This window comes from Rhodanobacteraceae bacterium, assembly GCA_024234055.1.
Classification (GTDB): domain Bacteria; phylum Pseudomonadota; class Gammaproteobacteria; order Xanthomonadales; family SZUA-5; genus JADKFD01.
This window is the reverse complement of sequence record JACKOW010000014.1, coordinates 1-57671: the sequence shown is the minus strand read 5'-3', so window position 1 is coordinate 57671 and position 57671 is coordinate 1. Positions and strand designations below refer to the sequence as shown.

General features: G+C 64.2%; 52 protein-coding genes and 3 pseudogenes (1 of these 55 running past the window's edge). 18 read left to right on the top strand and 37 right to left on the bottom strand.

Translation table 11 applies throughout. The features are described 5' to 3' along the window. The 7 genes from H7A19_17630 to zipA form a co-directional block, all read right to left on the bottom strand. On the bottom strand, positions 1-155 hold the 5' end (the start) of the coding sequence (locus tag H7A19_17630) for a VWA domain-containing protein (GenBank protein ID MCP5476653.1). The gene continues 868 nt to the left of window position 1, outside the view; only the first 155 of its 1023 coding nucleotides appear in the window; it begins with the start codon at positions 153-155; its stop codon lies beyond the left edge, outside the window. Further along, positions 152-619: a DUF4381 domain-containing protein gene (locus H7A19_17625; GenBank protein ID MCP5476652.1), complete on the bottom strand. Its 468-nt coding sequence runs from the start codon at positions 617-619 to the stop codon at positions 152-154. The genes H7A19_17630 and H7A19_17625 overlap by 4 nt, the downstream gene beginning before the upstream one ends. Beyond that, positions 616-1530 (bottom strand): DUF58 domain-containing protein, encoded by a 915-nt coding sequence (locus H7A19_17620; protein ID MCP5476651.1) that lies wholly within the window; start codon positions 1528-1530, stop codon positions 616-618. Before H7A19_17620 ends, H7A19_17625 begins: the two co-directional genes overlap by 4 nt. A gap of 642 nt (positions 1531-2172) precedes the next feature. Further along, entirely contained in the window at positions 2173-3189 is a 1017-nt protein-coding gene (locus H7A19_17615) for a MoxR family ATPase (GenBank protein MCP5476650.1), read from the bottom strand. A 412-nt stretch (positions 3190-3601) separates the two neighbouring features. Further along, positions 3602-4555 carry an EF-P lysine aminoacylase GenX gene (gene genX, locus H7A19_17610; GenBank protein ID MCP5476649.1) on the bottom strand — a complete coding sequence of 318 codons (954 nt, stop codon included), beginning with the start codon at positions 4553-4555 and terminating at the stop codon, positions 3602-3604. 36 nt (positions 4556-4591) lie between these two features. Then, entirely contained in the window at positions 4592-6691 is a 2100-nt protein-coding gene (gene ligA / locus H7A19_17605; protein MCP5476648.1) for an NAD-dependent DNA ligase LigA, read from the bottom strand. Positions 6692-6851: 160 nt separating this feature from the next. After that, positions 6852-7640: a cell division protein ZipA gene (gene zipA / locus H7A19_17600; GenBank protein ID MCP5476647.1), complete on the bottom strand. Its 789-nt coding sequence runs from the start codon at positions 7638-7640 to the stop codon at positions 6852-6854. 108 nt (positions 7641-7748) lie between these two features. Between zipA and H7A19_17595 the strand changes: the two genes are divergently transcribed. Next, positions 7749-9344, top strand: coding sequence for a hypothetical protein (locus H7A19_17595; GenBank protein ID MCP5476646.1), 1596 nt, complete (start codon positions 7749-7751; stop codon positions 9342-9344). A gap of 31 nt (positions 9345-9375) precedes the next feature. Here the strand turns inward: H7A19_17595 and H7A19_17590 are convergent, their stop codons facing one another. The 10 genes from H7A19_17590 to msrA all read right to left on the bottom strand — a co-directional run bounded on the left by H7A19_17590 (position 9376) and on the right by msrA (position 17311). After that, positions 9376-10314 (bottom strand): isopenicillin N synthase family oxygenase, encoded by a 939-nt coding sequence (locus H7A19_17590; GenBank protein MCP5476645.1) that lies wholly within the window; start codon positions 10312-10314, stop codon positions 9376-9378. A gap of 63 nt (positions 10315-10377) precedes the next feature. Further along, positions 10378-11442: a tRNA pseudouridine(13) synthase TruD gene (locus H7A19_17585; GenBank protein ID MCP5476644.1), complete on the bottom strand. Its 1065-nt coding sequence runs from the start codon at positions 11440-11442 to the stop codon at positions 10378-10380. Then, positions 11439-11936 (bottom strand): 2-C-methyl-D-erythritol 2,4-cyclodiphosphate synthase, encoded by a 498-nt coding sequence (ispF, locus tag H7A19_17580; GenBank protein MCP5476643.1) that lies wholly within the window; start codon positions 11934-11936, stop codon positions 11439-11441. The genes H7A19_17585 and ispF overlap by 4 nt, the downstream gene beginning before the upstream one ends. Then, positions 11933-12640, bottom strand: a complete 708-nt coding sequence (locus tag H7A19_17575) for a 2-C-methyl-D-erythritol 4-phosphate cytidylyltransferase (GenBank protein MCP5476642.1) — start codon at positions 12638-12640, stop codon at positions 11933-11935. Before H7A19_17575 ends, ispF begins: the two co-directional genes overlap by 4 nt. Then, the gene (gene ftsB, locus H7A19_17570; GenBank protein ID MCP5476641.1) at positions 12637-12954 is read right to left on the bottom strand and encodes a cell division protein FtsB; all 318 of its coding nucleotides are present in this window, start codon (positions 12952-12954) and stop codon (positions 12637-12639) included. Before ftsB ends, H7A19_17575 begins: the two co-directional genes overlap by 4 nt. A 15-nt stretch (positions 12955-12969) precedes the next feature. Next, a complete protein-coding gene (gene eno, locus H7A19_17565) occupies positions 12970-14253 on the bottom strand; it encodes a phosphopyruvate hydratase (GenBank protein MCP5476640.1) in 1284 nt (427 codons plus the stop codon). A 136-nt stretch (positions 14254-14389) separates the two neighbouring features. Continuing rightward, positions 14390-14836, bottom strand: coding sequence for a DUF2127 domain-containing protein (locus H7A19_17560; protein ID MCP5476639.1), 447 nt, complete (start codon positions 14834-14836; stop codon positions 14390-14392). A gap of 174 nt (positions 14837-15010) precedes the next feature. Then, positions 15011-15628: a uracil-DNA glycosylase family protein gene (locus H7A19_17555; protein MCP5476638.1), complete on the bottom strand. Its 618-nt coding sequence runs from the start codon at positions 15626-15628 to the stop codon at positions 15011-15013. A 186-nt stretch (positions 15629-15814) separates the two neighbouring features. After that, a complete protein-coding gene (locus H7A19_17550; protein ID MCP5476637.1) occupies positions 15815-16435 on the bottom strand; it encodes a glutathione S-transferase in 621 nt (206 codons plus the stop codon). Positions 16436-16684: 249 nt separating this feature from the next. Continuing rightward, on the bottom strand, positions 16685-17311 hold the full coding sequence (gene msrA / locus H7A19_17545; protein ID MCP5476636.1) for a peptide-methionine (S)-S-oxide reductase MsrA: 627 nt from the start codon (positions 17309-17311) through the stop codon (positions 16685-16687). Positions 17312-17464: 153 nt separating this feature from the next. On the opposite strand from msrA, the gene H7A19_17540 reads away from it, so the two are divergent. After that, positions 17465-18559 (top strand): hypothetical protein, encoded by a 1095-nt coding sequence (locus tag H7A19_17540; GenBank protein ID MCP5476635.1) that lies wholly within the window; start codon positions 17465-17467, stop codon positions 18557-18559. A 166-nt stretch (positions 18560-18725) separates the two neighbouring features. Here H7A19_17540 and H7A19_17535 read toward each other — a convergent pair whose 3' ends face one another. The 6 genes from H7A19_17535 to frdA form a co-directional block, all read right to left on the bottom strand. Continuing rightward, positions 18726-19058, bottom strand: a complete 333-nt coding sequence (locus tag H7A19_17535) for a transcriptional regulator (protein ID MCP5476634.1) — start codon at positions 19056-19058, stop codon at positions 18726-18728. Continuing rightward, complete coding sequence (locus H7A19_17530) at positions 19055-20023, bottom strand: sodium-dependent bicarbonate transport family permease (GenBank protein ID MCP5476633.1); 969 nt, start codon at positions 20021-20023, stop codon at positions 19055-19057. The genes H7A19_17535 and H7A19_17530 overlap by 4 nt, the downstream gene beginning before the upstream one ends. 284 nt (positions 20024-20307) lie before the next feature. Next, positions 20308-20658, bottom strand: a complete 351-nt coding sequence (frdD, locus tag H7A19_17525; protein MCP5476632.1) for a fumarate reductase subunit FrdD — start codon at positions 20656-20658, stop codon at positions 20308-20310. Continuing rightward, positions 20655-21053, bottom strand: a complete 399-nt coding sequence (locus H7A19_17520; protein ID MCP5476631.1) for a fumarate reductase subunit C — start codon at positions 21051-21053, stop codon at positions 20655-20657. Before H7A19_17520 ends, frdD begins: the two co-directional genes overlap by 4 nt. Then, a complete protein-coding gene (locus tag H7A19_17515; GenBank protein MCP5476630.1) occupies positions 21050-21802 on the bottom strand; it encodes a succinate dehydrogenase/fumarate reductase iron-sulfur subunit in 753 nt (250 codons plus the stop codon). Before H7A19_17515 ends, H7A19_17520 begins: the two co-directional genes overlap by 4 nt. 301 nt (positions 21803-22103) lie before the next feature. Next, the gene (gene frdA / locus H7A19_17510; GenBank protein MCP5476629.1) at positions 22104-23891 is read right to left on the bottom strand and encodes a fumarate reductase (quinol) flavoprotein subunit; all 1788 of its coding nucleotides are present in this window, start codon (positions 23889-23891) and stop codon (positions 22104-22106) included. Positions 23892-24123: 232 nt separating this feature from the next. Here frdA and H7A19_17505 point away from each other — a divergent pair, with 232 nt between their 5' ends. The 7 genes and pseudogenes from H7A19_17505 (at position 24124) to H7A19_17475 (ending at position 31193) form a co-directional block, all read left to right on the top strand. After that, positions 24124-25638 carry a carboxylate-amine ligase gene (locus H7A19_17505; GenBank protein ID MCP5476628.1) on the top strand — a complete coding sequence of 505 codons (1515 nt, stop codon included), beginning with the start codon at positions 24124-24126 and terminating at the stop codon, positions 25636-25638. Positions 25639-25797: 159 nt separating this feature from the next. After that, positions 25798-26442 carry an AhpC/TSA family protein gene (locus H7A19_17500; GenBank protein MCP5476627.1) on the top strand — a complete coding sequence of 215 codons (645 nt, stop codon included), beginning with the start codon at positions 25798-25800 and terminating at the stop codon, positions 26440-26442. Between the two features lie 191 nt (positions 26443-26633). Next, on the top strand, positions 26634-27545 hold the full coding sequence (locus H7A19_17495; protein ID MCP5476626.1) for a haloalkane dehalogenase: 912 nt from the start codon (positions 26634-26636) through the stop codon (positions 27543-27545). Between the two features lie 165 nt (positions 27546-27710). Further along, positions 27711-28082 (top strand): annotated as a pseudogene (locus H7A19_17490) (PHP domain-containing protein). Continuing rightward, positions 28059-30338: pseudogene (dnaE, locus tag H7A19_17485) on the top strand (DNA polymerase III subunit alpha). The pseudogenes H7A19_17490 and dnaE overlap by 24 nt, the downstream one beginning before the upstream one ends. After that, positions 30312-30683 (top strand): annotated as a pseudogene (locus tag H7A19_17480) (hypothetical protein). The pseudogenes dnaE and H7A19_17480 overlap by 27 nt, the downstream one beginning before the upstream one ends. Before the next feature lie 30 nt (positions 30684-30713). Continuing rightward, positions 30714-31193 (top strand): hypothetical protein, encoded by a 480-nt coding sequence (locus H7A19_17475; GenBank protein MCP5476625.1) that lies wholly within the window; start codon positions 30714-30716, stop codon positions 31191-31193. A 301-nt stretch (positions 31194-31494) separates the two neighbouring features. Here H7A19_17475 and H7A19_17470 read toward each other — a convergent pair whose 3' ends face one another. Further along, a complete protein-coding gene (locus H7A19_17470) occupies positions 31495-32478 on the bottom strand; it encodes a formate dehydrogenase accessory sulfurtransferase FdhD (protein MCP5476624.1) in 984 nt (327 codons plus the stop codon). Positions 32479-32513: 35 nt separating this feature from the next. Here H7A19_17470 and H7A19_17465 point away from each other — a divergent pair, with 35 nt between their 5' ends. Beyond that, entirely contained in the window at positions 32514-33323 is an 810-nt protein-coding gene (locus tag H7A19_17465; GenBank protein MCP5476623.1) for a hypothetical protein, read from the top strand. 434 nt (positions 33324-33757) lie between these two features. Here H7A19_17465 and H7A19_17460 read toward each other — a convergent pair whose 3' ends face one another. From H7A19_17460 to H7A19_17430, 7 genes are all read right to left on the bottom strand, one after another. Next, a complete protein-coding gene (locus tag H7A19_17460) occupies positions 33758-35287 on the bottom strand; it encodes a 4Fe-4S binding protein (GenBank protein ID MCP5476622.1) in 1530 nt (509 codons plus the stop codon). A gap of 262 nt (positions 35288-35549) precedes the next feature. Continuing rightward, positions 35550-35813, bottom strand: a complete 264-nt coding sequence (locus H7A19_17455; GenBank protein ID MCP5476621.1) for a hypothetical protein — start codon at positions 35811-35813, stop codon at positions 35550-35552. A 59-nt stretch (positions 35814-35872) separates the two neighbouring features. Beyond that, positions 35873-36787: a cytochrome-c oxidase, cbb3-type subunit III gene (gene ccoP / locus H7A19_17450; GenBank protein ID MCP5476620.1), complete on the bottom strand. Its 915-nt coding sequence runs from the start codon at positions 36785-36787 to the stop codon at positions 35873-35875. Then, complete coding sequence (locus tag H7A19_17445; protein MCP5476619.1) at positions 36784-36933, bottom strand: CcoQ/FixQ family Cbb3-type cytochrome c oxidase assembly chaperone; 150 nt, start codon at positions 36931-36933, stop codon at positions 36784-36786. The genes ccoP and H7A19_17445 overlap by 4 nt, the downstream gene beginning before the upstream one ends. Further along, entirely contained in the window at positions 36930-37646 is a 717-nt protein-coding gene (ccoO, locus tag H7A19_17440) for a cytochrome-c oxidase, cbb3-type subunit II (protein MCP5476618.1), read from the bottom strand. The genes H7A19_17445 and ccoO overlap by 4 nt, the downstream gene beginning before the upstream one ends. A 10-nt stretch (positions 37647-37656) precedes the next feature. After that, entirely contained in the window at positions 37657-39075 is a 1419-nt protein-coding gene (gene ccoN, locus H7A19_17435; GenBank protein MCP5476617.1) for a cytochrome-c oxidase, cbb3-type subunit I, read from the bottom strand. 128 nt (positions 39076-39203) lie between these two features. After that, entirely contained in the window at positions 39204-39776 is a 573-nt protein-coding gene (locus H7A19_17430; protein MCP5476616.1) for a GNAT family N-acetyltransferase, read from the bottom strand. A gap of 257 nt (positions 39777-40033) precedes the next feature. On the opposite strand from H7A19_17430, the gene H7A19_17425 reads away from it, so the two are divergent. Then, entirely contained in the window at positions 40034-40381 is a 348-nt protein-coding gene (locus tag H7A19_17425; GenBank protein MCP5476615.1) for a hypothetical protein, read from the top strand. Between the two features lie 61 nt (positions 40382-40442). Here H7A19_17425 and H7A19_17420 read toward each other — a convergent pair whose 3' ends face one another. From H7A19_17420 to H7A19_17395, 6 genes are all read right to left on the bottom strand, one after another. Further along, positions 40443-40805, bottom strand: a complete 363-nt coding sequence (locus tag H7A19_17420) for a PilZ domain-containing protein (GenBank protein MCP5476614.1) — start codon at positions 40803-40805, stop codon at positions 40443-40445. A gap of 527 nt (positions 40806-41332) precedes the next feature. After that, complete coding sequence (lysS, locus tag H7A19_17415; protein ID MCP5476613.1) at positions 41333-42853, bottom strand: lysine--tRNA ligase; 1521 nt, start codon at positions 42851-42853, stop codon at positions 41333-41335. A 301-nt stretch (positions 42854-43154) separates the two neighbouring features. Continuing rightward, a protein-coding gene (gene prfB, locus H7A19_17410) for a peptide chain release factor 2 (protein ID MCP5476612.1) occupies positions 43155-44250 on the bottom strand; the annotation gives its coding sequence in 2 pieces (ribosomal slippage) (positions 43155-44177 and positions 44179-44250; 1095 coding nt in all). A gap of 289 nt (positions 44251-44539) precedes the next feature. Further along, positions 44540-46303, bottom strand: coding sequence for a single-stranded-DNA-specific exonuclease RecJ (gene recJ / locus H7A19_17405; protein ID MCP5476611.1), 1764 nt, complete (start codon positions 46301-46303; stop codon positions 44540-44542). Between the two features lie 208 nt (positions 46304-46511). After that, positions 46512-48905: a M36 family metallopeptidase gene (locus H7A19_17400; protein MCP5476610.1), complete on the bottom strand. Its 2394-nt coding sequence runs from the start codon at positions 48903-48905 to the stop codon at positions 46512-46514. A gap of 182 nt (positions 48906-49087) precedes the next feature. Then, positions 49088-50179 carry a calcium/sodium antiporter gene (locus tag H7A19_17395; GenBank protein ID MCP5476609.1) on the bottom strand — a complete coding sequence of 364 codons (1092 nt, stop codon included), beginning with the start codon at positions 50177-50179 and terminating at the stop codon, positions 49088-49090. Positions 50180-50324: 145 nt separating this feature from the next. Between H7A19_17395 and rpmJ the strand changes: the two genes are divergently transcribed. The 7 genes from rpmJ to H7A19_17360 all read left to right on the top strand — a co-directional run bounded on the left by rpmJ (position 50325) and on the right by H7A19_17360 (position 57532). Then, positions 50325-50450: a 50S ribosomal protein L36 gene (rpmJ, locus tag H7A19_17390; protein MCP5476608.1), complete on the top strand. Its 126-nt coding sequence runs from the start codon at positions 50325-50327 to the stop codon at positions 50448-50450. A 453-nt stretch (positions 50451-50903) separates the two neighbouring features. Continuing rightward, positions 50904-51239, top strand: coding sequence for a hypothetical protein (locus H7A19_17385; GenBank protein ID MCP5476607.1), 336 nt, complete (start codon positions 50904-50906; stop codon positions 51237-51239). Beyond that, positions 51236-52273, top strand: coding sequence for an agmatine deiminase family protein (locus H7A19_17380; protein ID MCP5476606.1), 1038 nt, complete (start codon positions 51236-51238; stop codon positions 52271-52273). Before H7A19_17385 ends, H7A19_17380 begins: the two co-directional genes overlap by 4 nt. An 8-nt stretch (positions 52274-52281) precedes the next feature. Then, positions 52282-53160, top strand: coding sequence for a carbon-nitrogen hydrolase (locus H7A19_17375; GenBank protein ID MCP5476605.1), 879 nt, complete (start codon positions 52282-52284; stop codon positions 53158-53160). A gap of 137 nt (positions 53161-53297) precedes the next feature. Further along, positions 53298-54527, top strand: a complete 1230-nt coding sequence (locus H7A19_17370; protein ID MCP5476604.1) for a TraB/GumN family protein — start codon at positions 53298-53300, stop codon at positions 54525-54527. Beyond that, entirely contained in the window at positions 54527-57199 is a 2673-nt protein-coding gene (locus H7A19_17365; GenBank protein ID MCP5476603.1) for a DUF349 domain-containing protein, read from the top strand. The genes H7A19_17370 and H7A19_17365 overlap by 1 nt, the downstream gene beginning before the upstream one ends. Positions 57200-57283: 84 nt before the next feature. Beyond that, positions 57284-57532, top strand: coding sequence for a hypothetical protein (locus H7A19_17360; protein ID MCP5476602.1), 249 nt, complete (start codon positions 57284-57286; stop codon positions 57530-57532). Positions 57533-57671: the final 139 nt, after the last annotated feature.

Genomic DNA, 57671 nt, shown 5'->3' with positions numbered 1-57671 from the left:
GCCAGCGTTTCCAGTTCGCCAAAGAAGGGCGTGCGCAAGGCGCCACCCTGCCCCGCCTGCGTCGGTGGCAGGAGCCGCGCCGCCAGCCAGGGCAGCGGTAGCGCCAGCAGCATCCAGGGCCAGGCGAATTCCCAGCTCAGCAGTTCGGCAATCATGGCCCGCGCACCAGATTCAGAAAGCACTGCCGGGCCGGCGTCAGCAGCGAACGCAAGGCATCGGCGTCGACTTCCCGGCGATAGGCGCCATCGAGCAGCAGCTGCCCGAGTTCACCGGAGAACACGGTCTGAGATTTGGTACCCAACTGGCGATCAAGGAAGCCGGTCCAGGCCGCCCCGGTCAGTGTCGCGGCAGCCGGATCACGATGGCGCGCGGCGCGCCGAAGCAGCTCCGACACCGCGATCAGACAGGCGCGCGGCTCAGCAATCGCGGCCGCCTGATCGAATTCGAACTGCAGGGCACGCAGGCGCTGACGGGCGCGCCAGCGCCGCAAGCCCCAGCGCAGCGTCAGGAACAGCAATACCAGCACCGCCGCCGCCAGCAACCACCAGCCCGGCGCCGGCGGCCACCACGAGGGCTCGCTCGGCAGATGAATATCGCGCAAGGGCAGCTCCGGCTTCATGCGGCCTCACGTCTGTACGGCAGCAGCGCCGCCAGCACCTGGTCCGGCGCCTGATCGGTGCTGAGTGACATTGCCCGCCAGCCCAGGCTGCGCAGACGCGAGCGCGCCTGCTCGAAACGCTCGGCAAAGGCGTGCATCCAGGCCGCCTGAGTGGAGCCCTGCTCCAGATCCAGCTCCACCCGGCGATGGTCACCGGCAAAAGCCAGCCGCGCCTGCGGCGGCGCCAGCTCCAGGGGATCGACCAGCAAGACCGCGACCGCATCATGATGCGCCGACAGCGCCGTCCAGCGGGCGTTGTCGATGCCATCCACGCTGCGCGGATCGATCAGCGCAATCATCCGCGAGCCAGGCTTGGAGACCCGCGCCGCCGATTGCAGGGCGATGTCCAGGCCCTGGTCGTCGTCCGGCGGCTGTTGATACCAGCGGTTCAGCGCATCGAGTACGCGCAGCGCGCCACGCACGCCGCCGGCCGGCGGCAACGGTGCCTCGCTGGCACTGCCGCGCAGCGCGCTGATGCGATCTCCGCTGCGCTGCCCGGCCCAGGCCGCCAGCGCGCCGGCATAGGCGGCCTGCACCGACTTGAAACAGACGCGCGTGCCGAAATACAGCCGCGGCGAGGTATCGGCAATGATCAGACTGACCCGATCGCGCTCGGCATGAAAGACCTTGGTATGGGTGCGGCCGGTGCGCGCGGTCACCCGCCAGTCGATATGGCGGGCGTCGTCGCCTTGCGCGTACAGCCGCGACTCGGCGTAGTCCATGCCCCGACCGCGCAAGGGCGAAGTCGCCGGCCCGGCCGAACTGCCCTGCGCCCGCTGCGGCGGCGGCCACGCCTGCACCCGCGCCCTGAGCGCGATCAGTTCCGCCAGCGTCGGGCGGATGCCTTGGGAGTTCGAGGTGGCTGGCGGCATTTGCTTTATGGGTTGTGCTTTTGAGGGTTGATGGGTTTTGGCGACTAGCAACTAGCAACTGGCAACTGGCAACTGGCAACTGGCAATTGGGGCGCAGGGATCGACCTTTCCGATGGTCTGGATCTGGCTTGAAGCGCGTTGGATTGCCTTGCGGCGCTCTCCCCGAACCAATATCAATGTTTGTTCATGCGTCATTGCGAGCCACCTGTTTCGGCCCGAAACTGCCCGCGGGCCATGAACCACAAACCCGCCTGTAGGAGCGACCTCGCGTCGCGACCGGCAAGCCGCACGTCCGAAGCAGCGGTCGCGCCGCAAGGGCGCTCCTACAGGTGAACCAAGCAAACCAACGACTTGCGATATGGGTTCATGGAGAGGAGCGTAGCGACGAAGCAATCCAGAGTTGCTGCGGCGGTGCGTCTGGATTGCTTCCCCCGAATCAAGTCCGGGGTCGCAATGACGCCGGGGCTCATGGCCCGTCTGCAGTGTCAGGACGAAACAAGTGGCTCGCAACAACGTCACTTCCAACCTTGCAGGAACATCCATCACTGAGCCCTGATCGCTAGTTGCCAATCGCCAACCACTGCAGCTCAACACCCAAAGCGTCCAGACAAGTCTGGACCTGCAAAAGCGCGCACCGTGGCGTCATGGCAATGGCACCCGCTGCAGCAGCTCGGCCACCAGACGTCCGCCATCCCAGCCTTCGGCTGTGGCCTCGTAGCTGGGCAAGACCCGATGGCGCAGCACATCCGGGGCTACCGCATGGACGTCTTCGGGGGTGACGTAATCGCGGCCGGCCAGCCAGGCGCGGGCACGGGCGCAGCGCTCCAGCGCGATCGAGCCACGCGGGCTGGCGCCCCAGGCGATCCGTCGTGCCAAACCCTTGTCATAGCCGCTGGCGTCGCGTGTGGCCAGCACCAACTCAACCAGATAGCGCTCCAGCGACTCGGAGAAATGCAGATCCAGCACCGCCGACCGGGCGGCGAAGACCTCGGCCTGTGACAGCTGATCGACGCTCTCGCTGCGCGAATGCAGGGCGTTGCGAGCCTGATCGCGCACCAGCCGCAAGATCGCCGTCTCGGCGCCGGCCTCGGGATAGCCCACCCGCACATGCATCAGAAAGCGATCGAGCTGGGCCTCGGGCAAGGGATAGGTGCCTTCCTGCTCGATCGGGTTCTGGGTGGCCATCACCAGGAACAACTTCGGCAGCGCGTAAGTCTTGCCGCCGACAGTGATCTGGCGTTCGCCCATGGCTTCAAGCAGCGCCGATTGCACCTTGGCCGGCGCCCGGTTGATCTCGTCGGCCAGCAGCAGATTGTGGAACAGCGGGCCGGGCTGGAACTCGAACCGTCCATCCTGCTGGCGCCAGATATCGGTGCCGGTCAGATCCGAGGGCAGCAGATCGGGGGTGAATTGCACCCGCTGGAAATTGGCCTCGACCCGCGCTGCCAGCGCCTTGACTGCCGTGGTCTTGGCCAAACCCGGCGCACCTTCCACCAACAGATGGCCATCGGAGAGCAGCGAAATCAGCAGCGACTCGACCAACTCAGCCTGACCGATCACCTGTGCCGACAGGGTTTCCCGCAATTGCCTGAATCTGGAATGCAGATCGGCGAGGTCGATGTGCTCTGGAACTTCGTTGACTGCAGCAGATCCTTCCATGCCTGGATGCGTACCCAATGGGAGACGGGTCCTCAGACCGCAGAGTTGGCAAAAAGTTCTGGGCGACGGATTCGTTCACCTGTAGGAGCGCCCTTGCGGCGCGACCGCTGCCTAGAACGTGCGGTTTGCCGGTCGCGACGCGAGGTCGCTCCTACAGTCAAGCCTGTGGTTCACGGCCCGTGCGAAGTTTCAGGCCGAAACAGGTGGCTCTCCATGAACCCATATCGCAAGTTGTTGATTTGCTGTTGTAGGTCACGTTGCTCGCGTAGCGAGCTACGTGACGCAATTCGATGTCACGTAGTCCGCTGACGCGGACAACATGACCTACGACACCGGGTTCATGGCCCCTGTGCAGTTTCGCGCCGAAACAGGTGGCTCGCAATGACGCCACCAACACGCAAGGCCAGCCCCCTCAAGCCCGCGCAAACACGAACGGCATCACCGCCTCGATGGTGTCGGCACCGACCAGCCACTGGTGCAGGCGCTCCACACCCATGGCCACGCCGGCGCAATCGGGCATCTGCGGCAGTGCCTGCAGCAGAAACTCGTCCAGGGCGGGCAGCGCCGCGCCGCGCCGCACTCTTTCGGCCAGATCGCGCTCAAAACGCTGACGTTGCTCGACCGCATCGTTGAGCTCGTGATAGCCATTGGCCAGTTCCACCCGGCCCAGATACAGCTCGAAGCGCTCGGCCACTCGGGGATCGGTCGGATGGATGCGCGCCAGCGCCGCCTGGCTGGCCGGAAAATCGTGAATGAACAGGAACTGCTGATCGCTCCACCGGGCCTCGATCAGATGGGTGCGCACCAGATCGAGCAGATCGTCGCGGCTCAGCCCTTCCAGATTGATCGTGCAGTCCGAAAGGGCCTGCTCCAGATCCTCGCGACTCGCCGTCAGCGGGTCGATACCCACGTAGCGCTGGTAGCACTGCTGGTAACTCAGGCGTTCGGCGGATCCCAGCTGGCGGCCGAAGGCGGCGGCCAGGGTGCGCACCAGCGCCTCGACCTCATCCATCAGTTGATGGTGGTCGAAACCGACCCGGTACCACTCCAGCAGGGTGAACTCCGGATTATGGCGGGCGCCGCACTCGCCATCACGAAACACGCTGGCGATTTCATACAGATCGCCACAGCCAGCCGCCAACAGGCGCTTGTGGAAGAACTCCGGGGAGGTCCGCAACCAGCGCAGGGCCGGTCCACCGAGCGGCGGACCGTGGTATCGGCTGCTGAAGCTGTCGATATTGGGATCACTGTTGCCGGCCTGCGAGAGCACCGGCGTGCTGACCTCCAGCACCCCGCGCGCCGCGAAGAACTCGCGAATCAGCGAGACCAGCTGCGCCCGCTGCCGCATCAGCGCCGGCAGCGTCATTGGAGCATGCCCTCGGCCCGCCAGCCCATGACCGCCCTAGTCTGCCGCTTCATGCCGACCGAGCAATTCCAGCAGCGCGGCTTCGTCCAGCACCGGCACCCCCAGTTCCTGGGCCTTGGTGAGTTTGGAGCCAGCATCCGCTCCGGCCACCACGAAACTGGTCTTCTTCGACACGCTGCCCGAGACCTTGGCACCCAGCGCCTCCAGCCGTGCGCCAGCCACATCACGGGTCATGCCGCTCAGCGTGCCTGTCAACACTGCCGTTTGACCCGCCAACGGCCCTCCGGCAGCGGCGGCCGGCTCATGTTCCGGCCAGTGCACGCCGGCGGCGCGCAGCTGCGCCACGATTCGGCTATTGCGCTCATCAGCAAAGAAGGCCCACAGGCGCTCAGCCACCACCGGGCCGACATCGGGCACCTGCATCAGCGGTTCGGCGGCCAGCGCCTTCTTCACGGCGTTCTGTTTCAGGGCCTCGGGATCCGCGAAATAGGGCTGCATGCGCGCGCTGGCCTCGATGATCCGGTCCAGGCTGCCGAAATGCCTTGCCAGTGCCTTGGCGGTGGACTCACCGACATCGCGAATGCCGAGCGCAAACAGGAAGCGCTCCAGCGTGGTGGTCTTGCTGCGTTCCAGTTCGTCGAGAATGTTCGCCGCCGAGCGTTCGCCCATGCGATCGAGACCGGACAAGGTGGCCAGGTCCAGCCGATACAGCTCATCGATGGTGTGCACCAGGCCGGCATCCACCAGTTGCTCGGCCAGCTTGTCACCGATGCCCTCGATATTCATGACCCGACGCGACGCGAAATGGCGGATGGCCTCCTTGCGCTGGGCCGGACAGACCAGACCGCCGGTGCAGCGGATCACTGCCTCGCCCTCGACCCGCTCCAGCGGCGAACCGCACTGCGGACAGGCGGTGGGCAAGTCCGGCGTCTGCGCGTCTGCCGGCCGGCGTTCCAGCACGGGCCCTACCACCTCCGGAATCACATCGCCGGCGCGGCGCACGATCACACAGTCGCCCACGCGCAGATCCTTGCGCGCCACCTCGTCGAAATTGTGCAGCGTGGCGTTGGAAACGGTCGCGCCGCCGACAAACACCGGCTCCAGCCGGGCCACCGGCGTGATTGCGCCGGTCCGTCCCACCTGCAGATCGATGGCCAGCAAGGTGGTCAGCGCTTCCTCGGCCGGAAACTTGTGGGCGATGGCCCAACGCGGCGCCCGCGACACGAAACCGAGCTCGGCCTGCCAATCGAGGCGGTCGACCTTGTAGACCACGCCGTCGATGTCATAGGCCAGCGATTGGCGGCGCTCGCCCATGCGCTGGAAATAGTCCAGGCAACCCTGCGCACCGACGGCCTTGCCGGCCTCGGGCGACACTGGCAGACCAAAGTCCCGCAAGCGCTGCAGGATGCCGGTATGGCGATCGGCGAGCGCGGCGCCGCTGACCTCACCCAGCCCGTAAGCGTAGAAGGCCAGCGGCCTGGCCGCCGCCATGCGCGGGTCCTGCTGGCGCACGCTGCCGGCAGCGGCATTGCGCGGATTGACCAGCTCCTTCTCGCCGCGCTCGCGGGCGCGGCGATTGAAGGCCAGAAATCCGGCACGCGGCATGTAGACCTCCCCGCGCACCTCCAGGGTCTGCGGCCAGCCGCTCCCGGAATTCAGAGACAGCGGCACGGCGCGGATGGTACGCACGCTATGGGTCACATCCTCACCGGTGACGCCGTCGCCACGGGTGGCCGCCTGCACCAGCTGACCGTCCTGGTAGAGCAGCGAGATGGCCAGCCCGTCGAGCTTGGGTTCGACCGAGAACTCGACCTCGCTACGCCCCAACATCTGCTCGATACGGGAGACGAAGTCCTGCACTTCCCCGGCGCTGAAGGCATTGCCCAGTGACAACATCGGCACACGATGGGTCACCGCCGCAAAATCACCCACCGGAGTCGCGCCTACCCGCTGGGTGGGCGAATCGGGCGTCAGCAGCTCCGGATGCGCCTCCTCCAGCCGTCGCAGTTCGTGGAACAGGCGGTCGTATTCGGCATCGGGAATAGTGGGCGCGTCGAGCACGTGGTAGCGATAGTCATGCTGGCGAATCTCGGCGCGCAATTGCGCCACGCGATCGGCAATCTCTGGAGTGGACATGCGCTGGCTCGTCGGGCTCGGTGGAGCGGGAAAATGGAAAAAGGAAAAAGGATACAGTTGGCGCTGGCCAAGAGCGTCCAGACAAGTCTGGACTTACACGAGCCGCAACAGGCGCCCTCCTTCCCGTGCCCCCTGTCCCGTTTCCCGTGCCCTGTACCCGCTACCAGCCCGGCTTGATCTGCATCTGCTCGCGCTTGCGATCAAAGGCGCGCAACTCGTCTCGCAGCGCGGCGATGCGTTGACGGCCCAGCGGGGTGCGCTGGTCGTCCAGCAACTGCGCGCCGAGCAGATCGGAGAAACGCTGGGCGGCGGGCAGCATGGTGTCCCAGGCATCCAAGGCCGACAGCGGACCGGGCAGCGTCAGAAACACGACCACTCCCGGCGTGCTGAACTGATCCATCTGGCTCAGATCGAATACCCCAGGGCGCACCATGTTGGCCATGCTGAAGATCGGACCGAGTTCCGGCTTGCTGTCCACCAGTCGGTGAAAAATCCCGAGATCGCCGTGGACCAGGCCGGCCTTCTCCGCTGCCACGACCAGTTCCGGGCCGTTCAGGGTGTAGCCGTCCTGGGCGACCACGTAGAGGGTGATGATGCGTTCGTGGTTGCCGGATTCACGTTGCCCTGTGCGCGGCGCCATCCCCGGATCGGCATCGTCGCGCTCGCTCAGGCCCTCGATCTTGAGGGACGGCAGTTCGTCGGCACCGTCGTCAGCGGTAAACCAGGGCGCATCGCGCGCCGCGGTGTAGGGCGAATCCGAGTCGGCATCCTCTTCGCCGAGGACGGGTTCCCGGCGCATGGCTGCGCGATGGGCAGCACTACCCGTGCGCCGAGCTGGCCGTCCGAACCAATAGATGACGCCGAGTACGATCAGACCCAGGAACAGCAACAACAAGCGCAACTCGGTGGCAGACATGGCGATTCTTGATCCGATACCAGCTCGCAGCATACGCAAGGAGCCGCCAAGGGCGAAACGTCACATTAGCCAAGGGCAATTGCATGTTGCGGCCACGGGCTCTGCCGTTATCATCAGAGCAGGCCATCATCCGGTAAGCGCGTGTCCTTCCTAGACCGTCTCAAGCGCGAAGCAGACCAGCAGCGGGCACAGGCCGAGGCCGTCGCACGCGAGAAAGAGGAGCGCGATTCCCGCTATCTCGGTCAGATCGAACCGCGCATGAAGGCACTGACCACCTACCTGGAAGGCCTGGCCGAAACGCTGCGCGAGGTCAAGCCGCCGATCCTCGTGCCTTTGACCATGCAGGGCTACGGCGATCTTGCCGGCGTACCGGTGTGGGATTACAAGGTCGAGCATGAGCGGCGCTATCGCGCCTTTATCCTGAGCATGGGCTGGACCTTGCGCATCGATCCGGAGCGCACGCCCGAGGTGCGCGCCGAGGGCGCGGGACGGATCCAGACCCTGACCAGCTTGTTCCGACAGCACCATCTCGGGGGCATCAAGGAAATCCAGCGCACCCCCAAGGGCGAAGCGTCGATTGCCATGTTTCACGCCCGCGGCCACCTCAAGGCGCGCATGCAGGCGCAGATCACCGCTGAAGACCCGGTTCTGCGCATGAGCTTCGAGAATGTGAATTGGCTCGGGTCGAGTCGGCGTCAGGTGGCCTGGAACGAGATCGACGACGGTCTGTTTGACCGCATCGCACGCTTCATCGTCCGCGAGGATGACTCGCTGTTCACCGAAGAGCTTCCGGAAGCCCTGCGACAGAAGTTGGGCAGAGAACCCGAACCGACCCGCCAACCCTTGCCCGGCGAGGCCTTGGCGCAGGCGTCCAAACCGACACCTACCGCAACGCCGCGTCCGGCGGCTCCCGCCGCGACGCCGGCACCGCCGCTGCCGCAAGCAAAAGCCCCGCCGCGTCCTGTCGAAAAAGCTCGTCCATCCGACGACTCCGAGCGCGGAACCTCCATCCCGGGAACCATTCGTGCACCCGCGCCGATCGAGCCCGGCGAGGTCATCCAGATCGACGAGAGTCGCCTCGGGCTCTGGGGCGATCCTGATGCCCCGGTGATCGGACTCGACCGCGAGGGCGACTTCGCCCGTCAAGCCAAGGCAGCCGCGGCTGCTGCAGCCAAATCAGCGGCACCGACGGTGTCAGCTCCGGCGGGTCCGCCGGTGGACTCGGGTGGCGTGATTCCAATCGACGAAAGCAAGCTCGGTCTGGACCAGTTTGTCGAGAGCGAAGAATTCGGCGCCATCGCCCGAACCCTGCAACCCAAACCCATCAGTGCTCCGCCTTCGCCCCCCGTGCCTCCTGCCGCTCCTGCCTCACCCGCTGCGCGTTCGGCAACGACTGCGCCCCGCACGGCTGCTGCTCCGGCGACACCGCCGACCCCTGCTGCGCGACCGGCAGCAGCTGCACCCACGCCTGCAAGTCCCGCGCCGGCAGCGCCGCAGCAGCGCGAGAGAACTGCTCCGCTTCCGCCGGCTGCACCTGCCGCAAGGCCTCAGCCTCCAGTGGATCCCGAAGCCAAACAGCGCGCCGGCAACGAGAACAAGGCTCCGGCGGCCGCAGCTGAGGGCGCCGAGAGCACGGACGACGACAAGGAGCGAGAGGCGGCGCTGTTCCGTCTGCGCATGCGCGCCATGATGGCGCGACTGCGCAGCGACGAGCCGGACAGCGACAAGTCCGCCTGAAGTGGACTGCCGCCGTCGATCTTTCCCAGCCTCAGATCAGGCGAATCTCGCGCAACCGCTCCAGAAGATAATCATGCGCGCTGATCGGCTGCGGATAACGACTGGGATTCTCCGCACTGACGCACTGCGGCAGCACATCGATCATGAAATCCGGATTGGGATGCAGGAAGAAGGGCACCGAGAAACGCGGCTGCCGGGCCTTCTCCCCCGGCGGATTGACCACACGGTGCGTGGTTGATGGATAAACGTGATTGGTCAGGCGTTGCAGCATGTCGCCGATGTTGACCACGATGGCATCGCCCTGAGTGGTGATCGGCAGCCATTCGCCCTGTCGGGTCAGCACCTGCAAGCCTTCTGCGCTGGCACCGACCAGCAAGGTGATGAAGTTGATGTCCTCGTGGGCGCCCGCGCGCACATTGGGCACTTCAGCCTGGGTGATCGGCGGATAGTGAATCGGCCGCAGGATCGAATTGCCGAAATTGGTCTTGTCCTCGAAATAGGACTCGGGCAGATCGATATGCAGGGCCAGCGCTCGCAGCACGCGAGTTCCGAGATTGTCCAGCGCCTGATACAGGCCGTATCCCAGTTCCCGGAAATCCGACACTTCCTCCGGCCACAGGTTCTCCGGCATCACCTCGGCATACTGGGAATCGCGCGGAATCTCGCGGCCTACGTGCCAGAACTCCTTCAGATCCGGGTACTGCGAGTCCTTGGCGGTCTCGACCATGAAGGGCGTATAGCCGCGGGCACCACCACCGCCCTTGATGTGATAGCGCCGTTTGACCTCATCGGGCAGGGCAAAGAAGCGCTGGAAGGCATCGTAAGCGCCGTCGATCAGCGAAGAGGGTATGCCGTGACCACTGATGCCGCAGAAGCCGTACTCACGATAGGCCCGCCCCAATTCGGCGACAAAATTGGCTCGGTCGCTGTCATAGCGACTGATATCCAGGGTAGGAACGGCCATCGTCATCAACCTCGCAAGATCATGGAACCCGCAAGTCTACGCCGCCGCTGGATTCGAATGCACGCAAGGCTAGTCGATGAGCTCGGCACCCGCTGGCAGATCGCCTGCGACGTCGATCACTTCGCGGATGAAGGCGGTGGCATAGGCACCAGGCGGCAGCGCAAAACGCAGACGCAGCAACAAGGACTCCTCGGAGCCATCGGCATCGGACACCGTCTCCCAGTCCCAGGACAGCTGCTGCGGAATCACCCGCAGCGCCCGCCGCTCCGATTCCAGTCCGGCCGCCGCCAGCCCCTCGCAGAATTCGCGCCAGTCGTCGGCCACCTGTGCTTCGATAGCCGCGCATTCGCCCGCCACCGGCGACAGTGGCGTGCCCCACATCGGCCCGGTGGGATGAATGTCACTCTCGGCGCAGCGCTGACGCAGAGTCTCGTCGACCGTAATCGGCCCGAACCAGGCGCGGCGGCCCGCCAGATTGCACAGATCACCATCGATGACCTGATTCCAGTTGCCCAGTCGCACGCGCGCATCGAGCACCCGGTTGAAAATTGCGCTGCGCGCCGCCGACAGCGCAAAGCTGCGTTCACTGCGGTCCAGCGATTCACCGGCAAACAGACGCCGTGCCAGATCGAGGTTGCCGCCATCGATGCCAAAGCGCTGCAGCCCGAAATAGTTGGGTGCTCCACCCTGCTTCAGTGTCTGCAGACGCTGTTCGGCCAGCACCCGGTCACCTTCGATGTGGCGCAGACCGAGGATGAATCCATTGCCAGTCAGCGCCCCGCGCTTGAGCTTGCGCGAGTGCCGGGCTACGCTCAGCAGACGCACCCCAGGCAATGACAACGCCGACCAATCCACCTGTCGACCGGGTAGTTGCACCGTGAAGTGCTGGCGTGCCACTGCGTGCCGATCCTTGAGTCCGGCAAAGCCCACCGCCACCTTGGCAACTCCAGCGAATCGGGCCAGTCCGCGCGCGACCCATTCGGTATTGGCACCGCGCTTCTCGATGCACAGCAGATCGTGCTCTCCCTGGCCATCGGCGTCGAAGCTCAAGGTTTCCTCCACGACGAAGTCCTCGGGCGCGCTCTTGAGTACGCCGCGCAGCACCGGTCCGCCGTAGGCATGGGCCAGGATCACGAGCCCTGATCCGACGGATGCAGCAGTACCACGGCCTGGGCGGCAATGCCCTCCTCGCGACCGGTGAATCCCAGTTTCTCGGTGGTGGTGGCCTTGACGCTCACTGCATCCTCGGCGCATTGCAGATCGGCCGCGATACGCTCGCGCATCAGCGGCACATGCGGTGCCAGCCGCGGGCGCTCGCAGACGATCACCAGATCGCAGTTGCCGACGACATAGCCGCGCTCGCCGACCAGATGACGGCAATGGCGCAGCAGGTCACGGCTGTCGGCACCGGCCCAACGCGCATCGGAAGGCGGGAAGTGCAGGCCGATATCGCCCAGTGCCAAGGCACCCAGCAAGGCATCACACAGCGCATGCAGGGCAACGTCACCGTCGGAATGGGCCAGCAGCCCGCGCCCGTGGGGAATGGCGACCCCGCCCAACACCACCTGATCGCCAGGCCCGAAGGCATGCACGTCATATCCGCAACCAATGCGCGGCCAGCGACTCATTCGTCGTCCTGGGCCCGCAACAGGAATTGCGCCAGCAACAGATCGTGGCTGGTGGTGACCTTGACGTTGTCCTCGGCCGCTTCCACCAGCAGCGGATGCACGCCCTGCATCTCCATGGCCTGCGCCTCATCGGTGGGCCGCAAGCCCTGCGCATGGGCCGACTCCAGTGCCAGCGTCAGCCCGCCGCGCCGGAACATCTGCGGCGTCAATGCCCGCCACAAGCCGGTCCGGGTCACGGTATGCGCCACCCTTACCTGATCCAGTGCCTGATCGGGCTCGGCTTCGCGCTTGAGCGTGTCGCGTACCGGGGCGGCCAACAACCCGCCCGTGCTTCCCAGCACCTGATCGATCAAGCGCTCGATGTCCGCCGTGCGCACACAGGGTCGCGCGGCATCGTGTACGAGCACATAGTCGGTCAAGGCCACCGTCTCCGGCAGCGCTCGCAATCCGGCCAGCACAGAGTCGGCCCGCTCGGCACCGCCCACCGCGGTGAGCACCGGCTTTCCGCCGACTTGCTGCAAGCCGGGCCAGTCCCTATCGGATGCGGCCAGCACCACCATCAGTCCACGGATACGCCGCACTTCAGCCAGTCGCCTGAGCGTGCGTTCCAGTACCGAACAACCGTCAATCTGCGCGTACTGCTTGGGAATCGCCGCTCCAAATCTGCGACCACTTCCAGCAGCGGGCACAACGGCCCAGATCATTCCCTGGGCTCCTCGGCGTGGGCTGCAGCAGCAGCGGCGGCACGCTTGGGCTCAGCCACCTGGATCAGCTTCTCGCCCTCCTTGATCATGCCGAGTTCCGAGCGCGCGCGTTCCTCGATGGCGTCCTGACCGCTTTTCAGGTCGTCCACTTCGGCTGCCAGCGCCTCGTTGCGCTTGCGCAGCACGTCATTCTCGGCCCGCTGCACTTCCAGCGCCTTTTCCAGTTCCCACACATCGTTCATGCCGCCCCGAAACCACAGTTGATACTGCAGGGTCACCAGCAACAGCAGCAGCAGGAGCAGCAACCAACGCATGCGGGCGGTCTGGCCTCAGCGACTGAAACGGAAGGCGGAGCGACCGGCGTAGCGGGCATCGGCGCCCAGAGCCTCCTCGATGCGCAGCAACTGGTTGTACTTGGCCACGCGATCGGTGCGCGACAGCGATCCGGTCTTGATCTGGGTGGCACTGGTGGCGACCGCCAGATCGGCAATGGTGGTGTCCTCGGTTTCGCCGGACCGATGTGACACCACCGCCGCGTAGCCGACGCGGTCAGCCAGTTCGATGGCAGCCAGGGTTTCGGTCAGCGTGCCGATCTGATTGAGCTTGATCAGGATCGCGTTGGCGATGCCCTGATCGATGCCCTGCTGGAAGATTCGGGTATTGGTGACGTAGAGATCGTCGCCCACCAGCTGCACGCGCTGACCGATGCGCTCGGTCAGCAACTTCCAGCCGGCCCAGTCGTCCTCGGCCATGCCGTCTTCGATGGTCACGATGGGAAACTGGCGCGACCACGAGTCCAGGTAGTCGACCAGTTGCTCGCTGGTCATCCAGCGATCTTCCGAAGCCAGGTGGTAGCGACCATCCTTGTAGAACTCGCTGCTGGCCACGTCCAGCCCCAGCAGCACATCCTCACCGGCGCGATATCCGGCCTTGTCGATGGCTTCCAGGATGACTTCGATGGCCTCTTCATTGGAGCGCAGATCGGGGGCAAAACCGCCCTCGTCGCCCACCGCGGTGGCCATGCCGCGCCCGCGCAGCACACCCTTGAGCGCGTGGAAGATCTCGGTACCGGCGCGCAGCGCCTCGGAGAAACTGTCGACACCCACCGGCAGCACCATGAATTCCTGCATGTCGACATTGTTGTCGGCATGGGCGCCGCCGTTGATGATGTTCATCATCGGCACCGGCAGCTGCGGCGCGCGGCCATTCGCGAGCGACTGCCACAGGCCCTGCCCGCGGCTGCGCGCCAGCGCATGGGCACTGGCCAGCGACACCCCGAGCAGCGCATTGGCGCCCAGCCTGCCCTTGTTTTCGGTGCCGTCCAGCTCGATCAAGCGCTGGTCGAGCCCGGACTGATCGGCAGCATCGAAGCCGGCCACGGCCTCGGCAATGGCGCCGTTGACGTTGGCAACGGCCTTGCGCACGCCCTTGCCCAGATAGCGGGTCTTGTCACCATCTCGCAGTTCGATGGCCTCGCGCGAGCCAGTGGAAGCGCCGCTGGGCACCGCAGCACGGCCCATATGTCCGCCGGCCAGGGTGACTTCGGCTTCAAGCGTCGGGTTTCCGCGTGAATCCAGGATCTCGCGGGCGTGGACTTTGGTAATCGTGGTCATGAGTAGGCAGGATCAGGCTGGGAAGGGACAGGCGAGCATCGCCAGGAGCGCAAGGATAGCGGTATGCGAGCCTCACGCGGCACGGGCAATCTGCGGGCGTGTACGGAAGGCCTGCCGATTCAAGGTCTCTGAGCGCTCAGGTTCGACGACGCAAGGCTTGAATCATCACCGCAACCACGACCAGATTGACCAGCAGTACCAGAAGCACAACCCAACCCGGATCCCGCAACAGTTCGTACAGCTCGAAAGGAATGTAGATCGCCGCGCTGGAAGCTGCAAACCACTCTGCCCAACGCCGCCCATGCCACAAACCGTAAGCCTCGATGAAACGGACTGCCGCGTAGAGCGCGGCCAGAGCCGCCAGCATCCAGAGTCGGGCATCAGTGACCTCGGCGGCAGCGAGCAACAGACTGTGTGGATAGTGTCGGGTCGGATCCAGATGCAGATGGCGGACCAGATCCATCGCCCATTGCAGCGCGTGACCGTGCAGCAAGGTCAGCCCGCCCAGACCGGCAATCAGCACCGCCAGCCCCTTGACGGCTTCGATCAAGGCCACGATTTGAACCGCGTTAAGACGCCGCATGCCGCAATTCCGGTGGATGTTCAGGCCAAGCCCCCGGAGTACGCCCCTTGGAAGGTCGGGTAGCAGGCGGCGGACGATACAAGCACCGGCATTGACAGAGCCAGCGGTGGTCGAGGGACGCTTCTTCGCCACGTGTCCAGCAGCGTCCGGACAAGTCTGGACCTACAGGAAGCTTTACCCTTGCAGCTGCGCTTGCGACAGCACCTCTGCCACCCGCTGCCGCAGCGCCGGAAGCAGCTCCAGCTCAAACCAGGGATTGCGCTTGAGCCAGAGATTGTTGCGCGGGCTGGGGTGTGGAAGGGGCACGACATCAGGCCAGAACTGCCGCCATTGAGCCACCAGACCCGTGAGATTGAGCTTCGAATCCGGCCACTGGTAAGCCTGCGCGTACTGGCCGATCACCAAGGTCAACGGTACCCGCGGCAACAGCGCCAAAAGGCTGTTTCGCCACTTTGGGGCGCACTCCGGGCGTGGCGGCAGATCTCCCGATCTGCCGGTACCGGGGTAGCAAAAGCCCATCGGCAGGATGGCCACCTGCGTGGGGTCGTAGAAGGTCTCGCGGGAAATGCCCAGCCACTGCCTCAGGCGCTCACCGCTGGCGTCGTCGAAGGGAACGCCAGAGGCATGCACCTTGCGTCCAGGCGCCTGTCCGGCAATCAGCAAGCGCGCCGAGGACGCCAGCTGCAAGACCGGCCTGGGCCCCAGTGGCAAATGCGGTGCGCACAGCGTGCATGTACGCACCTGATGCAGCAGCGTGTCCGCCGCACACTCGACGTCTGGCGCGCCAGTCATGACAGACCCACCGCCCGATCGGCGCGCAAGGACGGCGGAGTATCGGAATAGCCCGCCTGCCTGCTGATGCGCACGAATCTGAATCTCCCACTGTTGAGGCAGAGACCGCGGCGAAGTCTGCGCTGGCATTCGGTTCGCATTCCCACGTCCGTTTCACCGCGATTCCGACCAGCGATGCCGAGACCGTCAATCGGCAAAGGAATATGGACCACCCCGCTCAAGCGCGCGCTGGTAGGCGGGCCGCGCCTGGAAGCGCCGCACCCAGGCATCCATGGCCGGATAACTGGCGCGCAATCCACGAGCGGCTTCGCCGACGAAACTCATCTGGATGTCGGCACCGCTCAGTTCCTGCCCCAGTAACCAGTCGCGACCGTGCAACGCCTGCTCCAGATAGCCGAGGTGATTGGCCAGCTCACTCTCGATCCTCGGCGCCAGCGGTGCCCCGGCCTCGCCCAGGCGCGAAACATACAGCTTGAGCATCAGCGGCAGCATCGCCGAGCCTTCGGCATAGTGCAGCCATTGCTGATAATCCTCGAAGGCAGCACTGTCCGGATCCGGCCGCAGACGGCCACCACCATGTTGGCGAATCAGGTAGTCGACGATCGCGCCCGATTCGATCACCGTCCGGCCACGATCCTCGATCACCGGGGACTTGCCGAGCGAATGCACGGCGGTCAGCTCCGCCGGTGCCAGTCGGGTCTTGGCATCACGCTGATAAGCGCGGATTTCATAAGGCAGCGCCAACTCTTCCAGCAGCCACAGAATGCGCTGGGAGCGCGAGTCATTGAGGTGATGCACGATGATCATGGCGGTCCTGATGGCTGACCCGGGGACAGGTCAGGGCCGTTATTGTGACTGAACGCACCCGGGATCGCCGAGTTGCACTCGGCGCTGTTGCTCCGGCCTGGCCACTCCCGGGTCCACGGCGGACCCAGGGTCGGTGCAGAAACAGGGTAATGAGCCGGCGCTCAGCCCTCGGCATCGCCGGGGCGAAGGCGGAAGTTCTGCTGCAGAGGCCTTCGCCCGAGCGTGCTTGATTCGGGCAGGGGTTTCGCCCTACTTGAGGATGTCGGCGAAGCGCTTCTTGAACTTGGCGACCTTGGGGGCGATCACCAGGCTGCAATAGGGCTGTTCGCCGTTGAGTTCGAAATACTGCTGGTGGTAGTCCTCGGCCGGATAGAAGGTCGGCAGGGGCTCGACTTCGGTGACGATGCGGCCACTCCAGTCGCCGCTGGCGGCGCTGCGGGCGATGGCGGCTTCGATGGCTTGTTTTTCGGCATCGTTGTCGTAGAAGGCAATCGACCGGTACTGCGGCCCGACATCGTTGCCCTGCCGGTTCAGCGTGGTCGGGTCATGGATGGTGAAATAGACGTCGAGGATCTGGTCCAGGCTGACCACAGTCGGGTCATAAACCACCTTGACCACTTCGGCATGCCCGGTGCGGCCGCCGGTGACCTGGCGGTAGCTGGGGTTGTCGACATGCCCGCCGGCATAACCGGAGATCGCCTCGTCGACGCCTTTGACTTCCTCGTAGACCGCTTCCAGGCACCAGAAGCAGCCGCCGCCGAGCACGATGGACTGGCGGTCCGCGGACGATGGGGCGGAGGTATCTGCAGCAGCAAAACCGGATTGGCTCATGACAATCAGCACCAAGGGCAAGAGGGATTGAAACCAGGACTTCATCGGAGGTGTTTCCTGAGTGTTTGGACTCGCCAGGACAGACCGCTGGTCGGGCAGGAGTATTTCGAACTGGCACACACGATCACGTGAATACGTTAACAATCACGGGCTGGCATTGCGGCCATCATCTGCCCTTGACGACCTGGAGCGTGAGCCATGCGAGGCCGAGTGCGTTGGATCTGGATCACGTTGGGCCTTTGCCTGAACGGCATCGCGTCGGCCCTGCCCTTGCCACAGCTGCACCCGGGATCGCCCTGGTACCAGCGCGTCGACCAAGCCGCCCTGCATCCGAATTCAGCGACCATGATCAGCACCTTGTCGGGGATCGGCGGCTTTGGCAACGGCCGCTTGCAGATCGATTTCAGCATGTACGTGCTGTATGCAGGCACCGGAACGCCGACCCAGCCCATCATCGAGATTCCCTCGGGCAATCCGGACGACGCCTACTACGAGCTCGACTGCGAGCCGCTGAACTCGCCGGTGCCGCTGCCCGCAGGTGGCGCCATCGAGGGACAGCCCGGTTACAGCTGCGACAATCTCGATGGCGATTGCCATCTGCTGGTGGTGCAGGGCAACGAGATCTTCGAGGTCTACCGCGCCAATGTCACGGCGCAAGGGCTGGAGAGTCAATGCCTGGCACGCTGGCGCATGGACGCCCTGTATCCGGCCACCGGCCGCGGTGAACACTGTACCAGCGCCGATGCCGCCGGATTTCCGATGGCACCTCTGCTGTTCAACGCCGATGAGGTCTTCGCCGCCACCCAGGTGCCCGACGGCGATCTCGGTCACGCTATCCGCTTTATCCTGCCGAATGCGCGGATGGCCAGGGACGACTCCTTGCCCGGCGCAGTACTGGGGCGCCTGTACGTACGCCCCGCCACCCATGCTGGCGGGCCCAATGGCCCCAGCGGCAGCGTGCCGTACGGGGTGCGCCTGCGCCTGCGCGCCGATTTTCCGATGACCGGCTACAACGCGGCAGCCCAGGTGCTGCTGCGGACCATGCAACGCTACGGCATGGTGCTGGCCGATGGCGGCACGGTGGCTCTCACTGGCGAAAGTGATCGCTACACCACCCACAGCTGGGCTGAACTCGGCATCGACACCCGCGTGTTCGATCTGACCGCCGGAGCACAAAAGGTCTTCGCCAGCGATTTCCAGGTCATCGATACCGGCCCGCGCATTGCCGAAACCTACGATTGCATCCGCAGCGAACCGCAACTGGATGCGCTGTTTGCCAATGGCTTTGAGTAGCCCTGAAGCAGCCCGGGCAAGCCGCAGGCGCACCCGGGGCTTTTGCCGCACCCAGTCCCAGGTGCGCTGCGCTTACCTGGGCTACAAAGGCTGTGGGAGCGGACTCTGTCCGCGATCAATGTCCGGGGCAGATTGCTGCATCGCGGGCGAAGCCCGCTCCCACAGGCTAACGTGCCTGATACTTCTCCGGCCGCAGTACATCGACATCCTGGGCAAAGAGGATGATCGAATGGTGCTCGAAATAGCGTTCGCGCAGCTTGCCGGCGATGGCATCCACACGCTCGCGCGAAGCGATCACCTGGATCTCGATGTTCTCGCCCTGCCACTCGTCGACGGCAAAACCGCGCGCACCGCGACCCTCGCTCTCGATCAGTGTGTAGCCGCTGACGCCGAGTTTGTCCAGATGATGGAGGATGCGGTCCTTGAGCACGCGTTCGGCAACGATGGTCAGCAGACGCACCGGCGCCCAGGGCAGCGGGCTTGGCTTGGAGTCGGTCATGAGCCACCTGCAAAATAGCGGGCCGCTGCCAGATACAGCGGGATGCCAATGGATAGGTTCAGCGGAAAGGTGATGCCCAGCGAAGCCGTCAGATAAAGGCTGGGATTGGCCTCCGGCAAACCGGTACGCACGGCCGCCGGTGCGGCGATATACGAAGCCGAGGCCAGCATGGCGCCGAATACCGCAGCACCGCCCACACTCAGCCCCAGGGCCGTGCCCAGCCAGGCACCGGCAATTCCGTGCACCATCGGCATCAACAAGGCAAAGGCGATGAAGGGCCATCCGACCTTGCGCAGATCACGCAGACGGCGCGCGGCGGCCATGCCCAGATCCAGCAGGAACAGCATCAGCACGCCGTCGAACAGATTCACGAACAGCGGCGTCACCCGCGCAGTACGCTCGGGCCCGGCGATCCATCCGATCAGCAGGCCACCGCCCAGCAACAGCATGGTGCGCCCGGTCAGCACCTCCCGCAGCGACAGCCACAGGCGCGATTCGTGGCCACCGCGCTGTCCCAGCCACAGCCCGAACAGGATCGCCGGCAGTTCCAGCGCCACCAGCAGCGCCACCATCAGACCTTCGACCTCACCGACACTGCGCGTCGCCACCTCGCGCGCGGCGATAAAGGTCACGGCCGATACCGAACCATAGTGAGCGGCAACCGCGGCTGCATCCACACGTTTCAACCGCACCAGCTTGCGCAATACCAGATAGGCCAGCCCGGTCGTGACGAAGCCCGCAGCAATCGTCCCGACCAGCGGAATGAGCAGGGTGCCCGAGGCGCTCTGGGCGATGGCCATGCCACCTTTCAGACCGATGGCCAGCAACAGAAACAGTGATAGCGAGGTGTGCAGGGCCGGTGGGATATCCAGATCCGAACGGATCACGGTCGCCAGCATGCCCAGCGCAAAGGCCAGCACCATGGGCGAGAGCAGATTGGCAGCAAGCAGTTCCGAGCTGAACACGGCGGGCACCGATGAGGAATCGCCGCAAGATACAGGAAGCCACGACTACGGTAGGAGCGCCCTTGCGGCGCGACCGCCTTCGCGAAAACCGGAGACCAGGGTTGACCTGTAGTGAACAGCAGGACGCAGAGAACACGAAGGAAAAGCAGAGAGAACGCAAAGAAGAGCGTTCCAGCAGCATTCATCGCCTGGCTTGAAGCTTCAGCTTGCCTGTGGGAGCGGACTCCGTCCGCGAATGGCGGTCAGTAGGCGCGCGGTCCAGCGGTCGCGCCGCAAGGGCGCTCCTACAGTGCAGTGAGCGCCACCACGGTCGCCACCGTGCCCGCCATCGCACTGCCGTAGCACAGCAGCTTGGCGACCAGACCAGCGTGGATGCCGAGATCGTGCAGCGTGTGGAAGATCCGGTGCGCGCTGTGCCACAGGAACAAGCCGATCACCACCAGCAGGCTGGCCTGCCCGAGCCAGCTCTGAGCAAATCCCAGCACGCGGCCATAGCTGAAGGCATCGGCAGGCAACACGATTCCCAGCGGCGCGGCCAGACCGGTGCTGAACACCAGCGCGGCGCCGATCAGCGCCGAGAGCATGCCACCGGCACCGAACAGCAACCAGAAGATCGGGGCATTCGAACGTTTCATGAGGCCCACCATCGGATCAGGCCGAGAACCACGATGCTGGCCAGCGCGGCCGCCGCCAGGCCAGTGCCGGTAATCGTGCCAGCCGAGACCCGCTCGCCCTTGATGCGGATCGGCGGCAGCGTGCGCGGCATGATGTTGAACCAGGTCCAGCTGTGGTAGAGAAATCCCACCAGCAACACCCCGTGCAGCAACAGCGCCGGCCAGCTGCGCAGCAGTGTCAGCCAGTCATTCCAGGCCGCCTCGCCGCGCCCGAGCACGAACAGGCTGATCAGCAGGATCAGCGCGTACAGCGCGACCACCACGGCGGTGCCCTCATGCACCATGTATTCGACGAAATACGGATTCTTCTTCCACCAGCCGGTCATCGGCCGCTGGTAGGGTCGCCGAGCGCTCATGACTGGCCTCCCCTCGGGGTGACGAAGCGCAAGAAATAGTCCATCGCGCTGGTGGTCTTGTTGGTGTTCACGGCATTGGCCGGATCCACGTCCTTGGGACAGACCTCCGAGCAGTAGCCCACCGCGGTGCAGTTGAACACGCCCTCCTCGGCATGGACCAGCGGCATGCGCTCGGCGGCGCCGCCATCACGGCTGTCGAGATTGTAGCGATGCAGCAGCACCGTGGCCGCCGGTCCGAGGAAGCTGGTGTTCAAGCCGTATTGCGGACAGGCCGCGTAGCACAACAGACAGTTGATGCAGGAACTGAACTGCTCGTATTCGTCGAGCTGAGCCGGCGTCTGCAGATACTCGCCCTGCGCCAGTTCGCGCTTTTCCTTCGGAATGATGTAGGGCTTGATCTGGTGCAGCTTGGTCATGAAGTCGTCCATGACGATCACCAGATCACGCTCGATCGGGAAATGCGCCAACGCCTCGACGCGCACTCCGCCGGGATGAAATTCGCGCAAAAAGGTACTGCAGGCCAGCCGCGGCACACCATTGATCATCATGCCGCAGCTGCCGCAGATGGCCATGCGGCAGGACCAGCGATAGGACAGTGATCCGTCCAGTTCATCCTTGATGTACTGCAGGCCTTGCAGCACCGACATGTCATCGGTGAACGGCACTTCGAAGGACTGGACCACAGGCTCCTGATCCTGCTCCGGACGGTAGCGCAGAACCTCGATGCGGATGGTGCGTGGGGTTGTCATGCGTGCAGTCCTCGCCTGCCGAGCATCAATTCCGGCGTTATTTTGGGCGCCCGGCATCGGCCCGACTCTGTCCCCGGGCCCTGAACCCAGGCCTGAGGTAGCGCGGCTCCGGCGCGCGACGGCTCGAAAGCTGCGTCAGGCTGTTTCGCGCCGGCGGCCGCGCTTGCCGGGCGCCGCGCGCTTGCTGTCGTTGCGCACAACCCCGAGATCCGGGCGCGCGGACCCGGCCTACCAAAGCCCGCGCCGACGCGCGGCGCCCCCCGGGATGCAATGCCCTCCCCAGCGGCCGGCCAATGGAAATTCACGCCTGGCCTCCCTTTGCCGCCGCCTCGGCCTTTTCGCCGGCAGCGCCGTACGCGCGCACCGCGGGCTGCGAATGGGTGATCTTGACCTCGCCATAGCTCACCGTGGGCACGTCGGCACCGGCATAGGTGGCCAGCGAATGCTTGAGATAGTTCACGTCGTCACGCTGCCTGAATTCGTCCAGGCGCTGATGGGCGCCGCGCGATTCGCGTCGATTCAGCGCCGATACGGCCATGGCCTGGGCCACTTCCAGTTGATAGCCGAGTTCAATGGCCAGCAACCACTCGGTGTTGAACACGCTGGAGCGATCATCCACCCTGACCTTGCGATAGCGCTCGCGCAGCTGCACCAGATGCTCTGCCGTGCGTTGCATTTCCTCGGCGGTGCGGTAGATGCCGCATCCCCGCTCCATGGTCTCCGCCATTTCCCGGCGCAGCACCGAAATGCGTTCGCTGCCCTGCTCGCCCTGCACCAGCGCCCGGGCGCGTTGCTCGGCCGCCGCCGCCTGCATCGCCAGGGCGGCGGATGCCAGCGGCTTGCTGTTCCGGGCGTGGCGCGCGGCGCCTTCACCGGCGACCTTGCCGAACACGCACAGTTCGGCCAGGGAATTGGAACCCAGGCGATTGGCGCCGTGAATGCCGACACTGGAACATTCGCCCGCTGCGTACAGCCCTGTCAGGGGCGCCGCACAGTGCCCATCGACCAGAATGCCACCCATGGTGTAGTGCACGGCCGGTCGCACCGGGATGGGCGTGTGGGCGGGATCCACGCCGAGAAACTGTTCTGCCAGTTCGTAGATCTGCGGCAGACGCTCGCGCAGTTTCTTCTCACCCAGGTGGCGCAGATCCAGATGGACCACCGAGCCATGCGGCCCTTCGATGGTGCGGCCTTTCTGCTGCTCGTACCAGAAGGCCTGGCTCAGGCGGTCACGCGGCCCCAGCTCCATGGCCTTGTTGCGGGGAGTCGGCTCGGCCGGGCCTAGGCCGTAGTCCTGCAGATAGCGATAGCCATCCTTGTTCAGCAGGAAGCCGCCCTCGCCGCGGCAGGCCTCGGTGAACAGCAGGCCCGTTCCGGGCATGCAGGTCGGGTGGTACTGCACGAATTCCATGTCGCGCAACGGCACGCCATGGCGGTAGGCCAGCGCCATGCCGTCGCCGGTGACGATGCCGCCATTGGTGTTCTCGCGAAACACGCGGCCGGCGCCACCGGTGGCAATCACCACCGATCGGGCTTCGATGGAGATGAACTGACCCGTCGCCACATTGATGGCCACTGCGCCGCCGACGCGGCCTTCGTCGACCAGCAGGTCGACGCAGAAATGCTCGTCGAAACGCTTGATCGAGGGAAACTGCAGCGAGGTCTGGAACAGCGTGTGCAGCATATGGAAGCCGGTCTTGTCGGCGGCAAACCAGGTGCGCTCGATCTTCATGCCGCCGAAGGCGCGCACATTGACGTGGCCATCCGCCTTGCGGCTCCAGGGGCAGCCCCAGTGCTCCAGCTGCACCATTTCCTCGGTGCAATGGGCCACAAAGTAGTCGACCACATCCTGCTCGCAGAGCCAGTCGCCACCGGCCACGGTGTCGTGAAAGTGATTTTCCAGGCTGTCATGCGCCTGCACCACGCCGGCCGAGCCGCCTTCTGCGGCCACCGTGTGACTGCGCATCGGATAGACCTTGGAGATCAGCGCGATGGTCAGGCTCGGATCCGACTGGGCCACAGCGATGGCGGCGCGCAGTCCCGCACCACCCGCTCCAATGATCGCCACATCCGCCTTGAACAGGTCCATGCGATTCCCTGATGCGCTTCAATCGGGGGCGCAGTGCTGCGCCTGTGTCCGATCATGGCAGAGAGCCCCCGTGCCGCAGTTGAGTAGGATCAATCCCTGCACACTTGACCTCGATCAGTAATGCGCCGGCGCGCAGGCACGAGCATCCACAGGTGCGATCGACGGTGCGCGGGTCATTTTGCAGCCGGCGCGCTATGGTGGCGGCGGTGCCCGGAGTCCGTTGGGAGCGAAGATGACGGCAGAAGTCGAAGCTGAGGCGCAGGCCCGGTTCAGCGAAATCCAGCGGCGATTGAAACCGCTGTTCGAGAGCGTGCTGCACGACACCCTGGCACCGCGCACGGTGGTGGTGGTCCCCGGACTCAGCCTGGATGCCGACGTGCTGGCCGAGGTGCCGGGCGCGCGCCACTACGAGGAACGCCAGCTGAGCATGCTGATGCTGCTGCGCATGCCGCATACGCGCATTGTCTTCGTCACCTCGACACCGATTCCGGGCAGCGTGGTCGATTACTACCTCAATCTGCTGTCGGGCATTCCCTGGACCCATGCACGCAAGCGCCTGACCCTGCTCAGCGCCCACGATGCCTCGCCCCGCAGCGTCACCGAGAAAATTCTGGAACGGCCGCGCCTGCTGCATCGCATCCGCGCAGCCATGGGCGATTCCAGCCAGGCACACTTGTCGGTATTCAACGCCACCAAGCTCGAACGCGATCTAGCCATTGCCCTCGACATACCGCTGTATGCCTGCGATCCCGCGCTGTCGTACTGGGGCAGCAAGAGTGGCAGTCGCGAGGCCTTCCGGCGCGCCGGCCTCAAGTTCCCGGATGGACGGGAGAACCTGCGCAGCATGGACGAGGTAGCGGCGGCGCTGGTCGAGCTGCGCCAACGCAACCCCGCACTGCGCAAGGCCGTGGTCAAGCTAGACGAAGGCTTTTCCGGAGATGGCAATGCCTTGTTCGATTTCCAGGGCGCGCCAGAAGACGATGGCCTGGAAGCCTGGGTACAGACCGAATTGCCCAAGCGCCTGCGATTCGAAGCGGCCGGCATGAACTACCCGCGCTATGCCAGCAAGTTCCAGCAGTTGCACGGCATCGTCGAAGCCTGGATAGACGGCGACCACAAGCGCTCGCCCTCGGTGCAGATGCGGGTCAATGCGCTCGGCTGCCTGGAAACCATTTCCACCCACGATCAACTGCTCGGCGGCCCCAACGGACAGGTATTTCTCGGCAGTCACTTCCCGGCCAATGTGCGCTACCGCGGCAGCCTGCAGGAATGCGGACAACTGGTCGGCAAGGTGCTCCAGGCTGAAGGCGTGCTCGGCCGCTTTTCGGTGGACTTCATCAGTGTGCTCGAGGGCGAGCAATGGCAGCACTACGCCATCGAGATCAATCTGCGCAAGGGCGGCACCACCCTGCCCTACCAGATGCTGCAGTTCCTCACCGCCGGCCGGGTCGACGCCAACGGCGAGTTCCAGACACCGCTCGGCCAGGTGCGCTGCTATCGCGCCACCGACAATCTGGTGGATCCGCGCCTGAAACGGCTGGTCCCCGAGGATCTGATCGACATCCTGGTCGAACGGCGGCTGCATTTCGACGAGATCACCCAGCAGGGCGTGGTCTTCAACCTGATCGGCGCGCTCAGCGAATTCGGCAAGCTCGGCCTGGTGGCCATCGCACCCACACGCGAAGCGGCCGACGCCATGTTCGAGCAGACCGTGACGGTGTTGCTGATGGAAGCGGAAAAGGCCTGACCCGTCGCCCGGGCAAGCCGCAGGCGCACCCGGGATGGTGTGCCGAAGAGCCCCAGGTGCGCTGCGCTTACCTGGGCTACGGACAGGCGGACGACGCGACCGCGTGAGCTTTTCCCGCTCACCCCGGTCTGTGATCCATCCACCACTCTGGAGCATCCGATGACCCGATTCATTGCCGCAGCCCTGATGCTGACCGCTGCCTCCCTGCCGCAAGCCCAGGCCCAGATCGCCGACTCGGCCACCGCGGTGCGCCCGATTCTGGTCGGCAGCGCCGCTCCCGCGGTCAATCTGACCACGCTGGACGGCAAGACCACGACGCTGTCCGCGTTGCTGGCCGGCAAACCCACCGTACTGGTGTTCTACCGCGGTGGCTGGTGTCCCTTCTGCAATCTGCAGCTGAGCGAGTTGCGCAAACTCAATCCGGATCTGAAGGCGCAGGGTTTCCAACTGCTCGCGATCAGCCCGGACCGTGCCGAGGAACTGGCCAGGACCGTGGAAAAGGACGAACTCGACTACACCCTGGCCTCGGACGCCAAGGCCGAAGCGCTGCAGGCTTTCGGGATCGCCTTCAAGGTCGACGATGCCACGCTCGAGAAATACGCCGAGTACGGCATCAATCTGGAAACTGCCAGCGGCGAGAAACACCACGCCTTGCCGGTGCCCAGCGTGTTCGTCATCGACGCCCAGGGCGTTATCCAGTTCTCCTACGTCAATCCCGATTACCGCACCCGCGTGCCGCAACGTCTGATTCGCGCGGCCGTGGAAGCGGTTGCCGCCGGCGAAACGGGCCGTCCCCTGAAGTAAGGGCACGGATCTGTGGGAGCGGATTCATCCGCGACTGCTTGGCAGCCCGAACCTGCGGGAGCAGACTCATCTGCGACTGCTGGTCGGATAGGCAAAAGCGATCGCGGGCAGAGCCCGCTCCCACCGGTGGTCGATCGACGCGCCAACCTTGACTCGGCATCATCAATCCTGACACCCACATCGGGAATCGCATGAACGTATTGCGCACGCCAGACCATTGTTTCGAGAACCTCCCCGGCTACTCCTACGCACCGCATTACTGTGAGGTACCCGGAATCAGCGTTGCCGATCCCTTGCGCCTGCACTATGTGGACGAGGGTCCGAGCACGGCAGCACCGATTCTGATGCTGCACGGCGAGCCTTCCTGGTCCTATCTGTATCGAAAGATGATCACTCCGCTGGCGGCGGCTGGACACCGCGTGCTGGCGCCCGATCTGATCGGTTTCGGCCGCTCCGACAAACCGACCGAGCGCGGGGCCTACAGCTACCAGAACCATGTCGACTGGATGCGCGCCTGGGTGGAAGCGCTGGATCTGCGCGACATCACGCTGTTCTGCCAGGACTGGGGCGGCCTGATCGGTCTGCGACTGCTGGCCGAGGTGCCCGAGCGCTTCGCCCGGGTGATCGCAGCCAATACCTTCCTGCCTACCGGCGATCAGGCGCCCGGCGAGGCCTTCCTGACCTGGCGCAAGTTCTCTCAGGAGGTGCCGGTGTTCCCGGTGGGCACGATCATCGCCAAGGCCTGTTCGCGCCCGGTGTCGGCAGAGATTCAGGCCGCCTACGACGCGCCATTCCCTGACGAGAGCTACAAGGCCGGCGCCCGCGCCTTTCCGCTGCTGGTACCGATCAGCCCCGACGATCCCGCGGCCGAGCCCAACCGCCGCGCCTGGGGCGTGCTGCAGACGCTGAAGCTTCCCTTCCTCACCGCCTTCAGCGACAACGATCCGATCACCCGCGGTGGTGACCGGGTCATGCAGAAGCTGATCCCCGGCTGCGCCGGGCAGCCGCATCAGACCATCGCCAATGCCGGCCATTTCCTGCAGGAAGATGCCGGCGAGGAGCTGGCTGAAGTGATTGCCGGGTTTGTGGCGAGCACGGTTTAGAGCTGGTTGCTGGTTGCTGGTTGCTGGTTGCTGGTTGCCGGCTTTTGTAGGTCCAGGCAACCCCGAGTCCCGAGTCCCGAGTCCCGAGCCGCGAGTCCCGTGCCCCGCATTTAACTGTACATCCATACAGTATCCGCTACCATGGCAAGGCCGAGTGCCCACGCCATGTCCAGCGCCTACGCCGAACTCCATTGTCTGTCGAACTTCAGCTTCCAGCGCGGTGCGTCGACCGCGATGGAGCTGTTCGAGCGTGCCCGCAAGCTCGGTTATCGGGCGCTGGCGATCACTGACGAGTGCACGCTGGCCGGCATCGTCCGCGCCCATGAAGCCGCCAATGAGCACGGCCTTGCACTGATCGTCGGCAGCGAGTTCCGGCTCGAATGCGGTCTGAAACTGGTACTGCTGGCCACCGATCACGAGGGCTACAGCGGCATCTGCCAGCTGATCACCCACGCGCGACGGGCCGCGACCAAGGGCGAGTACCGGCTGACACGGGCTGATTTTCCACCGGTGATGGATGGCGTGGTGGCCTTGTGGGCCGGGGCCGAGGGCACGAGGGCACGAGGGCGGGAGGGCGAGTTTGGAGCAAGAGCACAAGCCCGAAATCCAACGATACCCCCCATTCTCGCGAGCGAGCGCTCTCACGCGCCCTCGTGCCCTCCTGCCCTCGTGCCCTCAGCCTCGCTCCTCGCCGACGCCGCCTGGATCAAGCAGCACTTCCCCAAACGCGCCTGGATCGCGGTCGAGCTGCACCAAGAACCCACCGATGCCTTGCGCCTGAACGGGCTGCGCACGCTGGCGCTGGCGGCGGGGATGCCGCTGGTCGCTGCGGGAGATGTGCACATGCATGAGCGTGGCCGGCGCGCGCTGCACGATGTGCTGACGGCCGTGCGTCACCACCTCAGCGTGCGTGAGGCCGGCTATCGATTACTCCCCAACGGCGAGCGGCATTTGCGTACCCTGACTGCGCTGGCCCGCATCTATCCGCAGGAGCTGCTGGAAGAATCCATCTACATCAGTCAGTTATGTCGCTTTTCTCTGAATGACCTCAGGTACGAGTACCCGCATGAGGTGGTGCCCGATGGTCGCAGCGCCAGCGATCATTTGCGTGAACTGACCGAGATCGGCATCCGCCAGCGCTGGCCGCGCGGGGAAACGCCAGCGGTGCGCCAGCAGATCGAGAACGAGTTGGCACTCATCGCCGAACTGAAATATGAATCCTATTTCCTGACCGTGCACGACATCGTGCGCTTCGCACGCAGCCAGCGGATCCTCTGCCAGGGCCGCGGCTCGGCGGCCAATTCGGCGGTGTGCTATGCGCTCGGCGTCACCGAGGTCGATCCGGCCCGCGGCAATCTGCTGTTCGAACGCTTCATCTCGCGCGAACGCAACGAGCCGCCCGATATCGACGTCGATTTCGAACACGAGCGCCGCGAGGAGGTGATCCAGTACATCTATGGCAAATACGGCCGCGAGCGCGCCGCCCTGACCGCCACGGTCGCCAGCTATCGCGCCAAGAGCGCCATCCGCGATGTCGGCAAGGCGCTGGGCCTGGCGCTGGATCAGGTTGACCAGATCGCCTCCTCGCTGGCCTGGTGGGATGGCTTTTCTGCAATTGAAGAACGCCTGACCGAGCGCGGCTTTGATCCCGCCAGTCCGCAGATCAGAAAGCTGATGAAGTTGGTATCACAACTGCTTGGTTTTCCAAGGCATCTGTCCCAACACGTCGGCGGCTTCGTGATCTCCGAACGGCCCTTGCACGAACTGGTGCCGGTCGAGAACGCCGCCATGCCCGAGCGCACCATCATCCAGTGGGACAAGGACGATCTCGACACCCTGGGCCTGCTCAAGGTCGACGTGCTGGCGCTGGGGATGTTGAGTTGTATACGGCGCTGCGTGGACTTGATCAATGATTGGGCAAGAGCGCGAGGGCACGAGGGCACGAGGGCACGAAGGCACGAGAAAGGCGACGAGCCGCCAGATCGTGGCAATTGGGCAACTCTCGTCGCGCGCAACACCCAAACGATCGAAGTTGCCGGTTGTGGCGTGCCCTCGTGCCCTCGCGCCCTCGTGCCCTCGTCGCTGGGCGACATCCCCCCCGAAGACCCCGCCACCTACGCCATGCTCCAGGCAGGCGACACTGTGGGCGTGTTCCAGGTCGAATCCCGCGCGCAGATGTCGATGTTGCCGCGGCTGAAACCGCAGAACTTCTACGATCTGGTGATCGAGGTGGCGATCGTTCGGCCGGGGCCGATCCAGGGCAAGATGGTGCATCCCTACTTGCGTCGACGGCAGGGGCTGGAGGCGGTCAGCTATCCCTCCGAGGATCTGAAGAAGGTCTTCGAGCGCACCCTCGGGGTGCCGATCTTCCAGGAACAGGTGATGCAGCTGGCCATCGTCGCCGCCGGCTTCACCCCGGGCGAGGCCGATCAGCTGCGACGCTCGATGGCGGCCTGGAAACGTCGTGGCGGCATGGAGCATTACCGCCAGCGCATCATCGAAGGCATGACCGAGCGCGGCTACGAGACTGGCTTTGCCGAACAGGTATTCGAGCAGATCAAGGGCTTTGGCTCCTACGGCTTCCCGGAATCGCACGCCGCCAGTTTCGCCTTGCTGGTGTACGCCTCGGCCTGGCTCAAATGCCACCACCCCGCCGCTTTCGCTGCCGCCCTGCTCAATGCCCAGCCGCTGGGCTTCTATTCGGTCAGCCAGATCATCCAGGACGCCCGCCGCCACGGCGTCGAGGTGCGGCCGGTGGATGTGCGGATGAGTGGGTGGGAGGCGGAGCTTGAGGGCACGAGGGCACGAGGGCACGAGGGCACGCAGAAGCCGACGGTAACGATCGAACCGGCCATTGCCGAGACGCAAATATCCGCATCACTACAATCTGGCCCGTCACTGCCTCTCTCGTGCCCTCATGCCCTCGTGCCCTCGTGCCCTCGTGCTGCTTTGCGCCTCGGCCTGCGCTCCATCCGCGGCCTCAGCCAGGACGCTGCCGAGCGTCTGCTCAACGCACGCGCCGCCGCGCCCTTCCGCGATGTGCAGGATCTGGCTGATCGGGCGCAGCTGGATCGGGCCACGCTGGAGCGGCTGGGCGCGGCCGGGGCGTTGCGCGGGCTGGCCGGGCATCGGCACCGGGCGCAGTGGGCGGTGACCGGCGTGGAGCGGATGCCGGATCTGTTTGCCGGTACGCCCATTCCCGATGAGAAAGTGGTGCTGCGACCGCCGACCGCAGCCGAGAACGTGCTGGCCGACTACAGGACCACCGGCCTGACCCTGGACACGCATCCGCTGAAACTGCTGCGCCCGCAACTGCGCGCACGGCGTATGCGCAGCATCGCCGAGGTGCAGGCATTGGCGCACGGCACACCGGTGCGGGTGGCGGGTCTGGTCACGCTGCGACAGCGACCGGGCACGGCTTCGGGCGTCACCTTCGTCACCCTGGAAGACGAGACTGGCTGGCTCAATCTGATCGTCTGGCGCGATCTGGCCGAGCGCCAGCGCCGGGTGCTGCTGGAATCACAGATGCTCGGCGTCGTCGGTGAATTGCAGAAGGCCGAGGGCGTCACCCACGTGCTGGCCCATCGGCTGGAAGACTTGAGCGAGTTGCTCGCCGGTCTGGATACCCGCTCGCGGGATTTCCATTGATCCCAGGGTGCTGTGGAATTGAGGAGAGCCGCGCGCCTGCGCGGCCGCTTCTGCCTTGCACTACGACAGCCAGAAGCGGCGCCGCAGGCGCGGCGCCCTCCACAGGACCGGCCGCCGCTTGCCATTCATTCGCCGGAACCGGAACCAGGCGGCGATCCCGATGCCCGGCTTTTCGTCCGCAAAGAACGCGAAGGTTTCAAAGGTCGACCAGCAGACCGGCAATCGCCGGCAACATCGCCAGCCGAATTCCTGATTCGCTCTACTTTGCGTCCTTGGCGTCCTTTGGGGATGATCTTCTGCTTCAGGCGATGACTCGCTCGGCGCCACTGTAGATATTGAATCCGTGCTCGCCCAGGAATCCGATCAGGGTGATACCCGCGGCTCGCGCCTGTTCGATCGCCAGGCTGGAAGGCGCCCCCACGGCGGCGACGATGGACGCCCCCGCCATGGTCGCTTTCTGCAGCAGTTCGAAGCTGGCACGCCCGGACAGCAGTAACACCTGATCGGTCCACGGCAGCGTCCTGGCCAAAAAGGCCTGTCCAACCAGCTTGTCGAGCGCATTGTGGCGACCCACATCCTCCCGCAACGCCAGCAACTGCCCTTCCAGATCGAACAAGCCCACGCCATGGCAGCCGCCGGTGGCCGCAAACAGCGACTGTGCCGCGCGCAGACTCTGCGGCAGCCGTCGCAGCACGGTAGCGTCTACGCGCTTGCTGCCTGACACCCGTCGCGACTGCGAACTTGCGGTCACGGCCTCCAGTGAGGTCTTGCCGCAGACGCCGCAACTGGAATTCATGGTGCCGGCGCGCTGTAGCGAATCCAGGTTCGGCGCGGGTCCGTCAAGGTCTATGCGCACGGCGTTGGGGTTGCCGGCACAGGCGCCAATCTGCACGATCTGGGCTGGATCGCTGAGCACTGCTTCACCATGGAGATAGCCCGCCACCAGTTCCGCATCGTGACCTGGCGTACGCATGCTGATGGCCAGCGTCCGCGCCCCCTCGCCCAGAGCGGGATGCGACAGGCGAATCTCCAGCGCATCCTCGACGGCAATCGAGTCCGGCAGCGACTGACACCCCGCGCTGCTGACCCGAACGATGTCGAACTGCTTCTGCGCTTGCGTTTTCACGACTGCGTTCCGATGGAACTTCCCGGACTGAATCGTAGGCCGAACGCCGTGCGAACGCACCTGAGATCGCCGCCCAGCAGCCCCGCAGCTGTCCGCCCAAGCGTCCGAATTCGGACGGTCACTCGATAACGAATCCGCAAGGTATTGTTTTATATACATATTGCTGCTGGCATGGCAGCTGCATGGAGACCCCCATGGACAAGATCGAATCATCCCGCAAGAAAGAACGCTCGCCAGTGGTCTTTGTGGTCCTGGCAGCCCTGTCGCTGTGTCTGCTCACCCTGAGCTGGCTCTACATCTTCCCGCCGATGATGGGCTCGGTATCGGCCGACACCGTCGAAGCCGCCTACAGCGCATTGGAAGCGCTGTTCGCCGGCCTGGCCTTTCTGGGCCTGCTGTCCACGATCTGGATGCAGCGCCAGGAGTTGCGCCTGCAGCGGGTGGAGATGGCGCAGACCCGCGAGGAAATGCGGCGTCAGGCCGAGGCGCAGGAAAAGAGCGAGCGTGCGCTGCAATCACAGGCAGAGGCCCTGCGCGAGGAAGCCGAGCGCCAGGCTCGCGCCTATCTTCTGATCTCGCTGATGCCCACCGGCAGTTCCAGCTGGGCGCTGGAAATCACCAACGCCGGACGCAGCCCGGCCGAAGACGTGCGCCTCTCGGTGGATCGCCCGGTGTGGCTGTGGGGACGCGATGACGTGCTCAAGCTGATGTCGCAACTGCCGCTGTTTGCCAAGGGCGGATTCAGCATTCCGCCCGGCTTCACGCTGAGCTACGCCCTGCAGGACGGCCGCGTACTGTCCCACGTGTTCGAGCGCACCGTGGACCAACCCACCCAGTTCGCGGTCACCGCCCACTATCGCAGCGGCAATGGCAAGCCGATCGAAGAAACCAGTCGATTCAACCTCGACCTGCTGGAAGAAACCGCCGCCGGCGACAAGGATTTCTGGACCCGCCAGGTGGTGCAGGCACTGCGCGATCTGAAGCCGCGCGAGGGGCGGCAGTGAGGGCATTGGACAGGGCCAACGGTGGGAGCGGGCTCTGCCCGCAATCAGGCTCCCATCTCGAGACAGAACAGATCTCGGCCAGGTGACGTTCTCACCGGACGGCGGTGCCCTTGAAGTCCGCCGTCATGACGGCTCGGCCAGTACCATTCAAGCTCGACGATTCCGCCAGCCGCTTGTGGCCAAGATCTTCAACGCGGAGAACGCCAAGAGGCGCGGAGAACGCGGAGAAAAGCTCAACCGGAATCGCCCCTGCTCTTCTCAGCGTTATTTCTGCTCTTCTCAGCGTTCATTCTGCTTTTCCTTCGCGTTCTTTGCGTCCTGCTTCTGGCGGCAGTTCACCGCAAGTTCCGGTTTTCGCGACAACGAGCAGTGGGAGCGCCGATGCGAGGAAAAGCGATCGCGGCCAGAGGCCGCTCCCACATGAAGGCCGCGGATCAGGGCGCGAAGAAGCGGCTGGTTTCGATGCGCTCGACCTTGCCGTCATCGGCCGCGACCACGCGCAGGCGCAGCGGCTTCATGCCCTTGAATGCGCCGGGTTCGGCTTGCAGCGTCAGCGCCAGATTGTTGATGGCGCCGCCGGCAATCTCGACCTCCGTGTTGCCAACGATGCTCAGTCCGGGCGGATCCAGCACTTCGATGACAAAGCGCCGCGGGGTCTCCGACTTGTTCATGATCTTGAGCTGATAGCTGTTTTCAATCCAGCCGTCGGAGTTTTCACGATAGAGCTCGCCACGATCACGGATCACATCCACGATCAGCGGCACCCGTGTTGCCAGCGAGTACAGCAGGGTCGACACGATCGCCGTCAACAGCAGCGCATAGAACACCGTGCGCTTGCGAATGATCTTGGTCGGCTGACCATGCACGGCATGCTCGGTGGAGTAGCGCACCAGACCGCGCGGATACTCCATCTTGTCCATCACTTCATCACAGGCATCAATGCAGGCCGCACAGCCGATGCACTCATACTGCAGGCCATCACGGATATCGATGCCGGTCGGGCAGACCAGCACGCAGGCCTTGCAGTCGATGCAGTCACCGAGGGCGGTGGGGGTGGGCTGGGTCGTCGACCGGGACTCGGGACTCGGGACTCGGGACTCGGCACTGCCACCCAGATTCGTCGCCTGCTGGACAAGCTCAGCCAGAGCCATCTCCGAGCTGCTCGCCCCCGGACCCGGCTTCTGATCGAGTCCCGAGTCCCGAGTCCCGAGTCCCGGCTCCTCCGCCGTCCTCCGCTCCGCCACCGACTTCACCGAGCGCTTGCGCGCGCCACGCGGCTCACCACGAACATCGTCATAGGTGATGACCAGCGTGTCCTTGTCGATCATCGCGCTCTGGAAGCGGGCGTAGGGGCACATGTACTTGCAGACTTGCTCGCGCAGCAGCCCGGCGTTGCCGTAGGTAGCCAGGCTGTAGAACAGGAACCAGAACAGTTCCCAGCCCCCCAACTGCCAACTGATCAGGCTGTGTCCGAGTTCCCGTATCGGGGTGAAGAAACCGACGAAGGTAAAGCCGGTCCAGAGCGCGAATGTGATCCAGAGGAACTGCTTGGTGGCCTTGAGCCGCAGCTTGCGTGCGTTCCACGGGCCCTTGTCCAGCCGCATCTGGGCATTGCGATCGCCCTCAACCCAACGCTCCATCCACAGGAAGACTTCGGTCCAGACCGTCTGCGGGCAGGCAAAACCGCACCACAATCGCCCGGCCAGCGCGGTAAAGAAAAACAAGCTCAGCGCAGCAACGATCAGCAGCGCCGACAGGTAGAAGAAGTCCTGCGGCCAGAACACCAGACCGAAGATGTAGAACTTGCGGGCTGGCAGATCGAACAGCACGATCTGGCGATCGTCCCAGTTGATCCACGGAAACAGGTAGTACATGCCCAGCAGCCAGAACACCGCCGCCTTGCGCAAGCGCTGGAAGCGCCCATTGACCTCGCGCGGATAGATCTTCTGGTGGGCCGCATACATGGCGCCGTCATCGTGGCTGACGACCTTGAGTGCGACTGGCAGAGGCTTGCCTTCCATGGGGGAGATCCGTGTGGCTGTTGGGATGTGACGGTTTGACGGTTTTACGGCGTTGCCGCTGGTTGGAGGGAACGGGGGTGGGGTCTGGCAGTCGGGGCGCCTGGTGGGATTTCATCGGCTCCGGGGATGCGCTCGTCGCAATGAGCGCGTTGGCTCGCACGGCCCGGAAACAGACTTCGGCCCACGCCCCTGTCCTACTCTTGCCCTATCCTTCCCCACTGCTGAGTCTGCTGGGCCCATCGATCTCACGCCGAGTCCGCAGCAGGATCGAGGTAAACAGGCTGCTGCTGAAGGTACAGGCCCAGAACATGAAGAATCCCAGCGTGTAGCCCAGTTCGCGCGACACCATCACCTGGGGAAAGGTGATAGTGCCAAGCTCGACCGGATCGACGAAAGCAAAGAACACCATGGTCGCCACACCGGCGGCGAAGAATGAGGGCCAGAGCACCGCTCCGACCCTCTGGATCATGGGCACCCCGCCGGACACCGCCTCTCCCTGCTGCACGGCCCCCGGATCGGTGCCGGCCATCAGTGCTGACCCTCGCTCTGAGCCACTTCAGACGCATTGCGCAGGCTGTAGACATAGGCCGCGACCACCTTGACCGCATCTTCGCCGACCAACGGCCCATGGGCCGGCATCTGCCCATTGCGACCCTTGGTCAGGGATTCGGTGATGGCCGCTTCACTGCTGCCGTAGAGCCAGGCCGAGTCGGTCAGATCAGGTGCGCCAAGCGCCGCCATGCCCTTGCCCTCAGGCCCGTGACAGGCCACGCAGATCTGGTCAAAACGCGCCTTGCCCTCCGCCGCAGCGGCTGGATTGTGGCTGAGACCCGCCATCGAGCGCACATAAGCCACCACCTGCGGAGTGCCTTCCGGACCCAGCACGCCCGACCAACTGGGCATGGCTGCGATTCGGCCGTTGAGGATGGTGGTGAGGATCTGATCCGGCTCTCCGCCCCACTGCCAGCTGGCGTCGGTCAGATTCGGAAAACCGACAGCTCCGCGGGCGTCGGTGCCGTGGCAGGTGGCGCAGTTGTTGGCGAAGATATTGCGTCCCAGGCCTACCGCCTCGCTGTTTCGTGACAGCTCGGCCACGTCCATCGCGGCGAAACGGGCGTAGGTCTGCCGCGCAATCTCGTCGTACTTCTGCTGTTCGGCCCGCAGTTGTGCCTCCGAACTCCAGCCCAGGGTGCCGCTGGCCGAACCGAAACCCGGATACAGCACCAGATAGACCGCAGCAAAAACGACCGAGCCCACGAACAACCACAGCCACCAGCGCGGCAGCGGATTGTTGTACTCGGCCAGATCGCCATCCCAGACGTGTCCGGTGGTCTCGCTTTCCTTTTTCTCAGGCTTGCGGGCGGTCATCGCCAGCAGCCAGACGCTGCCACCCACCGTCAGCAGTGTCAGCACGATGACATAGATGCTCCAGGCGCTGTTCATGAGCGACCCTCCTTGTCCTCAAGCGGCAAGCGCGCCATGTCGTCAAAATCGGTGGCGCGCTTGAAGCCATATGCCCAGACGACGATGCCGATGAAGATTCCCATCAGCAGCGCAGTAATGCTGCCCAACGCGACTCCCAGACTCATGATTTCACCTCCTGACTTGAAGCCGGGACTCGGGACTCGGAAGTCGGGTCTTGATCGGCCGAAGCAGCTGCTGCAGTAGCGTCAGGGCCGGGCGCCATCGGCTCGCGCTTGGGCGCATAGCGCCCCAGCGACTGCAGATAGGCGATCGTGGCATCCATCTCGGTCTTGCCGCTGACAGCAGTTGCCACACCAGCGACATCTTCGTCGGTGTAGGGCGTACCCAGGGTGCGCAGCGCGCCCATCTTCGCCGCCAGACCATCGGCGTCGATGAGGTTGTCACTGAGCCAGGGGAAGCCTGGCATGTTTGACTCGGGCACGACATCGCGCGGGTTGTTCAGGTGCACCCGGTGCCAGTCATCGCTGTAGCGACCACCGACGCGGGCCAGATCCGGGCCGGTACGCTTGGAACCCCACAGGAAGGGATGGTCCCAGACCGACTCTGCGGCCACCGAATGGTGACCGTAGCGAGCCGTCTCCGAGCGCAGCGCACGCACCATCTGCGAATGGCAGTTGTAGCAGCCCTCGCGCACATAGACCTCGCGACCGGCCAGTTCCAGTGCCGTGATCGGTTTCATGTCCGGCAGCGGCTGCACCACCTGAGCCTGGAACATCAACGGCACGATCTGCGCAAGGCCGCCGAAGCTGACTACCACGGCAATCCAGATGCCCATGCGGAAGATGTTCTTCTCGAACTTTTCGTGATTGAAGCTCATCGCATCCTCCTCAGGCGTGGGCTGGCGCGGGCACGACAACGGGTGCCGTATCGCGCGCCATCTGTGCGGTGCGCCACATGTTCCAGAGCATGATGAACATGCCCGAGAGCACCAGCAGACCACCCAGGAAGCGCACGTAGTAGTAGGGATACGTGGCCTTCAGGGATTCAACGAAGGTGTATGCCAGGGTGCCGTCGGCATTGGTCGCCCGCCACATCAGGCCCTGCATCACGCCGGCGATCCACATCGAGGCGATGTACAGCACCACGCCGATGGTCATCACCCAGAAATGCACCTCAATGGCCTTGGTCGAGAACATGCCCGGCAGCTTGAGCAGACGCGGGAACAGGCTGTAGACGCAGCCGATGGTGATCATGGCCACCCAGCCGAGGGCGCCGGAATGCACATGACCGATGGTCCAGTCGGTGTAATGACTGAGCGCATTGACGGTCTTGATCGACATCATCGGGCCTTCGAAGGTACTCATGCCGTAGAAGGACAGCGACACGATCATGAAGCGCAGGATCGGATCGGTGCGCAGTTTGTGCCAGGCACCCGAGAGAGTCATCATGCCGTTGATCATGCCGCCCCAACTGGGCGCCAGCAGGATCAGCGAGAACACCATGCCCAAGGACTGTGCCCAGTCCGGCAGCGCGGTGTAGTGCAGATGATGCGGGCCGGCCCACATGTAGACCGCGATCAGCGCCCAGAAATGGACGATTGACAGCCGATAGGAATAAACCGGACGACCGGCCTGCTTGGGCACGAAGTAATACATCATGCCGAGGAAGCCGGCGGTCAGGAAGAAGCCAACCGCATTGTGGCCGTACCACCATTGCACCATCGCGTCGACCGCGCCCGAGTAGATGACATAGGACTTGGTCATCGACACCGGCAACGAGAGGTTATTGACAATGTGCAACAGCGCGATGGTGATGATGTAGGCGGCGAAGAACCAGTTGGCCACGTAGATGTGCGCAATCTTGCGCTTGGCAATGGTGCCGAAGAAGACCACGCCATAGGCCACCCAGACCAGTGTGATCAGGATGTCGATCGGCCACTCGGTCTCGGCGTATTCCTTGCTCTGGGTGATGCCCAGCGGAAACGTGATGGCCACGGCCACGATCACCGCCTGCCAACCCCAGAAGGTGAAGGCCGCGAGCTTGTCACTGAACAGGCGCGCGTGGCAGGTACGCTGGACGATGTAGTAGCTGGTCGCAAACAAGCCGGATCCACCAAAGGCAAAGATCACGGCATTGGTGTGCAGAGGGCGCAGGCGCCCGTAGCTGAGCCAGGGAATATCAAAATTGAGCCAGGGCCACGCCAGCTGGGCGGCGATGAACACGCCGACCAGCATTCCGACGATGCCCCAGATCACGGTCATGACAGTGAATTGCTTCACCACCTTGTCGTTGTATGTTTCGACCATGTGTGGGCGCCTCCAGATACCTAGGTTTAGGTCGGCCGCGATTGTTCATGTTTATGGGCGGCGACAGCTTGACGGAAGTCAACGACAATCCCACAAGAAGGCCAGACCGCGCAACACTTGCAGGTTCTTCACGCTGTCACCTGCGTGGCACCGTGTTGGTCCCCAATTTGCAGGAGATCGATCAAGTGCCTTGGGCTGGGCCAGCCATAGCGATGATCGTGGCTCTCGGCTCCCGGCAGATGATCGTCGTAGCGCATGCCCAGATGGATCGCACCCAGTCGCTCATAGAAGCGGGCGGCCCGCCAGTTGCCGTCCAGCACCCATAGATGCAGCGGCTGATGCGCCCGCAGCTCCTGCGCCTTGCGCGCCAGCATCAGACTCAGCGCACGGCCGATGCCGCGGCCCTTGAAGCCGACCTGCACATGCAGGGCGTCGATCAGCGAACCGTGTAGCGGATCGGCATCCAGCAGCAGACTGGAGAACGCAACCGGCTGACCATCCACCCAGGCCAGCCATGTGAAACGCTCGGCGCTCGGATCGGCCAGTCGAGTGCGCCATAGCGCGCGCCGGTTGCCCAGCAGATCCTGGTCCAGCAGGAAGTCCGCGACCAGCCCGCGATAGGTGGCGCGCCAGCTCTCACTGTGCAGGCACGCGATTACTTCCAGATCGGGCATCCCGGCAAGGCGAATGTCGAGCCGCATGCTGCCCCTCCGCTTCGAAAGCTCGTAACCGTGGCGACCATCGGGCCAGCGGGCGCGCCGGTCGGGATCGCGCCCACCTGCCCGACAAAGCAGTGCAGACTTGTCGTCGATGACGGAGTCCTCTTGAGGTCATGATGCCTGACTTGCCTGATGCTTCAAGTGCGGCTGCGGCTGAGCCCGAAATTCATCCAGCCGATCCCGCCGAACGCCGACGCACCCTTGCCGCCCTGCTGCTGATCACGGTTGTGGGTGCTCTGTTGCTGCTGGCGCTGCAAAACGAGCTATCGAACATACAGGCGCGTCTGGTCGCGGGCGACTCCGAACTGGCTGCTGGCCGCTTCATCATGCTGGCACGCGGCTGCTTCCTGTTGCTGGCGCTGGTGGGACTGGTCACCGGCGCGGTCATCGCCCAAGGCGCGCTCGCCGCGATCCGTGAGCAGCGCTTCCCGCATGCCGGGGCACGTCTGCTGATGGCGCGCAAAGTTGTGTACGGGGATCGCGCTGCGTGGATGGGCAGAATGGCGCTGCTGGGTGCCGCCGGATTTGCCGTCGTCGGCTGCGTCGGCGCGGCATACGGGTGGCAACTGCTGAACTTGTTCGAGTAGTCGCAGCGCTGCTGCAGGTGCCAACGCAGCTCAAGGCGTCACCATGCAGCGCTGCCTGCCTTCAGGACTCGTCGCTCCACACTTCCAGGCTGTCGGCATAGCCGCCGAGCAGGTTCCACAGCGGCGCTTCCTTGTCCGACGGTATCTGCGAAAAGGCGAACCCGACCTCGTCGTCCGCTACCCGGGCCACCTTGGCCTCAACGTGGATGTTGAGTTCGTCGCCGAACAGCATGTCCAGTACAAAGCGATCGCCGCGTTGGCCGATCCAGTCTACCGGCCGACGTACCATCACCCCGGTTGCCGAAATGTCCATCAGCTCTGAAGTCCATGACTCATCACCGCGCATCATCAGCACGGCGGAGTTGATTGGCATACGCCGATGTCGCTTGCCCACATTGGGAGTCATAGGCCCAGCCTGATTCATGGAAACATCCCCCTGACGGCGCGCCGCATTTCTATCGAAGCGATCAAACGAAATCAAGGAATCATCGGACGATCGGTAGCTCATCTCGCCTCCGCACGGAAGGCAAACATCTGACCAAAAACCTGCACTGGTACGGAAGCTCGCACATGAGCACGCATTTGCCAATCACCTCTGCGGCAGAACCGCAACCAGGTCTGAGACAACGCTCGCGGCCAACCGCTCCGCGAGCGCCCTCCCCCAAAACCACTGCCAGACATTTCACTACCAATAGGGAGGCCTAGCAAGAGCCATTCCATCGGCCGCGACGTATTGAAAAACAATGCAATAGAGCAAACTTCGAATCGACTGCTTCAGCTTGGCGGGCAGGCTCACCATGACCGATGGCGGCGAGTCAAGTCGGGTGACAGGCGCTACCGGAGGGTCACGATCCCCGCGAGACAGCCTTCCGAGCAGTGGCATGGGCCGGGGATTGCCGCAGCAGAGCACTTGCTGACACAAAGCGTCGCGTCAGTCTGTCACTTCCGCGCTCAAGCCTCGGGACGCATGTACGGGAACAGCAGCACGTCCCGAATCGAAGCCGAGTCGGTGAACAGCATGACCAGACGATCGATGCCGATGCCCTCGCCGGCCGTCGGCGGCAGGCCGTATTCCAGGGCCCGAATGTAGTCGTCATCAAAATGCATGGCCTCGGCATCCCCCGCGTCCTTGGCCTGGGCCTGGGCACGAAAGCGCTCGGCCTGGTCCTCGGCGTCATTGAGCTCCGAAAAGCCGTTGGCCAGCTCGCGGGCGACGATGAACAACTCGAAGCGATCGGTGACTTCCGGATCCTGGTCATTGCGACGCGACAGCGGCGACACTTCGGCCGGGTATTCGGTAATGAAGGTCGGTTGGATCAGCTGATCCTCGACCGTCAGCTCGAAGATCTCGGTCAGCAAACGCCCCCAGCCCCAATCGGGCTTCGTCGGAATGCGCAGGCGCTTGCAGTGTTCGCGCAGGCGCTCCAGATCGCGGCAATCCTCACGCGAGATTTCCGGGTTGCGTTGCAGCACGGCATCCGTCATCGGCAGGCGCTGGAAGGCCGGCCCGAAGTCGATCTGCTGGCCCTGGTAGGCGACCACTGTGCTGCCATCCAGCTCGACCGCCAGTTCGCGCAGCATGCGCTCGGTCAGGTCCATCAGATCGCGGTAGTCAGCGTAGGCCCAGTAGAACTCGAGCATCGTGAACTCGGGATTGTGCCGGGTGGACACGCCTTCGTTGCGGAAATTGCGATTGATCTCGTAGACGCGCTCGATACCGCCCACCACCAGACGCTTGAGGTACAGCTCCGGTGCCACCCGCAGGTACAGCTTCATGTCCAGTGCATTGTGATGGGTCACGAAAGGTCGTGCGGTGGCGCCACCCGGAATGGCGTGCATCATCGGCGTTTCCACTTCCAGAAAGCCGTACTCGGGCTGCTCCAGGAAGCGGCGGATGAAGCTCACAATCCGGGAACGCCGCCGGAATACGGCGCGCACCTCGTCGTTGACGATCAGATCGACATAGCGCTGGCGATAGCGGACCTCGGTATCGGACAGTCCATGCCACTTGTCCGGCAAGGGACGCAGCGATTTGGTCAGCAGGCGAAGCTGATCGGCGCGCACACTGAGCTCGCCGGTGCGGGTGCGCATCAGCGGGCCGGCGGCGCCGACGATGTCGCCGATGTCCCAGCTCTTGAAGGCCTCGTAGACTTCCCCCAGCGAAGCCCCCTGCAGAAACAGCTGGATGCTGCCCGACTGGTCCTTGATGGTGACGAAACTGGCCTTGCCCATGATCCGCTTGGCCATGATCCGCCCGGCCAGTTGCACGCGCTTGCCCAGCGCATCCAGCGCTTCGCCAGTCCATTGCTCGCGATCGGCGAATTCCGCCTGCAGCGGCGCACAGAGCGCGTCGATGCGAAAATCATTCGGGAAGGCGATGCCCTGCTCGCGCAAGCTAGCGAGCTTGGCGCGGCGCTCGGCAATGATGTGATTGTCGTCGCTGGAGCTGGCGGGGGTCTGCTCTTCACTCATGGTTGGGACTCGGCTGGGAAGTGGGGAATCTATCGTCGAGGTGGATCGTATCGCCTCGCACGCTATGCGAAACAGGGTGAAGACACTGCTCTAGCCCTTGCGGACGCGTTGTCGCGATCCGCCGACGTCGTCCGCACGCAGCGCACGCGCCATGAACCTGTGGGAGCGGACTCTGTCAGCGATCGATCCTGCGACTGACTCCAACGTCCCGGATCGCGGCTGAAGCCGCTCCCACAGTGGACGCACCTGCGACACGGCTTCCTGGTCAGGGTTGAACCAAGGCCAGAAAACACAATGCCGGCTACAAGCCCATCTTCAGGCTGGCCTCGATGTAATCATCCAGATCACCATCGAGCACGGTTTGCGTGTCGCGCCGCTCCACCCCGGTACGCAGATCCTTGATGCGGGCATCGTCAAGCACATAGCTGCGGATCTGATGACCCCAGCCAATCTCGCTCTTGGTGGCTTCCAGCCGATCCTTCTCGGCATTGCGCTTCTGCACCTCCAGCTCGTACAGCTTGGCCTTCAGCATCTTCATGGCGCGATCGCGGTTGGCGTGCTGCGAGCGTTCGGTCTGACAGGCCACGACCGTGTTGGTGGGCACGTGGGTGATGCGCACCGCCGACTCGGTCTTGTTGACGTGCTGACCACCGGCACCCGAGGAACGGTAGACGTCGGTCTTGAGGTCGGCTGGATTGATGTCGATCTCGATATCGTCATCGACTTCAGGCGCCACGAACACGGAAGCAAAGGACGTGTGTCGGCGCTTGTTCGAGTCAAACGGCGAGATCCGCACCAGCCGATGCACGCCGATCTCGGTTCGCAGCCAGCCGAAGGCGTAGTCGCCCTCGACCCGCAGCGAGGCACTCTTGATCCCAGCCACGTCACCCGCGCTGACTTCCAGCAGTTCCGTGCTGAAGCCCTTGCGCTCGCACCAGCGCAGATACATGCGCAGCAGCATTTCTGCCCAGTCCTGGGCCTCGGTACCGCCAGCGCCGGCCTGGATGTCGACATAGGCGGGGTTCGGGTCCATGGCGTTGCTGAACATGCGCTGGAATTCGATGCGCCCGACGCGTTCCTCGAAGCCGGCCACATCCTTTTCCAGCGTCGCCAGCGAATCGGCGTCGTCCTCTGCCTCGATCATCTCCAGCAGCTCGATCGAATCGGCAATACCCTGGGTCAGCTCGGTCAGGCCCTTGACCACAGCTTCGAGACGAGCGCGTTCCTTGCCCAGTTCCTGGGCCCGCTCGGGCTTGTTCCAGACATCCGGGTCTTCCAGTTCGCGGCTGACTTCGTCTAGCCGATCCTGCTTGTGGTCGAAGTCAAAGAAACCCCCTCAGCGCATCGACGCGCTGGCGCAGATCCGCGAGATTCGCGGCGAGCGCATTTGTTTCCATGGATGGTGATCCGGCAAAAAGTGAGCCGCGAATGGTAGCAGAGCCGCATGGGGCTGGGGCACGAGGGCACGAGGGCACGAGGGCACGGGGCACGAGGGCACGGGGCACGAGGGCACGGGGCACGGGGCAGGAGAAAGGCTATGAGCTTGAGGGCTCTTGTGGGTCCAGACTTGTCTGGACGCTCCTGGCTACATGCGGAAGAAGCGTCCAGACAAGTCTGGACCCACCAAAGCCAGGAACCCCTTGACCTTTTCTCGCGCCCTCGCGCCCTCGCGCCCTCGCACTCAAGCTAGACCGCAAACCCATGGCGCACGCGCACGCTGACGCTCTCGGCGCCTTGCCAGCGCTCCACGGTCAGCTGGTACAGCAGCCGCAACCGGGTCGGTGCGATGTCGAGCACGTCCTGGGGGGCGGAGAACCAGATCGCATCCACCGGCGTGGCGCCGGCTTCGCTGGCGCGGATGCGCATTTTCAGGTGCTTGCCCTTGAGCACGCGCTGGCTCAACACCACGAACTCGTTGTCGAACAGCGGCTCGGGAAAGGCCTGACCGAAAGGTCCGGCGTTTTCGATCGCCCGGGCCAGATCCAGGGTGTATTCACTCACCGCCAGCGGGCCGTCGGTCCAGACCGTGCGGGTGCGCAGGCCCTCGTCCAGCAGACCATCGACCACGCTCTCGAAAGCCGGCCGCAAGCGGTCCAACTGCGCGGCCTCGACAGTCATTCCGGCGGCCATGGCATGGCCACCGAAACGCAGCAATAGCCCCGGGTGCAGACGATCCAGATCCACCAGAGCGTCGCGCAGATGAAAGCCGGACACAGATCGCCCCGAGCCACGCCATTCTTCGGCACCTTCCGCGGCCGGCGCCAGGGCGATCGTGGGTCGGTGCAAGCGCTCGGCCAACCGGCTGGCGACCAGTCCGACCACCCCCGGATGCCAGCCGGCATCGGCCACCACCAGTGCCGACGGCAGTTCGCCCTGCCGCCCGCCGAGCAGATTGTCGACGATGACCGCCGCGTCGCGTTCCATATCGGCCTGCACCGATCGCCGTTCGCGATTGAGTTCAGACAGCTGGGTCGCCAGTTCACGGCTTTCATCGATGTCATCGGAAACCAGACAACGGATGCCGAGCGCCATGTCATCCAGGCGACCTGCCGCATTCAACCGCGGCCCGATCTGGAAGCCCAGATCGCTGGCCTGCAGCTGTTTGGGATCACGCCCGGCGCTCTCGATCAGCGCCGCCAGGCCGGTACTGGCGCGACCTGCCCGAATCCGCCGCAGGCCCTCCGCCACCAGGATGCGATTGCTGCGATCCAGCGGCACAAGATCGGCGACAGTGCCCAGAGCCACCAGATCCAGCAGCGAGGCCAGTTGCACCGGCGCCAGCAGCGCGTCGCGCCGAGTGAGTTCGGCACGCACGGCAGCCAGCACATGAAACATCACGCCGACGCCGGCCAGCGCCGCAAGCGCATGCGGCGCGCCGCAGGCATTGGGATTGACGATCGCCAGCGCCGCCGGCAGTTCCGCCCCCGGCAGATGGTGATCGGTGACCAGCACATCGATACCGGCAGCCACAGCCCGCGCGACGCCGGCAATGCTCGACGTGCCCTGGTCCACCGTCAGCAATACCTGAGGCTGCAAGGACAGCAGTTCGTCAACCAACCCAGGCGACAACCCGTAGCCATGCCGCGCCCGATCCGGCACCGCAAAATGCACATCACGCGCGCCCAGCGACCGCAGTCCACGCACCGCCACCGCCGTGCCGGTGGCACCGTCGGCGTCGAAATCACCCACGACCAGGATGCGCTGGTTCTCGATGACTGCGTCGGCCAGCCTCGACGCCGCGATATCCAGGCCATCCAGGCCCTGTGGCGCACTCAATCCGCTCACGCGCAGGTCCAGCTCGGCCACCGAACTGACGCCGCGGGCCGCCAGCACGCTGGCCAGCCGCGCCGGCAGATCACGCGCCAGTATGGCTGCGGCGGAAGGCACCGCCCGCCGCAGTATCTGCATCGAAGTCTGGGCCTGGGGGTAGCCGGACGTCAGACTATTCAACGCCAGCCGTCCGGACGCCGGGTGCACGTTGGAGCCGCAACCGATTCGCGGTGATCCCACCATCGGCAGTGCGGCCGAGCCAGCTCGAGCCGGATTCGCGGCGAAGAGCGGAATCCGCACGATGGTGTCGTGCGGATTCCTGCTCACTCAAGTACCCACCTCGTACCCTCAGCTCAGGTGGGCTGGTCACAGCGGCTGAACCGGAAGCTCAGTCCTCAAAGCCATTGGCGAACAGATCGTTGTTGCACGCGGGCGGCACACCGAAATCTTCGACCTCGTCGCCACGCGCAAACGTGCCACCGACGGCATTGACACCCAGACCCTTGGCCGCGAAGGCCCGCCAGATCCGGCAGCTGTTGGCGCCCCCGTTGTTCGCGGTATCGGCAGCCAGAATGGCGTCACGGGCCTGGACCATGGTGGGCGAGCACGGTTGCAGCTTCATGCCATCCACCACCAGCTGAATCGTCAAGTTGTTGCCACCCGTGCCGGTGTAAAGATTGGCGTCGTAGCCGTAGGCCTGCACCATCTGCCAATACAGGTTCCACAGCGCCCCAGCCCAAATCTCACCAATGCCATGCGGCGCATTGGTGGTGGCGACGTTCGCGTAGGTTTGCGGACTGACCAAGGGATCGGTGGAATAAGGGAAATTGCGGATTCCCGGCCCAGTGGCCGGCGCCTGGAAGCTTGAGTAGGTTCCGACGAATCGCGGTGTTGTCGCGGTATCTGTGGCCTTCGCATGCAACACCAATGCCCAGAAATCGCTCCACCCCTCACCACCCTGTTCGGAAATTGCGCTGGCTGGCAGGTTCGTGCTCAGACAACTGGCGTTCGAAGGCCCTCCGGTCAGACGATTGGAAATCCCGTGACCGTATTCGTGAGCGATGATGCCGGCATCCATGTCCGAGTCACGGTGGGGCAAGGACGATCGCAGATTCACGTTGACCCCAGGACTGGGCAACTGCGCCTTGATCAGATTGCCGTCTGATTGACTGACCATCATGGACCGAATCGTGACCGATCCGCCGCTGACGCCTGGCCCCATCGCAATCGTCGGCGGGCTTGCGGTGTTATTCACCACGACCGCAGCAATGGCACCCGCATTCTGTGCGTTGAGCACCTTCAGGCCAAACTCGCAGTTACCGCGATCCAGGATTGCGATCTTGCCGCTCAAGCTTCCGGGTGGCGAGGCCTCACAGCTGTCGGATGTGCTCACGCCGCCGCCGTCGTTCACCAATTGAAGAGCGCCCGCCTGTCCTGCAAGCGTGAAGATCGGGCCAAAACTGGCAGCCGATCCCGCATAGGTCCCGGCAATACCCGGCGGGCTGCCGACGACCAGCTCAACAGGTGCCAACCAGCGGAACATCTGCATTCTCGGCGCATTGCCGTCCGGCGGAGTGGCGAAATTTGCATTGTTGTTGGATCCCGTCTGCAATGCGTCCAGCGCATCGGCATTGACGGCATCATTTCCGGCACCACCATTTCCATAATTGTTGGTCTGGAAATTGCCGGCCGACTCGTCGAACCCATACTGGTAGGTCACATCGTGCATGATGTTGTTCCAGTAGTAGAGATTGACGATCGCCGCGTTCAGATTGCTGCCGACCTCGGGATCAGCCCCGGCATTGAAAGCGAAATCGAATACCAGGGGGTTGGAACCCGTGCCGCTCGGCCTGGTGCCGCCGGCGTTGTTGCCGTCGAGATCATCCTGCGCGTTGACGTTATTGCCGCGGGTATCGGTGAACTCCCCACCGGCAACTCCGTTGGTATCGTGCCAACCGAAGGGCGATGCTGTTGGATCATGGGGATCGCTAACCAGCTGATGCCCGGTTTGATCGGGGTTCTCGAAAGGGAAAGGGAAGACACGATACTGGTAGCTCGTTCCCCCTGCCGCCGCCTTCTCGGAGCCGTGTTCGGCCATGTAATTCACTTGTCCGATCAGCTCGCCGGTTACCGCATCAATACGCAGCGACCACCAATTGGCTGTATCCGTCTCGCGAATCACCATGTCCCAAGCAAGGCGCACGCTGCGACCATCTTCCACGGGCTGGTAGATGAGCTGCACGGGAATGTCATCTGCCGAGATGCCAGCTCCGGAGTAGATCGCTTTTTGAGCTGGCCCACCGTCCTGGCGCAACAGCATCAACGGAGCGCGAATGTTGGTACCGATGGCGCTGGCTGCAAAGCTGATGGCTGCCGCTGCATTGATCTCCGGTTGCAGCACCGTCGCCTTGCTGGACAGATCGGGGACAAATGCTTGGTGCATGTTGATGATGGAGCCGTCCGCTGCCACGTTGATCGCGAGGTCCGCGTTCCATACTTCGATGCCGCCAATTCGCTGACGCCAGTAAAGGTGGCGGATACCGTTATGACGGGTGACATAGTCATCCTTGAGCAGCATGTCGCCCACGTCCGACGGCGTCAGTCCCAGCGCCCTTGAGCGACCACCAAAATACGACAGAGCCAGGGCTTTGGTGTCGCCCTGCTGGGGTCCGGTCAAGAACTGAAAGGCACCAGTCGGGTTACTGCTCTGCGCATGCGCGAGCGGCATGAACAAGGCAATGGAAACAGCGGTGGCGAGCGCGATTCTTCTGGTGGGATACAAAACCGATACTCCATGGACAGGGTGGACAAAGCTGCCGTTGCAGACTACGGAGGCTGCAGAAGCCGCGGCGGATAGTACACGAGACGAGTTCCCGTATTGTCGACTGCGAGCACTGGGTTCGATCAACAGGATTGGCGAGCATCGCTCGTTCCGCGCAGAGCCATCGACTCTGCGCCGGAAGGTCAGTTGGAATCGCCACCAGATGCCTGCTGCCGCTTCAACATCACCACGATCAGCGTTACCACGGTCAGTGGAACCACAAAGCTCATCATCACCGCCGAGAACGGTCCCAGGGCGTCATGGGCCTGGGCGGCGAGGATCAGGTAGCTGACATAAGCCAGGTAGTAGCCCAGGAATACCGCGCCCTCCCACCGAGCGATCTCCTTACCGCTGATGAAGACGGGCAGACAAGCCACGGCCACCGCGATCAGGACCCAGATATCGAAGGCCAGCACCGATGGCGCAATGCTGAGGCCACCCTCCCCCGCCACCAGACCAGTGATGCCCAGGCAGCCCAGAATGTTGAAGGTATTGCTGCCGACCACATTGCCGACCGCGATGTCGCGCTCGCCCTTGAGCGCCGCGGCTATCGAAGTGGCCACTTCGGGCATGGACGTGCCCGCGGCTACGATCGTCAGGCCGATGACCAGATCACTGACCCCCATGGCCTTGGCAAAAGCTACCGCTGCGGTCACCAGCCATTCCGAGCCGAAGACCAGCAGCACCAGCCCGAGCACCATCAAGCCCAGTTGTGCCGGCAAGGTCGAATCCCAGGCTCCAGCTCGGACCGGGTGTATCTGGGCGTCTGGGTTCACTGGCGCGGCCTGGGACTGCCTGCGTGATTGCACCACCAGAAACACCGTGTATGCGCACATCAGGGTCAGCAGAAGCGCGCCATCCAGAACCGAGATCTGTCCGTCCAGCCCCAGCACCAGCAAGAGCACGCAGGCCGCGATCATGATCGGCACTTCCTGCCGGATCAGCTGCAGATCCACCACCAGCGGAATGATCAGCGCGCTCAGGCCGAGAATGAACAGCACGTTGAAGATGCTGCTGCCGACCACACTGCCGACGGCCAGGTCCGTGCTGCCTTCGAGTACCGCACCCACCGAGACCGCCACCTCGGGGGCGCCGGTGCCGAAGGCCACAATGGTCAAGCCCACCACCAGCGGCGAGATGCCCAGCGACAAGGCCAGCCTGGAGGCGCCACGAACCAGCAAGGTGGCACCCAGGATCAAGGCCATCAGACCGACAACAAAGAGGAATGCGTTCATGGCCGGAAGCATACAATGCCGCCAGCGAAGGCCGATCGGCGTGGATGTCCTGCCGATCCCAACCGAGTGCCTTCGGCTTGCGATGATCAGCAACTTGCGTCTACAATTGCGGGCTAACGTGTAAAGTCATCAGGGACGGTGCGCCATGAAGGTTCTTTCTTCGCTCAAATCAGCCAAGTCGCGTCATCGTGACTGCAAGGTGGTTCGCCGCCGTGGCAAGGTATTCGTGATCTGCAAGAGCAACCCGCGTTTCAAGGCGCGCCAGCGCTGAGTCGAGTTGCCGCTTGTGTGCAGAGGCCGCCTTCGGGGCGGCCTTTGTGTTTCTGGGGTCGGGACTGGAGCCCACCGCTCCTGTGGGAGCGCATTCATGCGCGATGGCTTCTGTGGGAGCGGCTTCGGCCGCGCTCACCAAACTACCGGTAGATCATTGATTTGCGGGCTACAAGAGAAGGGGCAGGGGGCAGGGGTCCAACCTCGATGCATGATCTGACCGTGCCGCGGCGTGGGTCCCCTGCCCCCTGCCCCCTGCCCCCTGCCCCTGCCCCCAGTTTGATGCGCAAACAAGCGCTCCGACAGGCGCAGCCTTGTCACCCGCCGGCCAAAACGACCCGAAGGCCAGAATTCAGCCTGCCGGGGTCACATTTTGTTGCCGCGCCCCTTCTGCCGCCTTCACCTAAGCGCTAATCTAGGCGGCGAACCAGGAATCGCCTGAAGGAGGTGTCCCGTGTCCAAGTTTCGGATCTGTCTGATCCCGCTAGCGCTGGTCTTGGCGCTGGCATCCACCGCGGCATCTGCCAATACCCTGCTGGTGCAGCGTGTCGAGCGCGCCAAGTCTTCGGCCCTGCCACACAAGGGCTCGACCATGGAACAGGTCGAATCCCAGTATGGCGCACCGACGGACAAGAAACCGGCGGTCGGCCAGCCGCCGATCACGCGCTGGATGTATCCGGCATTCACGGTGTATTTCGAGTACAACCATGTGATCAATGCCGTGGTCAACAAGTCCAGTCCTGAAGAAAAAGGTCCGATGCCGGTGGCGGCGCGGCAACCCAGGGAATGACGGCGGCGCCCCGCTGGCCGGCCGAGTGGGAAGCACAGGCCGGAATTCTGCTGGCGTGGCCGCACCAGGACACTGACTGGGCCGCCAATCTGGCGGCGGTCGAAGGCAGCTATCGCGAGTTGATCCACAGCATCCTCGGCTTCGAGGATGTTTATCTGATCGTGGCCAATGCTGCGATCCGCGCCCGCGCCGAATCGGTGCTGGGCAAGGGCGTGAACCATCTCGAGGGCCAGTTGCACTGGATCGAACTGCCCTACAACGACACCTGGCTGCGTGACAGCGGGCCGATCACCCTGCTTGATGGCCGCAAGCCGCGCTGGCTCGATTTCGTGTTCACCGGCTGGGGCGACAAGTTCGAGGCCAGCCTCGACGATGCCATTCCCGCTGGCCTGTCGGCACTGCCGCAGTTTGCCCATATTCCGCGTCAGCGTGTGGACTTCGCCCTCGAGGGCGGTGCCGTCGAAACCGATGGCAAGGGCACGCTGTTGTCGACCTGGACCTGCATGGTGCGCCGGCATCCGGGCAAGTCGCGCAGCGAAGTCGAGAAGATCCTCGGTCAGACGCTGGCACTGGACCGCTTCCTGTGGCTCGAACATGGCGAACTGGCGGGCGACGACACCGATGCCCACATCGATACGCTGGCGCGCTTCGTGTCGCCAGAGCGCATCGTCTATCAGGGCTGCGAATCGCCTTCCGATGAGCACTACCGGGCCTTGCAGGGCATGGCCGGCGAGCTGGAGGCAATGAACGCGCGCAGCGGACGTCCCTTCGAGCTGTTCCCCTTGCCTTTTGCACCCCCCATCCATGCCGACGATGGTCGCCGGCTGGCAGCCTCCTATGCCAACTTCCTGATCATCAACGGCGCGGTACTGATGCCGGGCTATGATGTGGACACGGATCTCGACGCCGCCGAAGTGTTGCAGGCGGCCATGCCCGATCACGATGTCATCATCGTGCCCTGTCGCCCTCTGATCGAACAGAACGGCAGCCTGCATTGCATCAGCATGCAGTTGCCGGAAGGAGTTGTGGTTTGAGTTCACCGTTGAAGGTAGCCCTGGTGCAGGATCGTGACCAGGGCAGCGTTGAAGCCAATCTCAAGCGGATCGAACAGCGGGTAGCCGAAGCCGCCGCCGCTGGCGCGCGTCTGGTGCTGCTGCAGGAACTGCACAACGGTGCCTATTTCTGCCAGCACCAGGATGTGAACGAGTTCGATCGCGCCGAAACCATTCCCGGGCCCAGCAGCGAGCGCCTCTCTGCGCTGGCGGCAAAGCTTGGGCTGGTGCTGGTTGCGTCGCTGTTCGAACGTCGCGCCGCCGGGCTGTATCACAACACCGCCGTGGTCTTCGACGCCGATGGCCGCATCGCGGGGCGCTACCGCAAGATGCACATTCCGGACGATCCGGGCTTCATGGAGAAGTTCTATTTCACGCCGGGCGACCTCGGCTTTGAGCCGGTGGACACGGCCGTCGGTCGATTGGGTGTGCTGGTCTGCTGGGACCAGTGGTATCCGGAAGCCGCACGCCTGATGGCGCTGGCGGGGGCCGAGATGCTGCTTTATCCCACGGCCATCGGCTGGGATCCGCGCGACGATCAGACCGAGCAGCAGCGTCAGCAGCAGGCCTGGATCATCAGCCAGCGTGGCCATGCCGTGGCCAACGGCCTGCCGGTGCTGAGCTGCAACCGCACCGGTTTCGAGGCCGACCCCACCGGCCTGGGTGCCGGTATCCAGTTCTGGGGACACAGCTTCGTGGCCGGGCCGCAGGGCGAGTTTCTGGCCACCGCCAGCAACGATCAGGATGAAGTTCTGCTGGCCGATGTAGACCTCAAGCGCAGCGAGGACGTGCGTCGGATCTGGCCCTTCCTGCGCGACCGACGCATTGACGCCTACGGCGATCTGACCCGGCGCTTCCGTACGCCCTGATTCACGCATGCCAGTCGGAACGAAGCCTGCTTGTAGCGATCGGCGACCGGTTCACATTGCCCGTTCCGAGGGCAACGTGACATGCTCCGCCACCCCAGAACCGACCATCAGCGCAGCCGCGCGGGAATGACTCCACCTTGACTCCAGATTCCAACGCTGCCGCCGATACCCCCACCGATTACAGTGCCTTCGACGGCCAGCCGCTGATCGAAGTGCGCGTGGGTGATATCGATTACACCCTGCTCGGCACGGCGCATGTCTCCAAGGCCAGCGTCGACGCCGTGCGCCATCTGATCGGCAGCCGTGACTTCGACCTGGTCACCGTCGAACTGGACGAGCATCGTCATCACTCGCTGCTGAAACCGGACGACTGGCGCAGTGTCGATCTGTTCAAGATCGTCAAGGACGGCAAGGCCGGCATGTTGGCCGCCAATCTGGCGCTGGGCGCCTACCAACGGCGGCTGGCCGAACAGTTCGGCGTGGAACCCGGCGCGGAGCTAAAGGCAGCCTGCCTGAGCGCCGCAGAACACGGCACGCCGGTCGAACTGATCGACCGCGATGTCGGTGTCACCTTGAAGCGCGCCTATGCCGCGGTCGGCTTCTTCGACAAGATGAGCATCGTTGGCGGTCTGGTGGCCAGCGCCATCAGCAGCGACGAGATCACCGAGGCCGATATCGAGAAACTCAAGGAAGGTGACATCCTCACCAACACCTTCGATGAGTTCGCGCGCCAGAGCAAGCCGTTGCACCATGCGCTGATCGTGGAGCGCGACCGCTACATGGCCGCACGCCTGCGCGAAGTCAGCAAGCCGGGGCAGAAAGTTCTGGCGGTGGTTGGTGCCGGCCATCTGGCAGGTCTGGCCCGCGCGCTGGAAGGCAAGGATGCCGGCGACACCGAATCGCTGGACACGCTTAGGGCGCTGCCGGCGCCGAGCATCTGGCCGAAGCTGATCGGCTACCTGGTCATCGCCATTCTGATCGGTGGCTTTATCTGGGCCTTCAGCAAGGGCGCCGATGTCGGCCGTGATCTGGTGTCCTACTACGTGTTCGCCACCGGCGGTTTCGCCGCCTTGGGCGCATTGGTGGCGGGCGGGCACCCCTTGAGCCTGCTGGCCGCCTTCCTGTCGGCACCGCTGACCGTGCTGCACCCTGCCCTGGCTTCGGGCATGTTCAGTGCCGGTGCCGAGGTCTGGATACGCAAGCCGCGCGTCGCCGACTTTGAAGCGCTGCGCGATGACCTGAAACAGTGGCGTGGCTGGTGGAAGAACCGTGTCGCCCGCACCCTGCTGGTCTTTTTTCTGACCAATGCCTTCACCGGTATTGGTGTCTATCTCACCGGTATCGAATTATTCCGCAGGTTGAGCTGATGAGCCTTTTCTCCTTTCTGTCCAAACCCGCGTGGCAATCGCGCAACGCGGCCAAGCGCGCCGAGGCGGTCGCTCATTCGCGTGAACCGGCGCTGCTGCCCGAGCTGCCGCAGATCCTGCGCAATGACCCGGATGCATCGGTCCGCCGCGCCGCGCTGGAGCGAGTCGATGATCTGACGCTGGTCGCCGATCGCATGAGCAATGACGCCGATGCCGGCCTGCGCGAGCGCGCTAGGGCACGTCTGGTCGATCTGCTGGCCGGTAGCGCGCCGATTGCCGAGCGCCGCCGCGCCTTGGGACTGGTCGAGGAACAGGCATTGTTGGAACAGGTGGCCAAGCGCGCCCCGGAAGCCGAGTTGCGAGCGGCCGCGCTGGAGCGCTGCACCCGCCTGGGCTTCATTGCCGATCGCGTGCTCGAAGACAGTGATGCCGAGCTGCGACTGGCCCTGCTGACGCGGGTCACGGCGACGCAAACCCTGGAGCGTCTGGCCGCGCATGCGCGCACCCGCGACAAGCGCCTCTATCGGGCCATTCGTGAACGCCTGGATGCCGACAAGTACGCCGCCGGAGAAGTCCAGGCCTTGATTGCCAAGGCCGAAGCCCTGTGCCTGAGCCTGGAGCAACAGCTGCGTCATCCCGATGCCGCCACCGCCGAGATGGTGGCCAAGGCCGAAGGCGACTGGCCGGCTCTGCGCACGAAGATCGACGAGCGCTTTGATCGCCGATTCGAAGGCGCGGTGCAAACATTGAAGGCGGCGCTCCACGCCATTTCCCACATCGGTGAGGAAACACCGGCAGCGGAGGCTGCCGACGAGGCTGCCACGGCATCGCCGGAGCCCGCAACGGAATCACTGCCTGTCATGGCCGAAGCCGTCGCTGCCGCCCCGGACACACGCCTCGCGGATCTGTGCGCCCGCGCCGAAGCTCTGGACGACTCCGTACCTGCAGCCGATCTGGATGCGCTTGAACGCCGCTGGCACAACGCCTGGCAAGACAGCTCGGGTATCGTCGACGCGGAAACACTGGAAACGACGTTCCGGTCGCGGATGGCAACATTGCGCGAGCGCATCAAGGCTCAGGATGCCGCACTGGATGAGGCCAGGAAACTGGCCCTGACGGCCATCGAGAAGGCCGCAAAGGCCGTGGAAGATGGCCAGCTCAGCGCCGCCCGCGCCGCCCGCGCCGAGGCTCGCAGCGCCATCGATGCCCTCCCCGCCAGCGCCGCCCGTGCCTTCAATCGACAACTGTCGGAGCTGGAACCGGGCATCGAAAAACTGTCGCGCTGGCAGCGCTGGTCCGACAACAAGGTGCGGCTGCGCCTGTGCGAGGACATAGAGGCCCTGATCGGCAGTGGCATGCATCCCGACGCATTGGCCAACCGCGTTGCCGAGCTGAAGCAGGCCTGGAAGCGCATTGATGACAGCGAAGCCGATCCCGGCGCACCGGTGACCGAATCCGGTCTGGCCAAGCGCTTCCGTTTCCTCTGTCACAAGGCGCTGGAACCGGCACGCGGCTATTTCGAGAAACGCAAGGAAGTGCGTGGCAAGCGCAGCGAGGATTTCGGCGCGTTCATCGAGCGCGCGCGCGCTGAATTGGCTGCAGAGAGCACCGAAGTCAGTCAACTGGTCACGCTGAAACGTGAAGCTGGCGATCGTTTGCGCCGCGCCGACGAAGTGGATCCGCGTCAGCGCGGCGAAATCGGAAAACAGCTGAAGCAACTGATGGAGGCCTGCTCGGCCGCCATTGACGCCCGCTTCAACGCCGTCGCCGAGGAGAAGCAGAAACTCATCAATCAGCTGCGGCGGCAGCTGGCTCATGCCGAACTCGACGCGGCACTGGATCTGGCCAAATCCGCGCAAAAACGCTGGCAGACGCTGGGCAAAGGCTCACACAAGACCGATCAGGCCTTGTGGCAGGAATTCCGCGAACTGGTCGATCCACTGTTCAACCAGCGCAATGAAGAGCTGAAGGCGGTCGATGCCGAGCGCGATGCCGAGCGCGCCTCGGCGCAGGCCTTGATCGACGAACTCAAGACCGTGGTCGAGGGTGAACTCGATGCCACCCATGTCGAGGCCCAGATCGAGCGTATCGAGTCGGCCTGGCGCGCCGACCCCAAACGTCCGAGAGAACTCGAGCGCAGCTTCGATGCCGCTGTGGCCCGGGCGCAGAAGAGCGCCGCGGAACGACGCGCTGCCGAACTCGGCGCCCGCGAGCAACAGGCCGTGACGCTGGCGCAGACGCTCGACGGAATCGAGGCAGACTGGTTGCAGGGCGCGGACGTGACTGCAGGGCTGACCGAGGTCCAGAGCGCGCTGGCTGGCTTGGACAGCACTTTGGTCAGCAGCCTGGGCACGCGACTGACTCGACTGACGCAGGCCAGCGATGACGGCCGCCGGCAACTGACCTCAGCGCAGTTGGCCGAGGCCGAGAAGTTGCTGCTGGAGTACGAGTTTCTGGCAGGCGTGGATTCGCCAGCCGAGCAACAGGCCGCACGCATGAATTTGCAGGTGGAGAAACTGTCTGCGCGCATGAGCAGCGGTCAGTCGACCGACCCCAAGACCGAACGCGCCGCCCTGGACATGCGCTGGTGGTCGACCGGACCGATCAGCCTCGAGGACCGTGAGCGCCTGGCTGCACGCCGGCAGCGCGCGCTGGAGGCCTTGGGCGGATAGCTCGATTTCACGATCTCTTGAAATTGGACCTGTCCTGCCGGACCATGTCGGCAACGTCCGAATTGGCCGTCGCCGGGAGGTTGTGTGCCGCAACGCGAACGCCGACAAGGGCAGCAGCCGCCACCCAGCCGGGTGCTCGAGCGCCTGCTCAACCCCTCCCAGATCGAAACCCTGCGCAGCCTGGAGCATTTTGGCTGGGAACTGAAATACGTCCGCAAGCCCATGTTTCAGGAAGCCGTACCGATCGTTCTCGACGGTGACCGCAAGCACTTTGCGGTGATCGAGACCGACGGCCGATTGAACGAGAGCCCGCCTTTCAAACTTCGGCCCTGACTGGGGAAGCGCCGGTTGTTGGTTGTTGGTTGTTGGTTGTTGGTTGTTGGTTGTTGGTTGAGAGTCCGGTAGATCGGGATTCCCGTCAGTAACCTGTGTATGCGTCATTGCGAGCCACCTGTGTCGACCCGATGCTGCG

What these genes read in the sequence shown, in the direction of transcription:
- H7A19_17495 (MCP5476626.1), top strand. Translation starts at nt 26,634, where the DNA reads ATGAACGTATTGCGCACGCCAGACCATTGTTTCGAGAACCTCCCCGGC.
- ispF (MCP5476643.1), bottom strand. Translation starts at nt 11,936, where the DNA reads ATGAGTCGCTGGCCGCGCATTGGTTGCGGATATGACGTGCATGCCTTC.
- msrA (MCP5476636.1), bottom strand. Translation starts at nt 17,311, where the DNA reads ATGAAGTCCTGGTTTCAATCCCTCTTGCCCTTGGTGCTGATTGTCATG.
- H7A19_17455 (MCP5476621.1), bottom strand. Translation starts at nt 35,813, where the DNA reads ATGATCCAGAGGGTCGGAGCGGTGCTCTGGCCCTCATTCTTCGCCGCC.
- ccoP (MCP5476620.1), bottom strand. Translation starts at nt 36,787, where the DNA reads ATGAACAGCGCCTGGAGCATCTATGTCATCGTGCTGACACTGCTGACG.
- H7A19_17500 (MCP5476627.1), top strand. Translation starts at nt 25,798, where the DNA reads ATGACCCGATTCATTGCCGCAGCCCTGATGCTGACCGCTGCCTCCCTG.
- H7A19_17460 (MCP5476622.1), bottom strand. Translation starts at nt 35,287, where the DNA reads ATGTATGCGGCCCACCAGAAGATCTATCCGCGCGAGGTCAATGGGCGC.
- frdD (MCP5476632.1), bottom strand. Translation starts at nt 20,658, where the DNA reads ATGAAACGTTCGAATGCCCCGATCTTCTGGTTGCTGTTCGGTGCCGGT.
- lysS (MCP5476613.1), bottom strand. Translation starts at nt 42,853, where the DNA reads ATGAGTGAAGAGCAGACCCCCGCCAGCTCCAGCGACGACAATCACATC.
- H7A19_17540 (MCP5476635.1), top strand. Translation starts at nt 17,465, where the DNA reads ATGCGAGGCCGAGTGCGTTGGATCTGGATCACGTTGGGCCTTTGCCTG.
- zipA (MCP5476647.1), bottom strand. Translation starts at nt 7,640, where the DNA reads ATGCTGCGAGCTGGTATCGGATCAAGAATCGCCATGTCTGCCACCGAG.
- H7A19_17465 (MCP5476623.1), top strand. Translation starts at nt 32,514, where the DNA reads ATGGACAAGATCGAATCATCCCGCAAGAAAGAACGCTCGCCAGTGGTC.
- ftsB (MCP5476641.1), bottom strand. Translation starts at nt 12,954, where the DNA reads ATGCGTTGGTTGCTGCTCCTGCTGCTGCTGTTGCTGGTGACCCTGCAG.
- H7A19_17625 (MCP5476652.1), bottom strand. Translation starts at nt 619, where the DNA reads ATGAAGCCGGAGCTGCCCTTGCGCGATATTCATCTGCCGAGCGAGCCC.
- H7A19_17445 (MCP5476619.1), bottom strand. Translation starts at nt 36,933, where the DNA reads ATGAGTCTGGGAGTCGCGTTGGGCAGCATTACTGCGCTGCTGATGGGA.
- H7A19_17620 (MCP5476651.1), bottom strand. Translation starts at nt 1,530, where the DNA reads ATGCCGCCAGCCACCTCGAACTCCCAAGGCATCCGCCCGACGCTGGCG.
- H7A19_17590 (MCP5476645.1), bottom strand. Translation starts at nt 10,314, where the DNA reads ATGACGATGGCCGTTCCTACCCTGGATATCAGTCGCTATGACAGCGAC.
- ccoN (MCP5476617.1), bottom strand. Translation starts at nt 39,075, where the DNA reads ATGGTCGAAACATACAACGACAAGGTGGTGAAGCAATTCACTGTCATG.
- H7A19_17575 (MCP5476642.1), bottom strand. Translation starts at nt 12,640, where the DNA reads ATGATCTGGGCCGTTGTGCCCGCTGCTGGAAGTGGTCGCAGATTTGGA.
- H7A19_17550 (MCP5476637.1), bottom strand. Translation starts at nt 16,435, where the DNA reads ATGATCATCGTGCATCACCTCAATGACTCGCGCTCCCAGCGCATTCTG.
- H7A19_17520 (MCP5476631.1), bottom strand. Translation starts at nt 21,053, where the DNA reads ATGAGCGCTCGGCGACCCTACCAGCGGCCGATGACCGGCTGGTGGAAG.
- H7A19_17475 (MCP5476625.1), top strand. Translation starts at nt 30,714, where the DNA reads ATGCCGGATCTGTTTGCCGGTACGCCCATTCCCGATGAGAAAGTGGTG.
- frdA (MCP5476629.1), bottom strand. Translation starts at nt 23,891, where the DNA reads ATGGACCTGTTCAAGGCGGATGTGGCGATCATTGGAGCGGGTGGTGCG.
- H7A19_17535 (MCP5476634.1), bottom strand. Translation starts at nt 19,058, where the DNA reads ATGACCGACTCCAAGCCAAGCCCGCTGCCCTGGGCGCCGGTGCGTCTG.
- eno (MCP5476640.1), bottom strand. Translation starts at nt 14,253, where the DNA reads ATGACCACGATTACCAAAGTCCACGCCCGCGAGATCCTGGATTCACGC.
- H7A19_17430 (MCP5476616.1), bottom strand. Translation starts at nt 39,776, where the DNA reads ATGCGGCTCGACATTCGCCTTGCCGGGATGCCCGATCTGGAAGTAATC.
- H7A19_17560 (MCP5476639.1), bottom strand. Translation starts at nt 14,836, where the DNA reads ATGCGGCGTCTTAACGCGGTTCAAATCGTGGCCTTGATCGAAGCCGTC.
- genX (MCP5476649.1), bottom strand. Translation starts at nt 4,555, where the DNA reads ATGACGCTGCCGGCGCTGATGCGGCAGCGGGCGCAGCTGGTCTCGCTG.
- H7A19_17380 (MCP5476606.1), top strand. Translation starts at nt 51,236, where the DNA reads ATGACGGCGGCGCCCCGCTGGCCGGCCGAGTGGGAAGCACAGGCCGGA.
- H7A19_17615 (MCP5476650.1), bottom strand. Translation starts at nt 3,189, where the DNA reads ATGGAAGGATCTGCTGCAGTCAACGAAGTTCCAGAGCACATCGACCTC.
- rpmJ (MCP5476608.1), top strand. Translation starts at nt 50,325, where the DNA reads ATGAAGGTTCTTTCTTCGCTCAAATCAGCCAAGTCGCGTCATCGTGAC.
- H7A19_17515 (MCP5476630.1), bottom strand. Translation starts at nt 21,802, where the DNA reads ATGACAACCCCACGCACCATCCGCATCGAGGTTCTGCGCTACCGTCCG.
- ccoO (MCP5476618.1), bottom strand. Translation starts at nt 37,646, where the DNA reads ATGAGCTTCAATCACGAAAAGTTCGAGAAGAACATCTTCCGCATGGGC.
- H7A19_17555 (MCP5476638.1), bottom strand. Translation starts at nt 15,628, where the DNA reads ATGACTGGCGCGCCAGACGTCGAGTGTGCGGCGGACACGCTGCTGCAT.
- H7A19_17365 (MCP5476603.1), top strand. Translation starts at nt 54,527, where the DNA reads ATGAGCCTTTTCTCCTTTCTGTCCAAACCCGCGTGGCAATCGCGCAAC.
- H7A19_17395 (MCP5476609.1), bottom strand. Translation starts at nt 50,179, where the DNA reads ATGAACGCATTCCTCTTTGTTGTCGGTCTGATGGCCTTGATCCTGGGT.
- H7A19_17470 (MCP5476624.1), bottom strand. Translation starts at nt 32,478, where the DNA reads ATGTATATAAAACAATACCTTGCGGATTCGTTATCGAGTGACCGTCCG.
- H7A19_17420 (MCP5476614.1), bottom strand. Translation starts at nt 40,805, where the DNA reads ATGAATCAGGCTGGGCCTATGACTCCCAATGTGGGCAAGCGACATCGG.
- H7A19_17505 (MCP5476628.1), top strand. Translation starts at nt 24,124, where the DNA reads ATGACGGCAGAAGTCGAAGCTGAGGCGCAGGCCCGGTTCAGCGAAATC.
- ligA (MCP5476648.1), bottom strand. Translation starts at nt 6,691, where the DNA reads ATGTCCACTCCAGAGATTGCCGATCGCGTGGCGCAATTGCGCGCCGAG.